The organism is Deinococcus aquiradiocola, assembly GCF_014646915.1.
GTDB classification, from domain to species: domain Bacteria; phylum Deinococcota; class Deinococci; order Deinococcales; family Deinococcaceae; genus Deinococcus; species Deinococcus aquiradiocola.
In genome coordinates, this window is sequence record NZ_BMOE01000007.1 from 1 (window position 1) to 56,038 (window position 56,038).

Below are 56,038 nucleotides of genomic sequence, written 5' to 3' on the forward strand. Positions count from 1 at the left end.
TAGACTGATCTCAGCTCGTGACTGGCAGAAAGAGAGCCCGATAAGAATGAGCGCGAGTGGCCCGATAAGCTGAGCGGCGGGGGCCAAGCTGGCGAGCGCACGCATCGGGATCAGCCGGGGCGGTCGGATCAGCAAGATCCATGTCCTGAGCGAGGGTCGAGGACGGCCATTGGCCGTCCTCGTGTCTGCTGGGGAAGCGTCGGATCCAACGTTTCTCATCCCGCTGCTGGACGCGGTGCGGGTGCTGAGGGTGATGAAAGGTTGTCTGAGAAAGCGTCCGACCAGTCTTAGGATGGACCGGGCATATGGGGCTGGAATGTACTCACGGGCCCGGAGGGCCCGTGGGATCCGCTGTATCTGTCCAGAGCGCGAAGACGCGAAGAAAGCGCGGCTGGAGCGGGGACAGCGAGGTGGACGGTCGCCCAGCCATGATCCGGAAGCCTATAAGCTTGTGATTTAACTGTTTGAGGGTCGAACGGGAGCGATTTTGTATGCTGCTTTATGGACGCTGACGCTCAGCTGGCTCCCTTACAGCAGTTTCGGGAAGACGTGTTTGGCGCGTTGGAACACCGTTCCAACGCGCAGTTTCACTTGCTGGACGCGATCACGACCGCCGGGATGGTGCCGAGCTTCGCGCACCTCAGCTTGCAGGGCAGTTTCTTGCATCGCTGGGGCAGCTTGTATGCCGCGTTAACCCAGGGAAAACACGATATTCAGCGGCTGAGAGCGGCGGTAGGAAGGACCCTGCTTCCAGACGCCCCCCCGGTCTTCGCCATCGACACCAGCACCTGGGTCAGGAATGATGCCGAGACCAGCCCAGGACGCGGCTTTTACTACCACGCCAGTCGGCACAGCGCCGGGAAGCCCGTGGTCGCTGGATGGTCGTTCTCCTGGATCGCTCAACTCGGGACCACGCAGAGCAGTTGGACCGCGCCGCTGGATGTTCAGCGCGTTTCTGTCGAAGGAACGGCCCACCAGACCGCGGATGACCAGATCCAGCAGGTGATGACGTTGCTTCACGGGACCACCACACCTCTGTTCGTGTTTGACGGTGGATACGACCCGACCCGTCTGGCAAAGCTGCATCACGCTGAAAAGATTGCCGTCCTGGTCCGTGTCCGTCGAAATCGACGCTTCTATTTCGACGTCGACGACCGTCCTGGTCCCCAGGGCGGTCGCCCCCGGGTCCATGGGGCACGCTTCAGTTGCCAGGACGAAACGTCGTGGCCTGCTCCACATCAGGAACACCTGGAGACCACTTCGGCATACGGAGCGGTTCGGGTCCGAGCCTGGTCCGGTCTTCATGTCAAATCCGGGCAGGATGTGCGTCCGGGTGACAACTCGGCGAAGACGACCTATAGCGGTACCGTCCTGCTGCTCGAAGTCTCCAAACTCCCTCGCGAGACCAGAACGCCGCAAGCGTTCTGGCTCTGGTGGCGAGGTCCGGGGACCCCGGACCTCGCCTTGCTCTGGCGGGCTTATACCAGGCGATTTGACCTGGAACACACCTTCCGCTTCCTGAAAGGCACCCTGAATTGGGACAAGCCTCGGGTCCGAACACCGGAGCAGGCAGAACAGTGGAGTTGGCTGGTGCTCCTGGCCTTCACCCAGTTGCGGTTGGCCAGGGCCGTCCTGGAAGATGCCCGGCTTCCCTGGCAAGCTCCTCAAGCCCAGGGACGTCTGACACCGAGTCGAGCTCGACAAGGTTTTGCTCAGCTGTTGCCACGCTTGGGGACCCCAGCTTCCCCGCCAAAACCCTGTGGTTACTCTCCAGGCCGACCTTCTGGACGCCGCTCCCCACCAGCGACACGTTACCCGGCGGTGAAACGCACCGCCTGACCGGCCTGAACAACCAACAACACGATCAGGACGACCGCCACAATCAGCGGTCGGCTTAAATCACAAGGTAAGGAGAGAAACCTCGTGGAGCGCTGCATCAATCGACTGAAGGATTTCCTTGCGATGGCCACTCGGTATGACAAGCGGGGCTGGCATTTCCTGTCGGTCGTGCACATCGCCTGTATTGTCCTCTGGCTCTGATTCGTCAGACACACCCTAGCACCCGAGGTTAATATGGACAAGATGAAATTCCTTACCCCTCTTCTGCTCCTCTCCGTTACTGCCGCTTCCGCTCAGGACATGCAGGGTCTGTACGATCCCGCTCCTCCTGCCGACAGCGCCTTCGTCCGCGTCCTGAACGCCCCCACCGCCACGCTCGGCACGAAAGCCGTCACCGCCGGGAAGGGAGCCGCCAGCCCTTACGTCATCGTCCCGCAGGGCAGCTTCACGGCGAAGCTCGGCGCCACCACCGGCACCCTCAAGGTCGAGGCCGGAAAGTTCTACAGCGTCACCCCCCTCAACGGCAAGCTCGTCCTCATCACCGATCAGGCGGCCGAGAACCGCGCCAAGGCCCTGCTAAGCATCTACAACCTCAGCAAGAACGCCAGCATCGACCTCAAGACGGCCGACGGCAAGACCACCGTCGTCAACGGCGTCAAGCCCGGCGAGGTAGGCAGCCGCGCTGTGAACGGCATCACTGTCGAGCTTGCGGCCTTCAGTGGCACCAAGAACCTCGGCGCGCTCAGGAGCGTCTCCCTCGAACGCGGCAACGCGTACGCCATCGTCGTGACGGACACGGGCGTCACCTTCACCACCAGCAGCACGAAAACCAAGTAAGGCCAGACGAGTGGTCTTCAGCAGCAATATCTTCCTGTTCGCGTTCCTGCCTGTCTTCCTGGCCCTCTATTACCTCCTCCCCTTCAAGGCCAGAAGCGCCTGGATCCTCCTCGGCAGTTACGCCCTTTACGCTTGGTGGCGCCTCGACTTCCTCTGGCTCCTCGCCGGCGTCACCCTCGCCGCTTACTTCTTCGCCCTCGCCATCAATCAAGCCGTCGGTCCCCGCCGGTTCCAGCTCCTCAGTGTCGGCGTGACCCTCAACCTGCTCGTACTCGCCTACTTCAAGTACGCCAACTTCGGCATCGACTCCTTCAACGCCGCCATCACCGCCGTCGGCCTCCAGCCCTTCACCTGGACCCCCGTCCTCCTCCCCATCGGCCTCTCCTTCTTCATCTTCCACGCCATCAGTTACCTCGTCGACGTCTACCGCAAGGAAGAACCCCCCACCCGCAACCTCCTCGACTTCGCCGCCTTCATCGCCCTCTTCCCCCACCTCATCGCTGGTCCCGTCCTCAAGTACAACCTCCTCGCCGACCAGTTCCGCACCCGCACCCACACCCTCGAAAAGTTCAGTTACGGCGCCACCCGCTTCATGACCGGCTTCGCCAAAAAGGTCCTGATCGCGGATACCATCGCGCCGCTGGTGACCGCCAGCTTCGGTCATGCGAACCCTACCCTGGCCGACAGCTGGCTCGGCGCCCTCGCCTACACCCTGCAGCTGTACTTCGACTTCAGCGGTTACAGCGACATGGCCATCGGCCTGGCCGCCATGATGGGCTTCAAGTTCCCCGAGAACTTCAACCACCCGTACATCTCCCGCAGCATCACCGAGTTCTGGCGCCGCTGGCACATGAGCCTGAGTTCCTGGCTGCGCGAGTACCTGTACATCGGGCTGGGCGGCAACCGCAAAGGACGCACTCGCACCTACATCAACCTGTTCCTGACGATGCTGCTGGGCGGCCTGTGGCACGGCGCGAACTGGACGTTCGTGCTGTGGGGCGCATGGCACGGCGGGATTCTGGCCGTCGAACGTCGCCTGAAGGAAGCGAGCCTGTGGAAGCCCAGTCCGGCCTGGCTGACGATTCCCGGCACGATGCTGCTGGTGATCGTGGGCTGGGTGATGTTCCGGGCGGACAACGTGCCGGACGCGCTGCGCATGTACCGCGGGATGCTGGGCCTGAATGGCGTGTCGCTCAGCGACACGCTGGCATGGCAGGTCCGGCCGAGCGAACTGGTGACGATGCTGCTGGCGGGTGTGCTGGTGTACGTGGCGCCCTGGTGGGGCCGCACGGTGGGAGACGTGGGTGGACGCCTGCTGCGTCCCCGCCTGGCGGTGACGGCCACGACGGTGCTGCTGCCGCTGTTCGTGCTGGCCATCCTGAAACTGTCCGCCCAGAGTTACACGCCCTTCCTGTACTTCCAGTTCTGAGGTGACCTGACATGACCGAATTCGCTCAGGACACTCTGAAAAACAACATTGATCAGCCGGGAACCCCGGCCGTCCTGCGCTGGATGCCCGGCGCCTTCCTGATCGCGGCCGTCGTCACCGGGGCGGCCCTGACCCTGACGTCCAAAGGGGCGCGCGACTTCCCGAAAGACCAGGAGGTCGTGACAGGGAAGTGGGCGCACACCTACGAGACGGGCCTGGACGCCGGGGTCCCGTTCCGGGACCCTGCCGTGAAGCTGTGGGGCACGACGAACTACCGCCTGTTCGGTGAAGCCCGTGAGGGAGCGCTGGTCGGCGCGGACGGCTGGCTGTATACCAGCGAGGAGTTCGAAACGACCGATACAGTCACGGATGCGCGCGAAGTGCAGAAGAAACTCGCGTTCGTGCGTGAAGTGCGTGACGCGCTGGCCGCCCAGGGAGCGCACCTCATCGTGGCGGTCATCCCTGCCAAGACACGTGTGTATCCGGAACATCTCGGAGCGTACAAGGTCCCAGCCGTGAAAGCCGCCCTGTACGAACAGTTCCGGGAGAGCGTGACGGCGCTCGGTGTTCCGGCGCCGGACCTGCTGCAGGTCCTGCAGCAGCACAAGGCCCAGGGGAACCTGTTCGTCCGGACGGACACGCACTGGACGCCACTCGGCGCGAAGATCGCGGCTGACACCCTTGCAAAGACTGTTCGGGAAACGTGGCCGACCCTGGATCTCCCAGAAGTCTCCTTCGAGACCACTTCGAGTGCTGCTCCTCAGAAGACCGGGGATCTGCTCCGATACCTACCACTCCCTGCAGGTGAAGGTCCGCAAGCCGCGGAAGTGCACGTGCCCACGACCACACAGGTCGGCGAGAGTGGCGGAGGCCTGCTCGGGGACGCCGAGGTGAGCGTGACGCTGGTCGGCACGAGTTACAGTGCGATCAAGGACTGGAACTTCGAAGGGGCGCTCAAGGAGGCCCTGCATACCGACGTCCTGAACGCAGCCGATCCCGGTAAGGGGCCGGTCGTGCCGATGAGGGCATACCTGAAGAGTCAGGCCCTCAAGGATGCACCGCCGAAACTGGTGATCTGGGAGATTCCCGAACGGTTCCTGCGCTTTCAATACCCCGAAGAAAGCCGCTGAACCTCAGTACCGGACATCTTTGTTCAGCCGCCCCTAGAGCATTTGTCATAAAAACATGTGAGGGTGAGCGTGCTTAAACCAGCCAAAGGTATCGAAGGGCGTCACCGCCTGAAGCGCCCGACCGATGGCGTCCATCAAGGTGTCCAGGGTGGACCACCCGCCGCCCGAACGAGCGCTTTCAGTTTGGAAAACATCATCTCAATCGGATTGAAATCCGGACTGTAGGGAGAGAGGTAGAGCAAGCTGCACCCCCGAGCTTCGATGAGCGTCCGTACGGACGCTCGGTGGTGGGAGGAAAGATTGTCCATCACGACCACCTGTCCTGGCTCGAGGGCTGGACAGAGTTGCTCGCGCACGTACCACTCGAAGGTGTCCCCATTGACCGCTCCGGGAGTGACCAGCGGGGCCACTGGCCCCGCGAGGCGCAGGCCACAGATCAGGGTCTGGTTCAGGCCATGGTTCCGGGCCACCTGGCCCACAGCGCGCACATGACTGGGCGCGCGGGCATACAACGGAGTCATGGAGGTGTTGAAGCCACTCTCGTCCAGGAAGACCAGCTGCGTGGGTGCCTGCAAGTCGGGCGCCAGCTCGTTCAGGAACGCCAGACGGCGTTCCTCACACCGTTCGCGAGCGATCAGCGTTTTTTTTATAGGTGATGTGCTGCCGAGCGAAGGCCCGGTCGACCGTCTTGGCGCTGACCTTGAGGCCCGTGGCTGCTTCGAGCATGCGGGCATGCTCGACCAACGTCGCGTCGCCATGTTCTTCCAGTTGTTTCAGGAGTTGTGCTTCGTGCAGGGCAGTCAGCTGAAACGGGCGACCTGTGGGCTTGGCCACCACGTGCAGCTGGCCCAGCCGATGACTCTTGAGGTACCGGTAGACCGTCATGACGTTCACCGAGAATTGACGAGCGGCATCTTTGACCGACGTTCCGTTCTCGACAGCGGCAACGATTCGTTCCCGTAATGCGAAGTCATATCCCGCCGCTCCAACAATCTTCATACGCTTATTATGGCAGAAGCCTAGAAGGCGACAGGCAGGGTTTTCAGGCCGCGCAGCTGGGTGCTGTCCCGCCAGACCACCTGGTCTCGCGGCACGTCCAGGCGCAGACCGGGCAGGCGGCGCAGCAGTGTCTCGAAGGCGATCTCTCCCTCCAGCCGGGCCAGCGGCGCGCCCAGGCAGAAGTGAACGCCCTGCCCGAAGGCCACGTGCCTGTTCAGTTCCCGGGCGAGGTTCAGCTCCTCGGGGTCAGTGAAGGCCCGCTCGTCGTGGTTGGCCGAGCCGAGCGCCGCCAGGATCACGTCGCCGCGCCGGATCTGCTGGCCGCCGAGTTCCACGTCCTCGCGGGCGTAGCGCGGGGCCGGGCTGAAGACCGGGCCGTTGTAGCGCAGGATCTCCTCGACGGCGGCCGGAATGCGGCCGGGATCGGCCTTCAGTCCGGCCAGCTGTTCCGGATGGTCGAGGAGCGTCAGGATGCCGATGCTCAGGAGATTCGAGGTGGTCTCGTGCCCGCCGAAGATCAGCAGGCCGACGGTCGCCATCAGTTCACCCTCGGTCAGGGTGTCTCCCTTCTCTTCCAGCCGGATCATGCCGCTGATCAGGTCGTCACCTGGACGTGCCCGCTTGTGGGCGATCAGCTGCATCACGTAGGCCGAGAAGTCACGCAGCACCTCCGGCTGCGGGTTGGCATGGTCGGACAGTCCTTCCGACCACACCTGCATCTGCTTCATGTCGGTGGGCGGCACGCCCAGCATCTCGCAGATCACCTGAATCGGCAGCGGGTAGCCGAAGTCGGCGACCACTTCCATCCGGCCGCTGTCCTGCACCCTGTCGATCAGGGCGTCGGTGAGGGCCTGAATCCTGGGGCGCAGCGTCTCGACGTACCTGGGGGTGAACACCTTTCCCACGAGCCCGCGCAGGCGGGTGTGTTCCGCGCCGTCGACGCTCACCATGGTCTTCGCGCCCAGAAAGCTCTGTTCCTGGGCGCCGCCCTCGGCGGAGTGCCCGAAGACCCCCGCGTCCGGGTGGATGGCGCTGGCGTCGACAGTGAAGCGCGGGTCCTTGAGGAATCTGACGGTCTCGGCGAAGCCGGTGATCAGCCAGGTGGCCGAACCGGTCGGATTGTAGGCTGTGGGTGCGTCGATCTGCACGACGGGTCCGCTGGCCCGCATCCGGGCGAACATCGGGTAGGGGTTGGCGGCGGTCGCCGGGTCGAAAACGTTCGGGGTGTGGTCGTGGCTGGTCATGTGCGTGCTCCTGGCGGGTTCAGATCGGGGTTCCGGGGGGTCGGGCCGAGGGGGACGGGACTGCGCGTTTCGGAGGTTCAGGAATTCAGCCGACGGTCCATCCGCCGTCCACGGTCAGGACCGCGCCGTTGACGCCTTTCGCGTCGTCCGAGGCCAGGAACAGGGCGGCGCGGGCGATCTCCTCGGCCTGAAGCACGCTCACGCCCATCCTGTCGAGCGACAGCGGGGCCAGGCGGGCCATGCCCAGCGGGTTCGGTACCGTGATGCTGCTGCCGATGCCGGTGGCGACCCCGCCCGGCGCGATGGCCACGCAGCGGACGCCCTGCGGCAGGTACGTCCAGGCGACGTTCCGGGTCAGGCCGATCAGGGCGTGCTTGGAGGCCGTGTAGGCGGTCCCGGCCCGCCCGCCGAACTGCCCGCCCACCGAGGCGGTGTTGATGATGACCCCGCCGCCCTGTGCGGTCATGATCGGCAGCGCGCGCCGGGTGGCGTACATCGGGCCGCTCACGTTGACGGCCATCACCCGCTCCCACAGGTCGTCGTCGATTTCGGCGGCGGGCACGAAGTTGTCGAGGATGCCGGCGTTGTTGCACAGCACGTCCAGGCGACCATGTGCACTGACGGCCGCGTCCACGAAGGCATTCACCTGCGCGACCTTCGATACGTTGACCTGCACGGCGAGCGCCTCGCCTCCGGCCGCCCGGATCTGCGTGACCAGTTCGTCCAGGGGGGCGGTGTTCAGGTCGCCGAGGACGACCTTCGCGCCTTCGCGGGCGAACAGTTCGGCCATCGCGCGGCCCATGCCGGACGCGGCTCCGGTGATGGCGACGACCTTGTGGGCGAGACGTGGGGATGAGGGTTGATGGGTCATGCCGTTCACTCTGAAGGCCGTGCCGACCCTTAAACAGTCCAGGGATTATCCTATGACCGACACTCCCCGGCCGAACGTGACGGGGGCGGACCGGGAGGGCCGAATGACTGAGGAACAGCGCCGTGAGCTGGGAGGTTTACTGCGGGAAAAACGTGCGGGATTGCGCCCGGCCGACGTGGGACTCCCTGAAGGGATCAGGCGACGCGCCCCCGGACTTCGACGGGAAGAGGTGGCGCTGCTGGCCGGCGTCAGCGTCGCCTGGTACACGTGGCTGGAACAGGGCCGCGCCATTCGGCCGTCGGCAGGCACCCTGGAGCGGATTCTCGACGCGCTGCGCTGCACCCAGGAGGAACGGCTCTACATCCAGCAGCTCCAGCGGGCGACCCCCGACCCTCCGGAAGGACCCTGGAATCCTCTGCTTCAGCAGGTGCTGGACGCGTTTCTGCCCGCCCCTGCCCTGCTGCTCAACCAGCACTGGGAGCGGACGGCGCAGAACGCCACAGCGGAATACCTCGAATTCTTCCCGCAACTCGGTGACGGGGCCTGCCTGCTCGACCTGATGTTCCTCGGCGCCGAAGCGCGCGCAATCGTGCGCGACTGGCCGGACCAGGCGCGGCAGCTCGTGGCCGCCTTCCGCCTCGACAGCAGCCGCTACACGAACGACGACTGGTTCCCGCAGAAGGTCAGGCAGCTGAGTGCAGCCAGCCCGGACTTCGCCACGTTCTGGGCCGAGCGTCAGGTGCGCGATCACGCCGCCGTCCACATGCACCTCCAGCACCCGGAATTCGGTCTGCTGGCACTCAATGCGACCTGGCTTCAGGTGAGCGGCACGCCGCACTTCAAGATTCTGGTCTGCACCGCCGATCCAGGGTCCCCCACCGCTGCCGCCCTGGCGCGGATGGCTGCACGAACACGGTGACCAATGGGTTGGCATTGCACGCAGCCTGCTTCGTCCTCTGGCTCTGATTCGCCAGACTTCTGGTCCACGCGTTCAGGGTTCGGTTGCCGTCAGATCCTGAACGGGATGGTGCGGTGGGCGGGCCGGGCCCGTCCAGGTGGTTCGGCCCATGGCCCACCAGAGTGCCGGAGCACCGACGAGCAGGGCAGTCCCGGCCAGCCACAGGGCGTCGCGCAGGCCGAACAGAAACGCTGATCCGCTTCCGCCTGGATGCCGGGCGATCACCGCGCCCAGGGTCGCGACGCCCAGGGCGACGCCGACCTGTCGTAAGGCGTTCAGGACGCTGGACGCCTGACTCAGCTGGTCCTGGGGGGCGCTGGCCATCGCGGCGGTGGTGAGCGCGCCCAGGGACAGCCCGACGCCCAGGCCCATCAGGGCGAATTTCCACCACAGGTCCCAGCCGTTCATGGTCAGCGTGATGCCGGTCAGGAGGAGGATGCCCAGCCCGGTCAGGCTCAGCCCGAGGGTGGCCGTGAGCCGTTCGCCTCTGCGTGCGGTGAGGCGGCCGCCCAGGGTCGATCCCAGGGCAGTCCCGAGCGGGAACAGCGCGGTGATCAGACCGGCGCGGGTCGCCGTGAAATGCAGGACGCCCTGCAGGAGGATCGTGAAGAAGACCAGCAGGCTGAACGGACCGAAGAACACCACCAGGCCGCCCAGGTTGGCGGCGGTGTAGGCCGGGTTCCTGAAGAGGTTCAGGGGAACCAGCGGTGCCTGGACATGTCGCTGCACCCAGACGAACAGTGTGAAGGCGATGCCGGCGCCCGTCAGGCAGGCCAGGACTGCCGGGGAGGTCCAGCCCAGACCGTTGCCCTGCGTCAGGCCGTAGATCAGGGCAGCCAGGGTGAACGTGATCAGGATCAGGCCGGTCAGGTCGATGGGTTTCGCGGGGAGGGCCGCGGTGGGGCGCGTGCCTCGCCGGGCGATCCAACCTACGGTCAAGCTTGCCAGTGCGAGCGTCCAGAAGACCGACGTCCATCCGAACGCGTCGACCAGCACGCCGCCCAGCACCGGGCCGATGGCGATTCCCAGGCCGGATACGCCGGCCCAGAGGCCGATGGCGCGGGCCCGGGCGGCAGGTTCGGTGAAGGCCAGGGTGAGGAGCACGAGACTGGCCGGCTGCACGAGCGCGGAACTCAGGCCGGAGATGCCCCGGCCCAGCAGGACCGCGTTGAAGGACGGTGCCAGTGCGGCCAGCAGCGCGCCTGCCGCGCCGACGGTCAGGCCGGCCAGCAGGGTGCGGCGGAACCCCAGTCGCGCGCCCAGCAGTCCCCCCACCAGGAGGAATGCGGCGTACACGATGTTGTAGACGTTGACCGCCCATGGCACGTCGGTCGGTGCGATCTGCAGTGTCCGCTGCAGGGCGGGCAGGGCCGGGTTGACGGCCGCGACGTTGAACATGACCACCACGACGGCCAGACTGGAGGCGATCAGGGTTGAGCGCTGCAGGGTCGTCCGGGATTCATTCATGTGGCGTCTCCGGTGTGAGGGTGCTGATGAGGTGGTCGCGTGTGGTCTTGAGCAGGGCGTCGCTGAGGTCGCGGTCGGTGACGGCGCGGGCCAGCATGACTGAACCGACCATGCCGCAGAGGACGGGCAGCACCTCGGCGCGCCGGGCTTCCGGCGTGTCGGCGTGGGACAGGGCGCACAGGTCGTCGATCATGCCGAGCAGGGTGGCGGTGAACGTCTGCCGGATGTCCGGTGCGTGCCGGGTGAGTTCCGGGGTGAGGGTGGGCAGGATGCAGCTGCCTGCCGCGTCGACCTGGTCGCGGTGCCCGCGGCTGACGTACTGGCGGACGACGCCGCCCAGCCCGTAGGGGGCGGTGTTGGTGGCGGCCTGGAGCAGGGTGCTGGCGGTGCTCCTGAGACTGCGGGTCAGGGTTTCCTGCACGAGTGCGTCCTTGCTGCTGAAGTGGGCGTAGAACCCGCCGTGGGTGAGTCCGGCCTTGCCCATCAGTGGTCCGATGCCCACCGTGTCCAGGCCGCCTTCCTTGAAGGCCTGGGTGGCGGCGTTGAGGATTTTCTCGCGTGTGGCCTGGGCGTGGTCGGTCTTGTAGCGGGCCATGGGGTTCCTCCGGAGGCGGGTGGGCTGGGCGGTGGGCGTGGGCGAGTGGCCGCTCGGGTTGATCTGGATCGCTCTCCATATGATACATATCATATAAATGGGTGGTCGCCCTGACGGCCACTGCCGATCCGCACCATTCGCACCCGTACCGCCCGCCCCAGACCTCGATCAGGAGACGCCATGACCGACCCCACCTCAACCAACCCCACGACCACCAGCTTCACTCCCGCCGAACGCACCCGCCAGCGCACCTACCACTGGGGCGACCCGCTCATCGGTGCGCAGGCCGCGCGACACCTCAGCGGCTTGGAGTACCTGCGTGCGATGGTACGGGGCGAGTTCACCGGCCCACCGGTCATGGACACGCTGAAATTCAGCCTGGCCATGGACGACATCGGAGACGGGCGCGTGACCTTCCGGATGACTCCGCAGGAATTTCACTACAACCCCATCGGAAGCGTGCATGGCGGCGTCTACGCGGCGGTGCTGGACTCTGCGCTGGGCTGCGCGATCCACACGCGGCTCCCGGCGGGCGTGGGCTACACGACGCTGGAACTCAAGGTCAGCTACCTGCGCCCCCTGCTGGTCGGCATGGGGGAAGTCCGCGCGATCGGCGAGGTGCTGAGCCTTTCAAAGCAGGTGGCGACTGCGCAGGCCAGACTGGTCGACGCACAGGACAAGCTGTTCGCGCACGCCACGACCACCTGCCTGCTCCTGCGCCCCACCTGAGCAGCGGAACGGGAAGATGACGGTCAGGGGACGCTGAGGACGGTCAGGTCTGCCCGGAGCGGGAGGGTGTTGCCCGGCACGAGGCCCAGGAGAACGCCGGTCAGGACGAAGGTGCCGAGGCCGCCTACCTTTGATCAGGTCAGGAAGGCTGCCGGCCAGCATGGTCTGCAGACCCCTGAAGCCTGTGTCGGCCAGGCAGTACAGGTTGGAGGCACCCAGGTCATGGGCGCTGCTCAGGCGGGCGTCGAGACCTGTGCGGGCCAGAACAGCCTGAACGATCGGCGGCAGGCCCGCCAGGAATGACAGGAGGACGACCGGGACGCTCCACACGGCGTGACCTGCTGAGCGCGTGCCCTGGTCCGCCAGGGTCGGGGGTGGCGTTCGCCAGAGTGGCTGGGGCACCGTGCAGCGGATCGGTACGGCCGTTCGACCGTATACGGATGGGCCGGGGCGGCGCTCACGGGGTGTGGGTCAGTGCGCCGCTGACCTGCTCGAGCACCTGATCGGAGAGGGGAGTGCCCTGGGTGGCACGGGCGATGAGCAGGGCGCCGAGCATGGTGCAGGCGGTCACGAGGCCGCTCCGGTCGTCGGTGTCGAGCCACCGGGCCAGTCCGGTCACGCCGTCGGCGAGGACCTGGCGCATGTCGGTCGTGCCGTTGCGGGCGACGTCCTGAACGAGGCCGGCGGTCGGGCAGCCCTGGCCGGGCTGGTCACGGTGGGTGGGGGAGAGGTAGGCCCGGATGTAGGCCTGCTGGGCCGCGTGGTGGTCGCCCTGCGCACCTTCGGCGTCGGCCATCTGGGCGGCCATGGTGGTGTACGCGTGGCGGGTGGCTTCGAGGACCAGGGCGTCCTTGGAGTCGAACTGGCGGTAGAACCCGCCGTGGGTGAGCCCGACTTCGGCCATGATGTCCTGCACGCTGACATGGTCGACGCCGCGTTCGCGCAGGAGTTGCGCGGCGGCCTGGATGGTGCGGTCGCGGTTCTGGGCCGCCTGGGCTTTGGACACTCTGGGCATGGGGCCTCCTGTGTTGGGGATGGGGCGGAGTCGTCCGCTTGACAGATTATAGATCACGAACATAATCTATTTTTAGATGAGATCCGTCATCTATTTTACCCGAACGCCCGGCACGCACCCGCTCCACGCCCCCCAGGAGGCCCGCCCATGCAGATCAAAGATTCCGTCGTCCTCGTCACCGGCGCCAACCGCGGCCTCGGCCTCACCCTCGTCCACGCCCTGATCACTGCAGGGGCCCGCAAGGTCTATGCCGCCGCCCGGAATCCCGACAGCATCCAGATTCCCGGCGTGACCGCCATCAAGCTCGACGTCACCTCACCCACCGACATCGCCGCCGCTGCCGAAGCCTGCGGGGACGTGTCCATCCTGATCAACAACGCCGGCATCCTCGACCACCAGGGCGTCCACCTCCTGACCGAAGGCAGCAGCGGCGCCCTGAACCGGGAGCTGGCCACCAACGTGTTCGGCCCCCTCCACCTCAGTCAGGCCTTCGCGCCGATCCTGGCCCGCAACGGCGGCGGCGCCGTCCTGAACATCCTGTCGGTCCTGAGCTGGATCAGTGTGCCTGGCGCCGCCACCTACTCCATTTCCAAGGCTGCCGCGTGGTCCATGACCAACGGCCTGCGCCACGAGCTGCAGGCCCAGAACACCCAGGTCACGGGCCTGCACGTCGCCTACATGGACACCGACATGGCCCACGGCGTCACCGGCGCCAAAACCTCCCCTCAGGACGTGGCCCGTCAGGCCCTCGCAGCCCTGGAAGCCGGGCAGCCGGAAGTGCTGGCCGACGACACCAGCCGTCAGGTCCGTGCCGGCCTCTCTGCCGAGCAGGCCGTGTATTTCTGAACCGGGGCATCCCTGAGCGCCGCAACCCGGGCGTCCCGCTTCAGTCCACCTGAGCTGGACGGGCGCTGAGTTCGAGCAGGTCCAGTTCCGCTTCGGTTACGCGGTAGGCGTCATCTCCGATGATGCCGCTGCGGCGCAGCGTCTCGATGGCCTCGCGGGACGCCGCCAGCACCTGCCGCCTGAGCACGTTGTCCGGAGAATCGTGCGGATCGCCACCCGCGCGGGCCCGGTTCAGGCCCTCCTCGTATTCAGTCCGGAGACGCTGCGCGGCCGGGGAGGTGTCGCCTTCCAGGGCCGCGCGGGCAGCCTTGAGCGCCGCCTTGCGGGCCACGCCGATCTCCTGCTTGACGACCGTATCCTCGGGGAGGCGCAGCAGCGTGAGCAGCGGCCGCAGCGTCAACCCCTGGATGACCAGTGTCCCCAGCACCACCACGAATGCCGTCAGCTGAATGAACGCTCTCGCGGGAAAGTCGTCCGGCAGCGCCAGGGCGGCCGCGAGCGTCACGATCCCGCGCATGCCGGACCAGCCGATGACCAGTCCACTCTTCGCTGGCAGCGGCAGCTGCCTGCGGGACCGTTTCATCCGCTCCGGCCGCTGCGTCAGGGTGTACATGAGCGCCCACAAGAGCCGGGCCACGATCACCACCCCCAGAATGATCAGGGCAGCCCCCAGCAGGCGCCGCCCCTCCCCGCCGCCGAGGGTCTCCAGCACGGGGCGCAACTGCAGGCCGATCAACGTGAAGGCCGTGACGTTGAGCACGAACGTCACCGAATCCCAGACCGCGAAGGACGGCACCCGCGTCCGCGCGGTCAGGGCCGTATTCCGTCCAGCCAGAAGCCCCATCACCACGACCGTGACGACAGCCGACAGGCCGAGACGTTCAGCCAGAAGCCACACGCCGAACGTCAGCACGAACTGGAACACCACGGACGTGGGAACGTCCTCGATCTGGGAGATGAGCAGGCCCACCAGCCGGGCCAGCACCCAGCCCACTGCGATACTCCCGACCAGCACCACCGCGAAGGTGGGCGCCGCGCCGCTCAGGCTGAAACTCCCGGCAGCCACGGCACCCACCGCCAGCTTGTAGATGATCAGGGCGGACGCGTCATTCAGCAGGCTTTCCCCTTCGAGCACCGTACGGATTCGGTGCGGGGGATGCACCGCGCGCATCACCGCCAGGGCCGCCACGGCGTCCGGCGGAGCCAGCAGCGCCCCCAGCGCCACCGCCGCCGCCCAGGGCACGTCCGGGAACAACAGGCGGGTCGTGACCGCGACCGCCGCGACCGTCACGCCCACAGCGACCAGCACCAGTGACAGCACCGGCTGCCAGTTCCGGCGCAGATCCCGCAGCGAGGTGTCGTACGCGGCGTCCAGCAGGACCGGCGCCACAAACAGCGCCAGGATCAGTTCAGGCTCCAGGCGCAGCGGCGGCGCGCCCGGCAGGAACGCCACCGTCGCGCCCCCCAGCGCGAGGAGTGTCGGGTACGGCACGCCGACGCGCCGCGCGACGATCGACAGGACGGTCGCGCCGAGCAGCAGGGCCAGGAGCGTTTCGAACATCAGCAGTTGATCATTCATGCGCGGGTGTGCACCTCCCGGAGGGACGCTGGGCTGTCACGTCAAATGCGTGGGGCTCAATGAATCGCGTGATGGACTCCGGCTGCCAGGAGGAACGTCACCCACCCCCTGTGTCGTCTGGCGGCCCGATGGTCCGCCACGGGGCCGGTCAGGTCCTTCCCCGTGGGCCATTCATGGAGGCGAAGACGTCCATGAAGGGCGAGTTCCTTCGCCTCTGGGCTACACGTAGCCGGTGATGGATGCAAGAGGGAAATGCCCGTTGGCCACCTCAGCCAACGCCCGGAGTTTGCCCATCCACGTCGCCTGTTCCTCCTGAGCGCTTCTGTTTGTGTACTTCAGACTCCCGGCAGGGGCAGGCGTCCGGTACGCATGGCGGGAATCACTCCGCCGTCGATCAGCAGGTCGGCCCCGGTCATGAAGGCCGCGTCCTGGCCCAGCATGAAGTTCGCGGCGGCGGCGATCTCGTCCACCGTGCCCATCCGCTTGCTCGCGCTGGTGCGGACCATGGCCCGGTAGCCGTCCCCGGCTGCCGAATTCAGTTCGTCGCGGGCCAGCGGCGTCAGCACAATGCCGGGGCTGATGGCGTTGACGCGTGCGCCCCGGTCGCCCCAGGTGGTGGCGGCTGCCCGCTGCACGTGCAGCTGATTGGCCTTCTTGGCGACGCAGTAGGCCTGCGTGGAGTTCTGGATGGCCGTGATGAAGGGCAGAGCGAGCAGGTCCCGCGTCTGGGTGCTCAGCAGAGCCTGCTGCTCCTCCAGGAGCATGGGGAACATGTGCCCGGCCATGCTGGACACCACCAGGCCAGCGCCGCCGGGGGCGATCACGCGGGCGAACTCGTCGAGGACGATCGCCGTGCCGTACAGATCGACCGCCAGCAACGCCTGGGGCGTGGCCTGAGCGGGCGAAAGCCCAGCGGTTTGGATCACCTGAACCACCGGGCCGAGGGTGGCGGCGTGATCGGCCAAAGCGTTGACCGAGTCGCCCTCGGACACGTCCACCGGGTGGGTGCTGACCTCGTGTCCGGCGTCTTCCAGGGCCGCCTTGGCCCGCTCCAGATTCTGTTCGTTGTAGTCGGCCAGCAGCACGTGCTTGCCGGTGCCCTGCCTGCGTCCGATGGCGATGCCGATGGCGCCGGCTCCTATGACCACGATCACGTCCTTGCCCATATGTTCACTCCTCCTCATAAGAGACCATCGGTCTCTTTGGATTGAGAAATTATCAGACCAGTGGTACCTTGTCAATCGGGAGGGGACGAGACCGGATGACCAGCACCGCGATCAACGACGAATTTCGACGTGCCAGAACCGAGGAGCAGCGCCAGCAGCGGCGGGGGCACATCCTGGGAACCACCAGGGAGATGCTCCAGGGCCGACGTCTGGCCGAGCTGAGCTTCAATGAGATCGCCAGAGGCGTAGGCCTCGCCAAGTCCAACATCATGCGGTACTTCGAGTCGCGCGAAGCCATCCTGCTCACCCTGCTGCAAGAGGACTATGCCGCCTGGGTTGACGAAGTCGAGACCGAACTGGCACAGTCGATGCAGCCAGATCCTATCGAGCGCGTGGCCGAGGTGCTTTCCCGGACCATCATGGCCCGTTCGCTGCTCTGCGAACTGCTGACCGCCACGCCGACGGTGCTGGAGCACAACGTCACCACCGAGGAGATCATTCCCTTCAAACTGGGGATTCAGGCCAGCATGGGCAGGCTGATGACCCTCCTTTCCCCGGCGCTGGGCACATGGACCCCTGAACAGAAGGGCGTCTTTCTGGGCGAACTCCACGCCACGGTCACGCATACCTGGGCGCTGGCACATCCGGCCTCAGCCCTTGAGGCCGCCTACGCCGCGCGTCCTGACATTGCCGTGATGCCCAATCCAGCTCAAGTCGTGGTGCGAGAAGCCATAGCGACTGTCTTGACTGGTCTGAAGTACAGGAGGCCACTGGGACGGCCCAGTTTTATGGACGAACCTGATGAGGGTCCCGTTTCAGGGTGAGTGTACCGCCGTGCGCGTCGCCCCGCGGATGTCACCACGTGCTGTACTGCGCGTTCATGGCCACCCAGCGGCCACCAGTCCGGACGAAGCGCATCACGAACGCCAGGCGCCAGGGGTGCCGCATGCCGTGAATCGTCGCCGTGACGATGCCGCGGCCGGTCACGACAGCCACGTCCGGTTCGAGGGCGACGGCCGTGGCCACCTCCCGGATGTGGTGATACTCGAACGCCCGGGAGCGGATCGCGGCGAACCACGCTTCCCTGGGCTGAACTTCACCGGTGAGGTGCGTCAGGGTATACCCGGGGTCGAGAAGGTCCTCGAGAACGTCTGTACGCGCGTCCACCATCGCCTGGTGAAGGTGCGTCACGGTGCGGCGCACATCCTGTTCAGCCGCGCTGTTCGTCGGGATCACCGTCGCCCCTCGCCGGACGAGGCATGCGCCCGGAGGCGTGAACTCATGCGCGGCTGATGCCCAGGCTCTCGCGCACGTGCAGGCCGGGTGTGGTGGCCAGGCGGACGATCAGGTCCGAGACACTGTTCAGGGACACGTCGTGTCCGCGGAACGGCTCGTCCCTGCGGGTGAGCGTGTACTCGACTTCCGCGTCCGGCGTGAACCAGCCGGGCCGGATCACGGTCCAGTCGAGGTCGGAAGCCTCCACCAGCGCGGCCGAATCGCGGTACGGATCGAGGACGCTGCTGTAGCGTTGTCCAGGTACCTCACCGTAGATGCCCATGCTGCTGATGAAGATCAGTCGGCGCAGATGCGTGGCGTGCATGGCGTCCACAATGGTCCGCGCCTGCGCCTCCATCTCGCCCGCGAGGTTGGCGTACACGACGTCCTGTCCGCGCATGGCGGCCTTCAGGGTGTCGGCGTTCAGCACGTCGCCCTCGAGGACCGTGACGCGGGCCGGGTCGGGGTTCTTCAGCCGGTGGGCGCGGCGCAGGTACAGGGTGAGGGTCGCGTCGGTCTGCGCCAGGGACACGCGGGTCGTGTTCCTGGCCAGGCCGCCGTTGGCTCCGAGAATCAGGATGCGGGGCACGGCTCAGTACCGGTCGCCCAGGACCGTGATGCCTGCCATGGCCGCGTCGATGGCCTGCAGGTCGGCGGGGGTCAGGGTGATGTCCACCGCGGCGTTGTTCTCCAGCAGGCGCGGCAGGCTGCGGCTGCCGGGAATCGGCACGATCCACGGCTTCTGGGCGAGCAGCCAGGCCAGCGCGATCTGGGCGGGCGCCGCGCCGTTCTTCTCCGTGCCGATGCGTCTGAGCAGGTCCACCACCGCCTGATTGGCTTCGATGGCTTCCCGGGTGAAGCGGGGGTTGCGGCTGCGGATGTCGGACGGGTCGAAGACCGTGTCGGCCGTGACGGTCCCGGTCAGGAACCCCCGGCCCAGCGGGCTGTACGGCACGAAGCCGATGCCCAGTTCCTCGCAGGCGCTCAGCACCCCGTTCTCCTCCGGGGCACGCCACCAGATGGAGTATTCGCTCTGCAGGGCGGTGACCGGCTGCACCGCGTGGGCGCGGCGGAGGGTGGCGGCGTCCGATTCCGAAAGTCCGAAGTGACGCACCTTGCCTTCCCGGATGAGGTCGCTCACGGTGCCTGCCACGTCCTCGATCGGCACCTGCGGGTCGGGGCGGTGCTGGTAGAACAGGTCGAGCGTGTCGACCCGCAGGCGCTTCAGGCTCTCCTCGGCCACCTGCCGGATGCGTTCAGGGCGGCTGTTGACGCCGTACCGGGTGGAAGGTTGACCGTCCGGGCCCGGATTCCAGCCGAACTTGGTGGCGATCACCACCCGGTCCCTGTACGGTTCCAGTGCCGCGCCGACCAGCTGTTCATTGGTGAAGGGGCCGTACACCTCGGCCGTGTCGAAGAAGGTCACGCCGTGCTCGACGGCCTGACGCAGCAGGGCGGTCATCTCGCCGGGATCGGCCGGCGCGTCGCCGTAACTCATGCGCATGCAGCCCAGTCCCATCGCTGAGACGGCCGGTCCGCCGGTCCCCAGGGTGCGTTGTTTCATGGTGTTCTCCTTCCGGAATGTCGAGCCGGTCTCGTGAGAAGTGCACCTGAAGGTCCTCCAGGGCCGTGCCGGTCTGTTCTGGACCGGCTGACCGGAACGCGCCTTCAGGTTCTGCGGGCGTGTCCTGAACTTCAGCCGCCGGTCATCCTCAGGACGGCTTCGGGAAGCCGCGCTCCCTGCACGTCGATCTTCGCGGCCGCGTCGCCGATCTCCTGCACGTCGGCCGGACTGAGGGCGACGGCGGCCGCGCCGATGTTCTCTGCGAGGCGCTCGACCTTGCGGGTGCCGGGGATGGGCACGATCCAGGGCTTCCGGGCCAGCAGCCACGCCAGCGCAATCTGGGCCGGGGTGGCGTCCTTCTCGCCAGCCACGCGTCTGAGCAGTTCGACCAGGGCCATGTTCGCCTGCATGGCGTCCTGCTGGAAGCGCGGTGAGCGGCTGCGGAAGTCTCCGGCGGCCAGCGGGGTGGCCGGGTCGATCCTGCCGGTCAGGAATCCGGCGCCGAGCGGGCTGAACGGCACGAAGCCGATCCCCAGTTCCTCACAGGCGTCGAGGACGCCGTTGTGTTCCACGTCCCGCGTCCACAGGGAGTACTCGCTCTGGACGGCCGTGACGGGCTGCACCGCGTGCGCGCGACGGACGGTCTTCGCGCTGGCCTCTGACAGGCCGAAGTGCCGGACCTTTCCGGCCTGGATGAGTTCCCCGACGGTGCCGGCCACGTCCTCGATCGGGACGTTCGGGTCGACCCGGTGCTGGTACAGCAGGTCAATGTGGTCGGTGTTCAGGCGGGCGAGCATGGCGTCCACCACCTCGCGGATGTGGTCCGGGCGGCTGTCCAGGCCGTACCGGGTGCCGTCCGGGTGGATGCCGAAGCCGAACTTGGTGGCGATCACCACCCGGTCCCGGTCCGCGGCCAGGGCCTCACCCAGCAGGCGTTCGTTGTCGAACGGCCCGTACGCTTCGGCCGTGTCGAAGAGCGTGACGCCCTGCTCGACCGCGGCTTGCAGGACGCGCAGGGCGTCCTTCCTGCCGGGACCGTCACCGTAGGTGCCGCTCAGCCCCATCGCGCCGTACCCGAGGGCCGATACCTGCAGATCCTGTCCCAGCTGACGTTCGTTCATTTCCGCTCCTTTGCCGTGAGGCGTTCACGGGCAGTGGAGCCAGTATTGATGGGCCGCGGCGCGGGCGGCTGTCCGTTCCTCCAGAATTCCTGCCCAATCCTCCAGACGTGTCGTGCGTCGCCCGGACCCGTGCGTTTCCACGGTCTGAAGGATCAGGTGACGGTTCTGGAGTTCTGGGCAACTCGGGCCCGCCCGGCGAACCTACAGTGCAGAACACCGTGCGGGACAACACCCCGCCTTCAGGAGTCAGCATGAGCACCCGAACGAAAACGCCTCCGTTCCAGGCCGAGTCAGCGGCCACGCCCGCAAACCCCACCGCCGTCCTCGCCATCATCCTGGTCAGTTACCTGGTGATCGTGCTCGACATCTCCATCGTCCTGACGGGCCTGCCGAAGATTCAGCGCGACCTGGGCTTTTCCGGCACCGATCTCGCCTGGGTTCAGAGCGCGTACACGCTGGCCTTCGGCGGGCTGCTGCTCCTCAGCGCCCGGGCCGGTGACCTGCTGGGCCGCCGCCGGGTGTTCCTGGCGGGCCTGACGCTCTTCACGGCCGCCTCGGTGGCCGTCGGGCTCTCTGCCTCGGCCGGGTGGATGATCGCGGCCCGCGCCGTTCAGGGGGTCGGCGCGGCCATCCTCGCCCCGTCGTCCCTGTCGCTGCTGACCGCGAACTTCCCGGAAGGGCCGGGGCGCACCCGGGCCGTCGGGTATTACGGCTCGATCGGCGGGCTCGGCTCGGGGGTCGGTCTGGTGCTCGGCGGGTTCCTGGCTGACCTGATCTCATGGCGGGCGGGGTTCTTCATCAACCTGCCGATCGGACTGCTGCTCGGCTGGGCAGCCCTCAGGTACATTCCCGAGACGGTGCGGAGCAGCGGCCGACTGGACGTGGCGGGCGCCATCACCTCGACGCTCGGCATGACCGCCGTGGTCTACGGCCTGATGCGGGCCGCCACAGCAGGGTGGACGTCGTCGGTCACGCTGCTGTCCCTGCTGGCTGGCGTGGCGCTGCTGGGTCTCTTCGTCTGGAATGAGGGACGGACCGGGACGCCGATCATGCCGCTGCACCTCTTCCGGAACCGGGAGCGTGCCGGGGCGCTGATCGCGCGCGTGCTGTTCCTGGGCGCGATGGCGAGCTTCTGGTTCTTCACCACCCAGTACCTGCAGGAGGTGCTGGGCCTGGGTGCCCTGCAGGCGGGACTGGCGTTTCTGCCCGCGTCCGTGACGATTTTCGCCACCGCGCTGCTGGTGTCCCGCCTGACGCGCCTGTTCGGGGAAGCGCGCCTGCTCGGTCTGGGCCTCTTCGTCGGGGCGGTGGGGCTCGGCTGGCTCAGTCGCGCCGGGGTCGGCACGCCGTACCTGACAGGCATCGCGCTGCCGATGCTGTTGATCGGCGCGGGGCAGGGCATGGCCCTGGCGCCGATGACGGCTTCCGGCATTCGAGGTGTCGGTCCGGACGATGCGGGGGCCGCGTCGGGCCTGGTGAACGTTGCGCATCAGCTCGGGAACTCCCTGGGCCTGGCGGTCCTCGTCACGGTGTTCGCCGCGGCGACCCCGAGCGGCGTGGACCCGGAGGCTCAGCTCGCCCACCGCCTCTCTGCCGCGCTCACCGGGGCCACGGTCCTGCAGGTGCTGTGTCTGCTGGTCGCCCTGCTGCTGATCGTGTGGCCTGCCCTGAAAGGGAGTCGGGCCTGAGCGGGGGCCTCCGCTGCTGGCGGAACCCGGCCTGTAGAATCAGGCCATCCTCGCCCGTGCGCCGACCGCACCCATTCGGAGGTTCCAGATGACCACACGCGTCCACGCGACTTCGGCCGGGGCGGACACCACGCCCCGCGGCGTCCCCACGGCGCAGGATCTGCTTTCCCTGGCTCGGCTGACCGAACGGTTCGCGCCGTACCATGGCAGTCACCCCCTGCGCCTGCCCGGCACGTTCGCCGTGCGTGGGAACACCACCAGTTCGCAGCTCGTCCACGGTGTGTACAGGCCCTCGGTGTGCATCGTCGCGCAGGGAGCCAAACGCGTCTTCCTCGGTCCGGAGGTGTTCGATTACGACGAACGGAAGATGCTGATGTTCTCGGTGGAGTTGCCGGTCGCCTCGGAGATCGTACGGGCCAGTCCCGGCATGCCGTTCCTGTGTGTCAAGATCGAATTCGAGCCGCAGCGCGTCGCCGAGCTGAGTCGGCGGGTCTTCACGCACGGTCTGCCGGACGTGCGTGAGAACCGCGGCGTCGGTGTCGGGGACGCCACCGGCGAGATCGTCAACGCCGCCACGCGGCTCCTGTCGCTGATGGGCGACGCGCGTGACGCGGAACTGCTCGCGCCGCTGGTGATGGACGAGATCCTGATCCGGCTGCTGCGCGGCCCGCTCGGTCCGCGCCTGGCGCAGATCGGCCGGGAGGACACCGGGGCGCAGCGTGTCACGAAGGCGGTTGACTGGGTCCGGGCGCACTTCGACCGGCCCATGGCCGTCGAAACGCTGGCCGAACTGGTCCACATGAGTCCCTCGGCCTTTCACGGGCACTTCAAGGCCGTCACGAACATGAGCCCCCTGCAGTTTCAGAAGGCGTTGCGGCTGCGGGAGGCGCGGCGGTTGATGCTGACTGCCAACATGGACGTTGCGGGTGCCGGGCGGCAGGTGGGGTATGTCAGCGCGTCGCAGTTTATCCGGGAGTACCGGCGACTGTTCGGCAACGCCCCGGCCCGCGACGTGGCGCTCCTGCGGCAGCAGGGGGAGACTCAGGCGGACCTGAACTAACCCCGCAGCTCTGCAGAGGGAAACAGGACGGCGCGTGGACGTGCGGAGCGGGCCACGTGGGCCGCTTTCAGTATTGGTTCTTACGGAAAACATAAAGACGAAGTGGTTTCACGTGATGCCATGTTCGGGTATCGTGCGCTGATGCCGTGGTCCGACGCTCTTCCCGATGAACTCCGTTCCCACGCTGTAGGTTTGACTGAGCGGTCCTGCCGGTTTCTGTGGCGTGACCGGGCGGTGGACCGCGTGAGCGCCGAGCCTTCCGGGTCGGGGGAGTGCTGGCTGGAGCTGCGTCGGGATGACGCGCTGCTGGGGTTCGCGGGGCCGGTGCCGTGCCCGCCGAGCGTGCAGGCGGTGCGCGCGGCGGGGGAGTACCTGATCCGGCAGGCGCAACTGCTGCTGGAGTGACGCGTCCCGCGCTCGTGTGGTGATTCCGGGTGTTGCCGTGGCGTGCGCGTCACGGTGTTTTTCTGGCAGAGTGGGGCGTCCATGTCGAAGCCTTCCTTTCTGTCCGTCCTCCTGACCGCACCTGTCCTGCTGGGCCTGCTGACGTTCGTTCCCGCGCGCGCGGTTCCCGCCCCGGCGGGATACGCGCGGACCTGCGGTGAGGTGCCGTCCGCGCAGGAGGTGACGACGCCGCTGCCGCGCGGGGTGACGGGCCGCGTGGATTTCTTCGCGGCGCGGTACGACCCGGCGACTGGGGCGGTCACGCGCGCCGTGCGGTACGGTCGGCCGGACGCGCTGCATCCGATGGCGAGTTCGTTCAAGCCGCTGCTCGTGCATGCCGTGTGGGCCGACATCGATGCGGGTCGGTTCACGCCGGGCACGCTGGTGACGTCCACGCCGGGCACGCGCAGTCTGGGGGCATTCCCGGCGGGCAGGAACACGCTCGCGCACCTGACGGACATCGCCATCAACGGCAGCAACAACACGGCCGCTGACCTGCTGCTGCTCACATACGGCCCGGAGCGCCTGGCGCGCGAGGTGCACGCCGTGAGTCCCTGCACGAGCGTGCTGGTCACGACGAAAGGCTGGTGGGCGGCGCAGGCGGGCCTCGCGCCGGACGTGCTGGGGCCGGACGCCGTGCGTGGGGCGGCGCGGTACGGGGCGATGCCGTTCGAGGCGCGTGTGGGCGTGGCAGGCGCCCTGATCCGGGCGGGGCAGCGGTCGTCCGCGCAGGCGGTGGAGGCGGGCATCGACCGGGTCTTCCGGAGCCGGACGTACTCGCCCGCCATGGAACTCGACCTGCAGAACACCACGACGCCCGCCGCGTACACGGCGCTGGTGCGGGACACGCTGTCGGGGGCAGGCCTGAGTGCCGCGTCGGCGTCGGCGGTCCGGAAGATCTTCGGGACCGGCTGCTGCCGCCCGGAGCACCCGCGCCTGCGGGCGACGTACTGGGGCGCGAAGGGCGGCATCACGTGGCGCGTCCTGAACCTGACGGGGTACGTGGAGCTGCCGGACGGGACGCAGCTGGCGTACGTGTTCATGAACGACCTGTCGGACACGGCGGATGCGGGGGCACTGCGGGCGAGCGTGCCGGGCGTCCTCCCGTGGATCGAGACGCAGCTGCTGCGCCTCTCCGCGCCCTGATCCTCTGCCTGTGCCGTTCCCGGAGTGTGCGCTGTCTCTGCGCGCTACCCTGACCGGATGACCGACTCCCGTACCGACAAGATCGACCGCGCCGTGGCCGCGCTGCTGGCCCGCCTGCCGGAAGGCACGCTGATCCGCTGGGAGGACCGTCAGGACCCGCCTGCACTCGTGCTGACCGCGTCGCAGCCGCACCCGCAGCCGGACCGGGCGTACCGTGGGGCGGTGCGCATCCTGGCGCAGGCCGAGGCGGACGAGGGCCTGGGCGTGCCGCTCGCGGACGCCCTGCGCGTCCTGAAGCGCCTCGCGTCCAGGCACAGCCTGCCGGTGGTGCGCGCGCACGAGGCGGTGCCTGTCGTGGCGGTCTGGACCCTGACGGGCCTGGAGCAGCAGGACCCGCCGCTGCGCGGCTGAGCCGGATGCAGGCAGGACAGCGGCGGCGCACGCCCGGGGTTCGGGGTGCGCCGCCGCTCGTGTCCTTGGCTGGGTTCAGTCGACCTTGACGATCCAGCCTTCGGGGGCGTCCACTTCGCCGAACTGCACGCCGGTCAGTTCGTCGTACAGGCGGCGCGTGACCGGGCCGACCTCCGTTTCGCTGTGGAAGACGTGGAAGTCGTCCTTGTACTGGATGCCGCCGATGGGCGTGATGACGGCCGCCGTGCCGCAGGCGCCCGCCTCCACGAACTGGTCGAGGTCGCGGATGAACACGTCGCCCTCGTGGACCTTGAGGCCCAGCCGGTCGTGCGCGAGGGTGAGGAGGCTCTGGCGGGTGATGCTGGCGAGGATGCTGGGGGATTTCGGCGTCACGAACGTCCCGTCGCGGGTGATGGCGAAGAAGTTCGCGGCGCCGACCTCCTCGATCTTGGTGTGGGTTTCCGGGTCGAGGTAGATGCAGTCCCCGAAGCCGCGGTCGTGCGCTTCCTTGTTGGGGAGGAGGCTCGCGGCGTAGTTCCCGCCGACCTTCGCGGCGCCCGTGCCGTTCGGCGCGGCGCGGTCGTAGTCGGATACGATGAAGTTCACGGGGCTCAGCCCGCCTTTGAAGTACGGGCCGACCGGGACGCAGAACACCGAGAAGATGAATTCCGGCGCGGTGCGCACGCCGATGTTGTCGCCCACCCCGATCACGAAGGGCCGCAGGTACAGCGAGCCGCCCGTGCCGTACGGCGGCAGGAAGCGCAGGTTGGCGGCCACGACCTGACGGCACGCCTCGATGAACATCTCGGTCGGCACTTCAGGCATCAGCAGGCGGTCGCAGCTGCGCTGCATGCGTGCGGCGTTCATGTCGGGCCGGAAGAGGTTCACGCTGCCGTCCTTGGCGCGGTAGGCTTTCAGGCCTTCGAAGCACTGCTGGCCGTAGTGCAGGGCGGTGGAGCCTTCGGCGATGTGGAGGGTGTTGTCCGTGGTGAGGGTGCCGGCGTCCCACGCGCCGTCCTTCCAGTGCGCGATGAAGCGCTGGTCGGTGCGGATGTACGTGAAGCCCAGGGTGCTCCAGTCGATGTCGGTGTGGGCGGCCGTGTCGGTGTTGGCGGTCATACGGTCAGGATACGGCCCGGCCGCGCTCCACGGTAGGGCCACGCGTGCGTGAAGTGCGCTGCACGGCCCCGGCGGGTGAGGAGGTCAGGGCGCGCTGAGGGCGACGGTCTGGCCGGTGCGGGCGCTTTCGTAAGCGCCGAGGACCAGCCGGACGCTTTCGCGGCCGTCCTCGCCGCTGCACACGACGGGGAGGCCCTGTTCGATGCTTTCCACGAAGTGCACGACGCTGCGGGCGTGCGCGTTGTCGGCGCGGGCGTAGTCGTACCAGGTCTCGTCGCCGGTCGCCCAGTCGCCGTGTCCGGTTTCGCGGTTCAGGAAGCGCAGGCGGGCCTTGCCGAGGCGGTTGCTGCATTCGAGTGCGCCCTGCGTGCCGTACACGTGGAAGCTTTCCTCCCAGCCGGTGGCGGTCCAGGCGTTTTCGACGCTGGCGAGCGCGCCGCTCTCGAAGTCGAGGGTGGCGACGGAGGTGTCTTCGACCTCGATGTCGAATTTGAGGGTGGCCATGCGGGCGTGGATGCTGCGGACGTCTCCGCCGAAGTAGCGGGCGAGGTCCATCATGTGGCAGCCGTTGTCGAGGAGGGTGCCGCCGCCGCTCGCGGCGAGGCTGCCGAAGGCGCCGCGTACCTGTTCGGCGCCGCCCCAGTCGTGTGCCTGGCGCAGCCGCATGAAGGTCACGCGGCCGATGCGGCCTTCGTCGATGAGGCGTCTGGCGGTCCGGGCGAGCGGGCTGGAGCGCAGGTGGTGGCCGGTCTGCAGGACGGCGCCGCTCTGGCGGGCCGCTTCGATCATGGCGTCGCAGGCGTCGAGGTCGAGCGAGAGGGGTTTCTCGCAGAGCACGTGGATGCCGCGCGTGAGGGCGGCGATGCTGGCGGGCGCGTGGTAGGCGTTGGGCGTGCAGATGCTGACGGCCTGCACGTCTTCCTGCGCGAGGAGTTCGTCGGCGCTGGCGTAGGCGCGGACGTTCCATTCCTGTTCGCGCAGTTGCCGGATGGCTTCGCTGGCGTCGGCGACGGCGACGACGTTCACGCCGGCCGCCCGGTACCCTTCGAGGTGGCGCTGGGAGATGCCGCCCGCGCCGATGATGGCGGCGTTCACGACCTTGTGTGTGGGTGCGGTCACCGGCGTTCCCCGGTGGGCAGGGCTTCGAGCGGCTGGCGGTTCCCGAAGGCGCGGGGGGCGCTGGCGGTGGGGGCGGCCCAGCGGGCGGCGTTCGCGATGACCTGCCGGACGCCTGCGTGGTAGTAGGTGGGGTACGTTTCGTGGCCGGGGCGGAAGTAGAAGATCTTGCCGCTGCCGCGCCGGTAGGTGCAGCCGGAGCGGAAGACCTCGCCGCCGGAGAACCAGCTGAGGAAGACGAGTTCGTCGGGGGCGGGGATGTCGAAGTGCTCGCCGTACATCTCTTCCTGTTCGATCTCGATGTACTCGCCGACGCCCTGCGCGATGGGGTGGCCGGGGTCGACGACCCAGAGGCGTTCGCGGTCGTTCGCTTCGCGCCATTTGAGGTCGCAGGAGGTGCCCATGAGGCGTTTGAAGGGTTTGCTGAAGTGCCCGGAGTGCAGCACGATGAGGCCCATGCCGTCCCAGACGCGCTGCACGACTTTTTCGGCCACGGCGTCGCTGACGTCTCCGTGGGCTTTGTGGCCCCACCAGAGCAGCACGTCGGTGCTGGCGAGGACGTCGTCGGTGAGGCCGTGTTCGGGTTCGTCGAGGGTGGCGGTGCGGACGTTGCTGAAGCCGTGTTCGCGCAGGCCGTCGGCGAGGGCGGCGTGCATGCCGTGGGGGTAGAGGTCGGAGACGGCTTTGTTCTCGTGCTCGTGGCGGTATTCGTGCCAGACGGTGATGCGGGGCTGGGTGGGCTGGGGCGCGTTCTGCTGGGTCATGGCGGCTCCTGTGTGGCCTGCCGCGCTGGACGCGGAGCCAACGTAACTGAATCGATTCAGGCAGGAGTATGGCACGCGCCGCGCCGCAGGGGAAGGGGGGCGGACAGACCGCACGCGAGGGCCGCTGCCCGGCGGGCCTGCCGCTCCGGATGTGCTAGACCTGAGAGCAGCACGTCATCCCTGCGCGGCCACGCGCATCACTGTCCCCTGCTCAGCACCGACCACCCGGGAGGCCATGACCGCAGCGACACCCCGCCACATCCACGTTCTCGGAGGACTCGCGTTCAGTGAGGACGGCTTCTCTCCCGTCCCCGTCCGGCACGCCGACCTCAACGCCTGGGTCTGCGCGCTGCTGGCCGCCGCCGACCGGCCCCTGAGCCGCGAGGAGACGGCCGAACTGCTGTGGCCCGCCCTGCCGCCCGCCTCGGCCCGCAACGCCCTGCGTCAGCGCATCCGTCGCCTGCGTGACTCCGGGTACGCCCCGATGCTACAGATGGACGAGTTCACGCTCGCCTGGACGGGCGGCAGCGACCTCCGCCGTTTCCGGACCTGCGCGGCCGCCCACGACTGGAGCGGCGCGCTGCACGCGTACGGCGGGCCACTTCTGCAGGGCCTGCCGTTCCCGCAGAACCAGGACTTCTCGGACTTCGTGGAGGAGGCCCGCGCCGCACAGCACGCCGAGTACCTCGCGGCCCTGTGGGCGGCCGTACGTGAGGCCGGCAGCGACGACGCGCGCGCCGCCCACCTGCGGGACGCGCACCGCCTGCATCCGGACGAACCGGAGGTGCTGGAGGAACTCGTGCGTCTCCTCGTCCGGCAGGGTCAGCGCACCGAGGCGCGGCACCTGCTGCGGCAGCACGAACGCCGCCTGCACAGCGACTACGGCCAGCCACTGCCTCCCACCCTCGACACGCTCCGCCGCGGCCTGGACGCATCCGCCGAGGACCGCCCCGCGCAGCTGATCGGCGTGCCGGTCCCGCTCACCAGTTTCGTCGGGCGGAACCGCGAGACGCAGGCCGCCCTGACGCACCTGCTGCACGGCGGTCCGGATCGGCGCTGGCTGACCCTCACCGGGCCGGGCGGCATCGGCAAGACGCGCCTCGCCGTGCGGCTCGCGCACGCGTACGCGGCCAGCAGCGGCCGGAAGGTCGTGTTCGTGCCGCTCGCCGCGCTCGGCAGTGCCCGGCAGCTGCAGGAGGCCGTCCTGATCGCGCTGGGCGACACGCCCGAACCGGACGACGACCTGACCGGCACGCTCGCGCAGCTGCTGCAGGGCCACCCGACCCTGCTGATCCTCGACAACTTCGAGCACCTGCTGCCCGCCGCCGACCTGCTGCCGGACCTGCTGCAGCGCGTCCCGACCCTGCGGCTGCTCGTCACGTCCCGCGAGCGCCTGCAGGTCCAGGCGGAAACGGTCCTGCGCCTGGGCGGCCTCGACGATCCCGGCAGCGGAGACGCGGACGGCGGTGGCCCCGGCGGGTCGCATGCGGCCTCGCTCTTCCACGAGCGGGCCGCCCGCTCCGACCTGGGGTTCGAGCCAGCCCGCTGGACGGATGCCGTGCAGGAGATCGTCGCGCTCTGCGAGGGCCTCCCGCTCGCCCTCGAACTCGCCGCCGCGCAGGTGGGTGACCGGACGCCGGACGAGATCGCCCGGCAGCTCCGACAGGGCCGCCGCCAGCTCGCCGCGCCGCTCCGGGACCTGCCGCCCCGGCAGCGGTCGCTGCAGGCGCTCTTCGACTACTCCTGGGACGCCCTGCCGCCGGGCCTGCAGGCGGGGTACGCGGCCCTGGCGGTCCTGCGTTCCCCGTTCGGCGTGGACGCCGCGCGCGAGATCGCGGGCCTGAACGCCATGCACCTGCAGACGCTGGAACGCCGCTCGCTGCTGATCCTGAACACCCGGTACAGCTGGCACGAGAACCTGCGTGAATTTGCGCTCGCTACTCTCGGCGCGCGCCTGCCGTCCGTGCAGGACGCGCACCTGCGGCACTTCGTGCGTGTGGCCGAGCACCTTGCGCCGCAGCTCGGCGGGCCGGGGCAGGTGGAGGCGCTCGCCCGCCTGGAGGAGCAGCACCCCGACCACCGGGCGGCCCTCGCGCACGCCCTCGCACGGCGGGACGCCCGGCACGGTTTGCGGCTCGCGGCGGCCCTCCACTGGTTCTGGTACGTGCGCGGTCATCACCGCGAAGGCCTGGGCTGGCTGCAGGACCTGCTCGCCCTGCCGCTCCCGGCGGGTGAGGACGACGTCTCGGACGCACGGACGCGCGCCACGGCCCTCAAGGCGGCCGGACTGCTCGCCAGCGAACGCGGGCAGGGGAGCCTCGCGGCCCGCTGTTACGCCGAAGCGCTGGACCTCAGCGTGCGGCACGGCGACCGGCACACCGAGGCGGACGTCCGGCACCTGACGGGCGTCCTGCACCGCGACGAGGGCCGACTCGCCGAGGCCGCCGAGGCCCTCGCGGCCGCGAGTGTGCTGTGGGCCGCCACCGGGGACCGCTCGGGGGCCGCCAAGACCCTCAACGATCAGGGCATCCTGCACGCCTACAGCGGCGACCTGCCCGCCGCGCGCACCGCCTTCGAGGGCAGCCTCGCCCTGAAACGTGAGGTGGGCGACCTGCAGGGCGTCGCGTATGCCCTCAACAACCTCTCGAACGTCACGTCCGACCTCGCGGTGGTCGTTGGCCTGCAGCGCCAGAGCCTTGACATCAAGGAGGCGCTCGGCGACGTGCACGGCAGCGCCCGCAGCTACGCGAACCTCGGCGTCACGCTGCGTGACCTCGGGCGTCACCACGAGGCCGCTGCGGCGTACGCCCGCGCCCTCACCCTGTACCTGCGGCTCGGCCGTCTGAACGGCCTCGGGCCGACCCTGCTCGACCTCGCGGACCTGCTGCTGCGCCTCGCGGCCCCGGATCCCGCGCTGCAGCTCACGCAGAGCGTCCTGCATCACGCGCCGTCCGGTCAGCCTGCCCTGCGGCCCGAACACGTCCGGCAGGCGGCCGACCTGACCCGGCAGGCGACCGCGGCGGGCGCCGTGCCGAATCCCGCGCCGCTGCCGCTGGAGGCCGCGCTGCAGCTCACACTCACCGCCCTCGGCGCGTACCCGGCCGTCTGAACGTCCCCGGCCCGTGAACGGCACGGGAACGCGCGGCCCACCGGGAAGGCAGGCCGCGCGCTGGAAGAAGGAAGACGGGGTCACCCCCGGGGGATCATTTGCCGCCGTTCAGGACGGGCGTGCCGTTGTTCAGGCTCGCACCACCGTTCGGGTCGGTGCTGGTGGGCTGCAGGTGGGCGCGCATCTGCCACTGGTACTTCTCGATGCTCGCCTCGACTTCCTGCAGCAGGTTGCTGCTGGTGGGGTCGGCGTCCTCGATGGCCTTGATGCGGGCGTGCACGCGCTGTCCGACGAGGCTGTACTGCGCGACGAAGAAGTTCAGGACGCGCGCGTCGTCGATGAACCCGCCGGGGATTTCCGGGAGGTTGCTGCTGCCGACGATCACGGGCGCACGGCCGTCGGAGCTCGATCCGATCGCGAGGAGGCGCTCGGCGACGTCGTCGGCGTACTTCGCGACGCCCTCGTAGTGCTCCTGCAGCAGTTCGTGCAGCGGGAAGTACAGCGCGCCGCTGACGTTCCAGTGCGCCTGCTTCGTCTGCAGCTGCAGGGCCTGCAGTTCCGTCAGGGTGGCCTGCAGGGCCTGCGTGCTCTTCATGCGGTCGGTGGTGCCGGTCTGCGGGAGGGTCGTCATCTGGTTGACGGGCTTCGTCTGGGCGGCGGCGATGGAGGTCGGGACGAACAGCAGGGCGGACGCGGTCAGGATCAGGGTACGTGCATTCATGGAAGCCCTCCGGGACGGACCCTGGCGCTGCAGGATCCGGAAATTGGCTGCCCAGAGTCTGCGGGGCGGGGCGGCCTTCCGTGTGAGCGGGGGCATCATGAAGCGCTGGTTTAAATTGCCGGACTTCCCGCACTTCCTCATGCGCGGCGTTCGCGTCTGGAACGGTATAGCGGGCGTGTGGCGCGCGTGAAGTTCCGGGGGGGGGCAGGCTGAAGGGAGGGCAACATTTTCTCAGGGATGCGTCAGCTGCCCGGCGCTACCGTTACGGCATGACCACGTTCCTCCGTGCCGCCGTGCTCACCCTGTCCGCCGCCGCCCTCCCCTTCGCCGGGGCCGCCACCATGACGCAGGCGCAGATGCACACCGCGAACAACATGACCCGTTATCAGAAGGCGACCACGCAGCACATGAGCCAGTACCAGCGCACCGCCTGTCACAAGAAGGGCGGCGTGGTCGTCAAGACGAAGACCGGCAGCCTCGTCTGCGTGACCGCGAAAAAGTAAGGTTCGGCCGACTTTTGTCCGTCGGTCACACCATCTGAGGGCTGTCCTCCCGACCTGGAGTCACTTCCGGTTGAGGAGGGCGGCCTTCAACGCTTCCAGGTTCGCGGTGCGGAAGCCGTGCGTGATCACGGCGGGGAGCGGCAGCTGTGAGGCCGCGTCGGCGGACCACAGGGCGAGGTGCAGGGCGGGCGCTGTGCGGTGCGAGAGCCGCTCCGCGAGGGCGTGTGTTCCTGCGGGCAGCGTCCAGCGGCCGGTGGTGGCCAGCAGCACCGGGGTGTCCGGGTGCGCCGTGAGGGCCTGTTCGGTTGCCTGCGGGTCACTCAGGTCGCTGTACGTGAGGGCCGGGAACGCTTCTCGCAGCGCGGCCGCGAGCGTCTCTCCGGGCAGGTGGTCGCCGTACGGGCCGCCGATGTCCGGGCAGCCCTGCGCGAGGAGCAGGACGGGCCGGTCCGGGTCGAGTGGCACGCGCTCCCCCTGCCACTGCAGGTGCCGGTTCGCCCAGCCGAGCAGTTCGGCCCGGTCCGCTGATTGCTGCGCGCCGGGGTAGGGTCTGGGCGTGCCGGGGAAGTGGTGCAGGGCGTGGTCGAGCCGCCAGGCGGCTTCCGTGAGGTGCTCTTCGCTCAGCGTGCCGTCCCGCCGCGCGGCGTGCAGGGCTGCCACGTGCCGGTCGAGGACGCCCGGCTCGCCGTGGCTGCAGACGAGCACCGCGTCCGCCCCGGCCCGGACGGCGAGCGCGGCGCCCCGGCCGTCCGGATGGCGGTCCGCGACGGCCCGCATGTCCATCGCGTCGGTGACGATCACGCCCCCGTACCCCCATTCGCCGCGCAGCAGGCCGCGCAGCAGGGCGGGGGAGAGGGTGGCCGGTTCGTGCGGGTCCACTGCCGGGTACAGGATGTGCGCGGTCATGACGCTGCCCACGCCCGCCTGGACGGCCGCGCGGAAGGGGAGCCACTCGGTCGCTTCGAGGGCAGCGCGGGACTTGGCCACCACCGGCAGGGCGAGGTGGCTGTCGACGCGGGTGTCTCCGTGCCCGGGGAAGTGCTTCACGGCCGCCATGACGCCCGCCGCCTCGCTGCCGCGCGCCCACGCCACCCCGAGGGCCGCGACGCGCGCGGGGTCCGTCCCGAAGGACCGTTCGCCGATCACGGGGTTGAGGGGGTCGACGTTCACGTCGAGGCTCGGCGCGTAGTTCCAGTTGATGCCGAGTTCGATCAGGCCGCGCGCGGCGATGGCGCCCGCGCGGTACGCGGCGTCCGGGTCGTCCAGCACGCCCAGTCCCTGCGGGGTGGGCGGCTGCGGCACGTCCAGTCGCCGCAGCACGGCGCCGCCCTCCTGGTCCGTCGCGATCAGCGCGTCGCGGCCCAGGGCGTCCCGGACGTCCGCCACGAGGCGCGCCGTCCGTTCCGGTGACGTGATGTTCCGCGCGAAGAGGCACACGCCGCCCACCGGGTGCCGCCGCAGCCAGCGGCCCTCTTCCGGCGTGAGGTCCGGCCCGGTGAGGTCGACGATCAGGGGGCGTTCCGGGGGCGGGGTCACGCGGCGCCCGTCACTTCACGGCTCCGTCCATGCCGCGCAGGAAGAGCCGCTGCGTGAACAGGAACACCAGCAGGACCGGCAGCATCATGAAGAGCGACCCGGCCGCGATGTTGAAGGGGTCGTAGTTGAACTGTCCCTTGAGTTTCAGGACGGCCACGCTGAGCGGGATGCGGTCCGGGGCGCCGGACAGGACGATCATCGGCCAGAAGTACGCGTTCCAGGTGCTGACGAGCGTGAAGATCCCGAGGGCCGCGAGGCTCGGCCGGGTGAGCGGCAGCATGATCCGCGTCAGGATCGTCAGTTCGCCTGCACCGTCGAGCCGGGCCGCTTCGAGCAGCGCGGCCGGGACGGCCAGGAACGCCTGCCGCATCAGGAAGATCCCGAAGGCGCCCGCCACGGTGGGGACGACGACGCCGAGGTGCGTGCCGAGCAGGTGCAGGGATTTCAGGGTGAGGGTGTTCACGATGAAGTTCGTCTCGCTCGGCAGCACCAGGGTCGCCACGATCGCCCCGAAGATCAGCTGACGGCCCGGGAAGCGGAAGCGGGCGAGCGGGTACGCCGCGAGGGCCGAGACGACCAGCGTGCCGAGGACCGTCATGGCGGTGATCGACACGCTGTTCCACAGGTACGCGCCGAGGTGGAAGGTGCGGTACACGTCCACGAAGTTGTGCAGCGTGACCTGGTGCGGCAGCAGGCTCTGCGGGAAGGCGTAGATGGACGTGCCGGCCGTCTTGTCGGTCAGCGCGATCGCCAGCGTCCACAGGAACGGGAACACCGCGAAGATCAGGATTGCGCTCAGCAGCAGGTAGCGGCCCGTGACGGCCAGAGGCCGCCGCCAGCGCAGGCGCGCGGCGGACCGGGCGGGTGCCTGGGGGGTGGTGGCGGCGCTCACGCGCCCTCCGTGTCACCGCGGATCAGGCGGAAGTTCGCGGCGGAGATCACGAGCGCCACGACCGCCACCACCAGGCCGGCCGCGCTCGCCAGTCCGTAGTTGAAGTCGAAGCCCTGGAAGGCCTTGGCGTACACGTACATCAGCGCGGTGTACGTGCTGTTGAGCGGTCCGCCGTTCGTGAGGACGAGGACCTCTTCCAGCACGCGGAGCGCGGCGATGGTGGACAGCAGCGTGCACAGCAGGATGGTGGGCCGCATGAGCGGCACCGTCACCCGCCAGAAGCGCTGCCAGGGGGACGCGCCGTCCAGCACGGCCGCCTCGTCGAGTTCTCTGGGGATGGTCTGCAGGCCCGCGAGGTACAGCACCATGTAGTACCCGAAGCCGCGCCAGAACGTCACGAGCATCACCGCGAAGAAGGCCCAGGTGCGGGAGTTCAGGTATCCGGTCGCCTGCTGCGGGGTGCTGAGGTGCAGGGTGATCAGCATCCAGTTGAGGACGCCCTCGCGGTTGAAGATCCATTCGAACATCACGGCCGCGAGCGAGACGGACGTGACGACCGGCACGTAGTACGCGGCACGGAACCACGTCATGCCCGGCAGTTCCCGGTTCACGAGCACCGCGACCGCCAGGGACGCGAGCTGCAGGACCGGCACGACGAGCAGGTAGCGCACCGAGTTCCACAGGGCCGTGTGGAAGAGGGGGTCGTCCGCCAGCGTGCGGAAGTTGTCGAGCCCCACCCATTTCGGGCCGAGGCCCTGCGCGAAGCGCGCGCCGGTGTACTCGGTGAAGCCCAGGTACGCGCCGTACAGCAGCGGGTAGAACGTGAACACGGCCAGCAGCAGCAGCGCCGGGGCGAGGAAGGTGTACGACATCAGCGTCTGACGCCAGTGGATTCGCATGGGCTCTCCTGTCGGGGCGACCGCCGGACGGTCAGGGGAAGGACGCGGGCCCGCCCCGGATCAGGACGGGCCCCTGCGCGGCGGGCGGTGTCGTGCGGTTTCGCTCCGGGTGCACGGGGTGCGCGAGGAGCACCGAATCCCGTTCCATTTCCGTCAGACCGCACCTGTCGCCACTCGTTTCGCTCGGCTGAACCCGGGGGGTTCAGCTCGGGCCGGTGTCACTTCTTCATGTTGGCGTTCCAGTAGTTGGCGGCGTCGGTGAGGGCCTGCTGGGCGCTCTTGGTGCCGAGCAGGGCGGCCTCGATGTTGTCGTTGAAGTTCTTGTAGAGGTCGTCGCTGTTGCCGGGCGCGCGGTACCCGGGGTTGATGTAGCGTCCCGACGCGCCGACGAGGGCGGTGGCCTTGGCGACCGGGTCGTTGCTGGTGGTGCGGAACTGCGTGCTGCGCTGCGCGCCGAGCGTGGTGGGGACGACCGGCACGACCTTCGCGAAGGCGAGCTGGGCAGCGTTGCTGGTGAAGAAGGCGGCGAGTTTGGCGGCGGCGGCCGGGTTCTTGCTGGCGGTGGGAATCACGAGGGCCATGCTGCCGCCCGTCTGGACGCCGGCCTTGCCGAGCGGGGCGCTGGTCACGACGGTGCTGGCGTACAGGCCGGGGTTGGTGTCCTTGATGCGCGTCAGGGCCTGCGGTCCGCCGACGATCATCGCGACGCGGTTCTGCGCGTACAGTTCCGTGGCGAGCTGGAAGGCTTCGCGGCGCACGGCGTCTTCGGGGACGTAGCCGGTCTTGTAGAGGTCCACGAAGCGGGCGAGCAGCGCGGCGTGCGCGGGCGAGTTGAAGGCGGCTTTGCCGCCCTCGCCGTAGATGGGGAGGCCCTCGGCGTAGAAGTACCCGAGGAAGGAGGCGGTGTTCGGGTCCTTCAGGGCGGGCACCCAGGCGTACGCGCCGGTCTTGTCCTTGATGATCTTGGCGTCGTTGAGCAGTTCGGTGGTGGTGCGCGGCGCGCGGGTCAGGCCGGCCTTCTTGAAGAGGTCCGGGTTGTACAGCAGCACGCCTTCGTTCAGCCAGCCGTACCAGGGGTACGCGTAGACCTTGCCGGAGGACGTGAAGTTCTTGAGGCTCTGCGGGTAGTAGGTGGCGTTCAGTGCTGCGGGGCCGCTGAGGTCGCTGGCGGCGCGCAGGAAGCCGTTCTGCGCGGCTTTCTGCGTTTCGTCGATGTTGAGGTTCACGACGTCCGGGGCGTTGCCGAGGTTCACGCTGGCGATGAAATCCTGCACCATCGAGTCCTGCTTGTCGGCCCAGTTGACCTTGATGCCGGGGTTGGCCTTTTCGAAGGCGGCGATGGTGTCTTTGATGTACCCGTCGAATTTGGGGCTGAGGTACCAGGTCCAGAAGGTGACGGTCGTCTGTGCCTGCGCGGCGGTGGTGGCGGACAGGCCGAGGGCGATCGTCAGGGCAGTCAGGGTGCGCTTCATGCGGGTCTCCTTGAATGGGGGCGGAGGGCCGGGGCGGACGGTTGACGTGCACCTGCGCGGGCAGGCGGGGTGTCGTTGGGATGCGGGCCTGCTAGTACTTCTTCTCGACGACGCTCTCGGCCGTGACGCGCAGCATGGCGGCCGCCTCGGGACGGCGGGCGAGCAGGGCGGCGTACAGCACTTCCAGCACCAGCGTCTGTGAGACGAGGGTGTCGAGCACCGAGTCGGTGAGCGGGTCTTCCTGCGTGGACGTGAACAGCACGGCTTTGGCGTGGCGGGTGATGGGGGAGCGGGCGCGGTGCGTGATGGCGACCGTGTAGTGACCGTGCGACTGCGCGAGGCGCAGGTGCTGCACGGTGTCGATGGTGCTGCCGGAGCTCGACAGGGCGATCACGACGCCGCCGCGCGGCAGGGTGGAGATGCTGACGGCCGACTGGTGCGGGTCGGTGTATGCCGTGGCGGTGAGGCCGATGCGCAGCAGGCGGTGCGCGAACAGTTGCGCGACGAGGCCGGAGTTGCCCTGGCCGGTCAGGTCGACGCGTGGCGCGCGGGCGAGCGCGGAGGCGACGTCGTCCAGCACCTGCGGGTCGAGGAGGCGTCCGGTGTCTTCGAGGGTGCGGCAGGCCTGTTTGACGACCTGCGCGGCCTGCCCGGCCAGGTCGCCGGGGTGGGCGGGCGCGCCGGGGTCCCGTCCGGCGACGTCGGAGGCGAGGGCGATCTTGAAGGCGTGGAAGCCCGCGAATTCCAGTTTGTGGCACAGCCGCGTGATGGTCGCTTCGCCTACCCCGGCGGAACCGGCGAGTTCGGTGATGGTCTGGTGCATGACCGTCTCGGCGTGCGTGACGACGTGCTCGGCGAGCCGCTGCAGGGACGGCGAGAGGGCGTGCGCGTGCAGGCGGATGCGGTGGATCACGCCCGGCGCTGCGGCGGGGCGGGCTGCGGTCTGACTCATGGACGCTCCTGGGTGTGCAGGGGAGGTCTGGATCACGAATCCGGGCGAACGAATGGACGGCCTGAGGTGCATTCATCTTAAGGGCTGAAAATTATTTTTGTCAATATGCCCTTAAACGATGAAAGTTATTTTCAAGCGGCTGGTCATCCGACCAGGGGAGCGCGCCAGGTGGTCAGTGCCCGCGCCCGCCCACCAGGCGCAGCCTGTGGACGTGAGCGCAGATCCCCTCCCACCCCTGAATCCACGTCCACTGCCCGCCCTGCAGCGGCCCGTCCGCCTGACCTGCTCCCTCTGCCCGGGCGGCCAGGCCTGGAGGTGGCGCGCGTGACCCTGATGCAGCGCCTGCTCGGCCGTCCGCTCGCCACCGCCGAGGAGCAGCGGCAGCGGATCTCCCCCTGGATGGGCGTGCCGGTCCTCGGCCTGGACGCCCTGTCGAGCGCCGCGTACGGCCCGGAGGCCGCCATGACGGTGCTGCTCGTGGCCGGAACGGCCGGGCAGGCCCTCATCACGCCGATCATGCTGGGCGTGATCGCGCTGCTGCTGGTGCTGTACGCGTCGTACCGGCAGACGATCCGGGCGTACCCGCAGGGCGGCGGATCGTACACCGTCGCGCGCACGAACCTCGGCGTGAACGCGGGCCTGCTCGCGGCGGCCGCCCTGGTGCTGGACTACGTCATGAACGTCGCGGTCGGCATCTCGGCCGGGGTGGGCGCGCTCGTGTCCGCCCTGCCGGTCCTGCTGCCGCTGCGGCCCGAACTGTGCCTGCTGCTGCTGCTCGTGATCGCGGTCGTCAACCTGCGCGGCGTCCGCGATTCCGGCGTGGCCTTCATGCTGCCCACCGTGCTGTTCGTGCTGCTGCTGCTCGGCGTGATCGTGGCGGGCGTGCTGCAGGTCGTCCTGACGGGCGGGCATCCCGTCCCGGTCGTCGCGCCGCAGGCGGGGGCGGCATCCGCCGCCGTGGGCCTGAGCGCGTGGCTGATCGTGCGGGCCTTCTCGGCCGGGTGCACCGCCATGACCGGTATCGAGGCCGTCAGCAACGGCGTCGGCAGCTTCCGCGCGCCGGCCGTGCGGAACGCGCGGCTGGCCCTGACCTTCATCGTGGGTCTGCTGGGCGTCCTGCTCGCCGGGATCGCCTTTCTCGCCCGCGCGTACGGCGTCACGGCGACCGACCCCGCGTCTCCCGAGTACCGCAGTGTCCTGACGACCCTGATCGCGGCCGTGACCGGGACGGGCCCGGTGTACGCGGTGTCCGTCGCGGCGATCCTCGCGGTGCTGTGCCTGAGCGCCAACACCAGTTTCGCGGGCCTGCCGCGCGTCGCGAAGCTCCTCGCGGACGACGATTACCTCCCGCACGGTTTCGCGTCCCGCGGTCCGCGCCTCGTGTACACCTGGGGCGTCGTGAGTCTCACGCTGCTCGCGGCCCTGCTGCTCGTTGTCTTCGGGGGCGTCACGGACCGGCTCGTGCCGCTCTTCGCGATCGGGGCGTTCCTGGCCTTCACCCTCTCGCAGCTCGGCATGGTCGGGCACTGGCGGCGCCTGCGTCAGCGCGGCCTCCCGCTGGTCCTGAACGCCTTCGGCGCGGCGGCGAGCGGCGTGACCCTGCTGGTCGTGCTCGCCTCCAAGTTCACCGAGGGCGCCTGGGTCACGCTGCTGATCGTTCCGGGGCTGGTGCTGGCGTTCCGTGCCACGCACCGTCACTACCGCCACGTGCAGGCCGAGATCACCACCGAGCACCCCCTCGACTTCACGCCGCGGCCCGCGCCGATCGTCATCGTGCCGGTGCAGGCCTGGACGACCGTCACCCGCAAGGCCCTGCGGTTCGCGCGGCAGCTCGGGGATGTCCGCGCGGTCCACGTGCTCACCGAGCAGGACGGCCACGACCTGCAGGACCGCTGGGCCGCCTGCGTGACCGGACCGGCCGCGGCGAGTGGCGCGCCCGCCCCCACCCTGGTGCTTCTGGAGTCTCCGTACCGGCAGCTGCTGGAACCGCTGCTCGACTACGTGCACGCCGTGGAGCAGGACTGCCCGGACCGGCAGGTGGTGGTGCTCGTGCCGGAACTGGTCGGCCCGCGCCTCACGCATTCGCTGCTGCACAACGCCCGCAGCGCCGTCCTCAAGGCGCGCCTCTCGTTCGGCGGGGACCGCCGCGTGGTCGTGATGCAGGTCCCCTGGTCGCTCGACGACACCCAGGGACGGGGCCGGGCGCCGCGTTGACTTGTCATACGGTGTTGATCCGATTCCAGGGATGCCGGAAACAGCTCGGTCCCGGACATCTTTGTTCAGCTGTGCTCTCTGCCTACTTGCCTGTACTTTTTGGACTCACTTTAGTCGTGTAGATTAACCGTAAATCTATGATTGTTTTTATGCTTCTTCGACGGACAGTTTGGCTCTGTTTGACTTAAATTCAGATGAAGATTACAGTATCCACATCCCCGACCTGGATGTGGAGAATCTCACACTTCGGCTGAGTTGCCTTTCACCCTCCCCAGGTCCTGATCTTCCCGCCGTCTCCTCGGGGCGACCGCATCGTCGAATACCGCGCAGAGTTCACTCGCAGGAACAGGGGGGAGACATGACCGAAGAACGTCAGGTCGAGGAACTGGAGGAAGTCGTGCCAGTGCGTGCGACGTACCAGCCGCCGGAGCTCGTCAATCTGGGGGCGTGGAGGGAACTGACCAGAACGCTCCCGGGGACTGGCTTCGGTGGCGGTCAGGGCGGATGAACACGCTTTTCCCGTTCACAGTGTAGAAGGCCGCACCGCTCAGGCCATGCTCCTGTGCTGTCGCTGATCCACCGTTTCGATCTGCACTCGTCAACACTGTGGGCGACAGCGGTGGCGGGATGACCGTGAGCACCATCCTGACGATGGTCGGCGGGACCATTACCGGTAACACAGCTGTCAACGCCGGCGGTAGGTTCAGCCTCAGCACTGCGGCCAGCACCGTTCAGGGCGGCGTGATCGGCAACAACACCGTCAGGGGGCATGGACGGGGCGGCAGCGTGCGGCTTCACAGCGCGGGCAGGATGACGGCCAGCGGAGGCACGATCAGTGAACATCAGGCTCCGTACGGTGCGGTGCTGCAGTGCTGATCACCGGCCCTTACCAGACGCTCTCCGCTGCCGAGTGTGTGCTCTCCGGCGCGAGCGTCACGGGGAATACGGTGACGGATCCCAGCAATGTCGGTGGGGGTTTTTCCAATGAGGGCAAGCTGACCGTCACCAGCGTCAGCGTCTCAGGGAACTCCCCGGACAATGTCTTCACCGAGCAGGAACTGACGACCAGAGGCTGCAGAACGCCCGCCATCAACGGGCGGTAACTTCGGCAGGAGCAACGCGCAGGACAGGCAGGCGGAGGCAGCGGGACTGGCACCCTGCCCGGCAACGTCGTCCAGAGCCAGTGAGACAGGGGGACAACATGGGGTATAAACGGGGAATACTGTGCACCGGTCTGGCGTTGACGCTGGCCGCGTGCGGACCATCAGGTACCCAGAGTCCGGCGGCCTTGCCGGGGACCACCGCCGAGACCACCGGGCCCGAGATCCTTGGCGTGGTCAAGGTCGAATTCCAGCACATCGGTCAGGCCGACTTCTCGGTGCAGGCCACCATGGTCGGGGACGGCCTCGCGTCGCAGACGCTGACCCGCACCGGGGCGCTGTCGTTCACGCAGGGCGCGCGCGGGTCCTTCACCGGGCCCGACCACGTGCGCTACCTCTACGGGCAGCTGAACGTCAACAACACCGGTCCGGCCCGCAGCAACCTCACCCTGCTGGGCATCAATGCCAAGGTGACCGGCGGCTTCCGGAGCCTGGGCGACACCTCGCTGGCCGCCGCGTCCCGGGCCAACGGCGAGCCGCTCACGGCCCTGGAGGCGCGCAAGGTGCTGCCGCTGCACCGCCGCGACCTGATCGGCGGTGCGGTGCAGGTGGTCGATGCCCAGGCCGACTTCCAGGCGTACCCCGAGACGGCCATCACACCGGCGATCGCCAACTTCATGGCGGGCTCGCCGTACAACGGCTACGCCTTCCCCTTCGGTTTCGTGGCGCGCAGCAAGACCAACGCCAGCACCCGGCTGGTGCCGAGCGGCACGGCGGCCGGCACGGTGACGCTGGCCTTCCGGTACCCGGACGAGGACCCGAACAGCACCAGCGACGACCTGAATTCGTTCACGTGGTACGGGCTGGTCACGTCCGACACCGAGAACCGCGAGACGGCCGACCCCTTCGAGACGGACACCGTGCGGGCGTGCGCGGCGGCGCAGACGCTGTACGGCGGGGCGGCGACGGTGGTGGCGGCGACCCTGCGCAACCTGCCACCGACGAACTGCGGCCGGACCAACACCACCGCGCAGGACGTGTACACGGTGCGGACCTCCGGCCGTCCCGGGTCGCCCACCACCAAGGTCCCCGACCTGACCATTGCGCCCTCGGCCGGGACCGACGTGGTGGTGTTCAACGACGTCAATCCGTTCATCGATGGGGCTGCCTACAGCAATCCCAACAACACCACGCTGGTGCAGAACCTGGTGAACTACACGCCGGTCTCGGGCATCAGGGCCAGCAGTAAGACCGTCTGGATGGAATTCGGTCACGGTACCTTCTGTCAGGGTTACTGCTCGGCCCCGTATCTGTCGACCATGAAATCGATCATCACGTCCCAGGGCTATACCGTTCAAGATATCGCTTCGGCTACACTTCCAGTCATTCCTCAGAGTGTCAAAGTGATCTTCCTCTGGAACCCACTGACGAACTTCACGGTGGCCGAAATCAACGCCCTCAAGGCATTCTCGAGTGAGGGCGGCCGTATCGTCTTCATCGGCGAATGGGACGGCTTCTACGGCACAGGAATCAGCGTCGAGAATGCCTTCCTGATCAACATGGGCGCGGTCATGCGCAACACCGGCGGCGCGGTCGACTGCAACTACAACACCGAGCCCGGCACCTCGCTGCGGCCTTCGCAGATCACGGCCGGACTGACCAACCTGACCGTCGCCTGCGCCTCAGTCATCGCCCCAGGCCCCGACGACTTCATCTTCCTGTACGATCAGAGCAACACCCTGCCGCTCGCCGGCGTGGCCCGCATCAACACCACACCCATTGCCACGGTCGTCTCAGCCTCGCTGAAGCCGCAGGCGCTCGCATCCCTGGCTGCACCTGCGCTCAACCCGGCGTCGCCGTCCGGTTACTGAACGCTCCAGGGATTCCTACAAGGCTCGCCGAGATTCGGTGAGCCTTGTGGAAGGTGTCCTGGTACGGTTTTGATCCGATTCCAGCTCAGGACCGGACACCTTGACCTCAGACTGCTCCTGGTGCAGGAAGACGATGCCCAGGACCAGGAGGTTCAGCGGAGCGTCCCCCGTTCCCAGGTCGTCCGGTCAAGGCTCGACAGCAGTGTTCCCGCCGGAAGGAGAGACGGGATCAGCGACAGGAAGACGTCATCGGTCAGCTGTTCATCCCGGAAGGCCCGTTCTAAACGGCGTTTTTTGGCGTCATGCGAACTCTCGCCTGACAGGTGAGCGCACAGTGCACTGGGGTTGACGGGTTGACCGGTGATCATGGCCTGCACCACATCGACCATGCGCTTCAGGGTGTCGATGCGCAGGTGGGGGTTCAGGGCTTTGAACCGCCGAGGAGTTTCACCCGGGTGAAATCGGGCAGGATCTGGAGTCGTCACACACCCAGAACACTGCCCGTTTCGTTGCCTGACCGTAACCACGCCGACCCTTCAACATTTCCGCTCTGGGGGGCCGAACAAAGATGACCGCTACTGAGCGGCAACAGCACCGACATCCCTTCCTGGACAGGGCAGCGCCCTGCAGGACGCTTATCAGCGCTCATGAGGACGCTCGCCCGCTTCGATCTCCTGCAAGCCGTACTTGTGGGCACTCGCCCCGCTCGGCTGAACTCCAGAAGTTCAGCTCAACACCGGATCAGGCGTGCAGGGTGCGCGGCAGGAAGTGCCGGAGTTCCTCCAGCAGGCGCTCCGGGGCTTCCTGCGGGAAGCCGTGCCCGACGCCCGGCAGGATGCGGGCGGGGACGCCGAGGGCGTCGCCGTGCGCGCGGACCATCTGCGGCGTGATGAGCGCGTCGAGTTCCCCGCCGAGCACGAGGACCGGCAGGCCGCGCAGCAGGGCCGGGTCGACGCTCCACGCGGCGAGGGCGCGCGCGTTGCCGGTGTAGAGCGGGGCGGCCATGCGGGCCGCGTCGTGCAGCAGTTGACCGAAGTTGGCGGGCCGTCCGGACGGGAAGAGGGCCGCGAGGCTCAGTTCCAGCAGGGCGGCGTGGCCGGGCAGCAGGTCCAGGACGGGGTAGTTCTCTTCCGGGGTGATCAGGCCGCCGGGCGGGGCGCTGGCGGCGAGGACGAGGCCCGCGCAGGTGCCGGGCGACTGGCGGGCGGCCTCCATCACGACCGCGCCGCCGAGCGAGTGGCCGAGCAGCACCGGGCGCGTGAGGCCGCGCTCCTCGATGTAGTGGTTGAGCCACGCCGCGTAGCGGGGGACGCTGACCTCTCCGTCCTGCGGGGTGCCGGCGAATCCGGGGAGATTGGGGGCGTGCACGGTCCAGCCGTCCGGCGGGGCGGCCTGAAGGTCGTCCCACCACGCGGCGGAGGCGAAGTTGCCGTGCACGGCGATCAGGTGCCGGGCTGGAGCAGGTTCGGGTGTCGGGATGGTCATGGCGTGCCCTCCGGGGCACCGTGGGGTGCGGGGGTGGCGAGCAGGTCGCGCAGGGCGTCCGCGAAGGCGAGGGTGTCGCCCAGCCCGCCGAGGTGTCCGTCGACGGACGCGTACTCGATGTGCTGGTGGTCGACGCCGGCGGCGCGGGTCTGCAGGGTGAATCCGGCCATCTCGCGGGCGGGGAAGAAGGTGTCGTTGACGACGTTGGCGGTCAGCAGCCGCAGGCCGCTGTGCCGCCAGCGGGCGAACAGCTCATCCGCCGGGGCGACGCCGTGCAGGTCGTGCGTCACGACGACGCGGGCGATTTCGTGGATGTGCGCGAGGCTCGCGGTGCGCGCGCGTTCGTGCAGGTACGCGCCGAGCGTGCCGGTGGGGAAGGTGTGCTCGATCCCGTCGGCGCCCAGCCCGAACAGCGTGATGAGCCGCAGGGCGCCTTCCAGGCCGCCGGTGGCGGCGACGTCGCGCAGCAGCGGGCCGAACACGTCCTGCAGGACCGGTCCGGCGTATGGGCTGGTGACGATGGCCGCGACGCGCGGCGCGAGGTCCGGCGTGCGGGCCGCCCATTGCAGGGCCTGCATGCCGCCGAAGCTCGGTCCGGCCACGGCGTGCCAGCGCGGCGCGCCGAGCGCCTGCAGCAGCGCCAGTTGCGCCGCGTGCAGTTCCGCGAACCCCCAGGCGGGGAAGGCCGCGCCCCACGGCTGTCCGTCCGGGCCGGGCGTGTCGGGGCCGCTCGTGACGACGGCCGGGTCGTGGACCTGCACGTTGGCGGGGGTGTTCAGGCACACGACGTGGTAGCGGTCGGTGTCGATGGCGCGGCCCGGTCCGATCAGGCTCTCCCACCAGCCGGGGGCGTCCCCGGGGGCCGTGCGTGCGGCGCGCATGGTGCCGGTGAAGTGATGGCAGACGAGCACGGCGTTGTCGCGCTGCGGGGACAGCGTGCCCCAGCAGTGCCCGCCCAGCTGCAGCGGCACGCCGGACGGCTGCAGGGTGGTGTGCAGCACGAAGGCGCCCGGCGTTTGGCCGGGATGCAGGGCGGACCGTTCGTCCAGCCAGAACGGGCCGGACGCGGCAGGCGCGCCCTGGAGGGGAGCTGACCGGCCCGGCGCTGACCCGGCGGGCCGTGGCCCGGCCGGCGTGGAGCTGGATGGACGTGACGTGGAGGGGACGTCTGACACCCGGCCACTGTAGCCAGGGCGCGTTACGCGGCCGTCACAGTGCCGGGGTGTAACACGGGTGTAACCGCCGTGCCGTACAGTGGCCCCGATTATGAAAACACTGTTGATGACGGTTGGACTGCTCGCGCTGTCCGGCGCGGGTGCGGTCAAGGTCGGCGTGCTGCTTCCCCTGTCGGGGGCGAGCAGCGTCACGGGTCAGGCCGCGAGGAGCGGGTACCAGCTGGCGCTGGACGAGATCAACCGTTCGGGCGGCGTGCTCGGCAAGCCGCTGGAGGTGGTGTTCGCGGACGACGGGAGCGCCCCGGCGAAGGCCGTGCCGGAGTTCGTGAAGCTCGTGACGGTGGACCGGGTGGACTTCATGGCGGGCGGCGTGAGCAGCGCCACCAGCATCGCCATCTCCGGCCCGGCGAAGCAGTACAACACCTTCATGGCGTGGATCGGCGCGGCGGCCGTGCCGGTCGAGGACGCCTTCGCGGACGACAAGTACTTCTTCCATTACCACCCGTGGGCGTACTACAACTTCGAGGCGATCCTCAGTTACTTCCGGTACCTGAAGACGTACAAGGGCGCGAAGAACATCGCGATCGCCTACGAGGACGGCCCCTTCGGCTCGGCGGGCATCGACGCGACCGTGGCGGCCTTCCGGAAGGCAGGCTTCAACGTGGTGCTGCAGGAGAAGTTCAAGACGGGCAGCGGGAACTTCGGGCCGCTCGTCAGCAAGGCCAAGGCCGTGAATCCGGACATCCTGTACTGGATCGGGTACGACACGGACGCCCTGCCGCTCGCGACGGAGATCCGGCAGCAGAACCTGAAGCTCGGGCTGCTGTACGGCACGCCGCCCAGCTGGCCGGTCGGCTTCGAGAAGAACGCCCTGGCGGACAATGTCGCCGGGCTGAGCCTGTGGCTGCCGGGCAGTCCGCAGGCGGAGAGCCGCAAGTTCGTGGCGGCGTACAAGGCGAAGTTCGGGACGGTGACGGAGGAGTACTTCGCGCCGCTCGCGTACGTGAACCTCAAGACGCTGGCCGCGGCGATCAACCGGGCGGGCAGCACCGACAAGGACGCGGTGGCGGCGGAACTCGCGAAGACGAACGTGCCGACGCCGTTCGGTCCGCTGACCTTCAGCCGCAGCAACAAGACGCAGTACCAGGGCTTCAAGGCCGGGAACTGGCTGCACTTCCAGTTCCAGGGGGACGCGCGCGTGCCGGTCTTCCCGATCAAGTCCGCACAGAAGCCGATGGTGTACGGCCGCTGATCCGGGCTGGCCCCGGGCTGATGCCGGGGCCGCTCGCCGACCCGTGATCCGGCGGGAAGGTGCCGCCCTTCCCGCCGGACGCCGCGCCTGAGTGCCGCGCCCCTCACCTTCTGGAGACTGTATGGACCTCTTCCTTCAAACCCTGCTCAACGGCCTGCTGCAGAGCGGCCTGTACGCCCTGGTGGCGTCCGGGCTGGCACTGGCGGTGGGCGTGCTGGGCATCGTCAACTTCGCGCACGGGGAGTTCCTGATGATCGGGGCGTTCCTGGCGTGGGCGGCCAGCACGTACCTGGGCGTCGATCCGCTGCTGGCCATGCCGCTGGTGGCGGCCGCGGTGTTCGCGGTCGGGGCGTTCACGTACCGGGTCAGCATCCGGCACGTGCTGCTCGCGCCGGAACTCAACCAGATGCTGCTCACCTTCGGGCTCGGCATCCTGCTGCAGAACCTGGCGCTGATGCTGCTCGGCGGGAACACCCGGACCGTCAGCACGCCGTATCAGGCGAGCAGTCTGCAGCTGGGGGCGCTCAGCATCGGCGGGCCGAAGGCCGTGGCGTTCGCGCTGGCGGCCGTGGTGCTGGGCGCGCTGTACGCGGTGCTGTACCGGACGGATCTCGGGCGGCAGATGCGGGCGGTGGCGCAGAACCGCCGGGGCGCGCAGCTGATCGGCATCAACGTCGACCGGGTGTACCTGATCGCGTTCAGCGTGAGTTGCGCGCTGGCGGCGGTGGCGGGGGTGCTGGTGTGCGTGCTGCTGTTCGCGTCGCCGGCGGTGGGGCTGGTGTTCGCGCTGAAGGCGTTCGCGATCATCGTGATGGCGGGCCTCGGGAATCTGACGGGCGTGCTGTGGGCGTCGGCGCTGCTGGGCGTGTCGGAGGCGCTGGTGCAGACGTACGTGCCGGGCGGCGGCGGCTGGAGCGACGCGGTGTTCTTCCTGATGATCTTCGGGACGCTGGTGCTGCGGTCCTTCCGGGGGGCGCGGTGAGCGCCGTGCCGAGGCCGGGCGGGGCGGCGCGGGCGTCGTCCCGGGGGCGGTCGTTGACGCTGCTGGCCGCGTTCCTGCTGCTGGCGCTGGCCTTTCCGTTCCTGCCGCTGGGCGATCAGGCGGACTACCTGCTGCAGATCGGGTTCTTCATGCTGGTGTCGGGCATCCTGGCGCTGTCGTGGGACCTGCTGGCCCGCAGCGGTCAGGTGAGCCTGGCGCACGCGGCCTTCTACGGGCTGGGGGCGTACGGGTACGCGCTGCTGCTGCGCGCCGGGGTGCCGTGGGGCCTAGCCATGCCGGGCGCGGCGCTGCTCGCCGGGGCGGTGAGCGTGCTGCTGGGCGTGGTGACGCTGCGCCTGAGCGGCATGTACTTCGCGATCGCGACGCTGGCCTTCACGGAGGTCGTCCGGACCGTGATTCAGAACCTGCCGGAGTCGGTGGCGGGCGGCGCGACGGGACTGCTCGTCCCGGCCCTGCTGGGTGGGCAGGCGCGCGGGCAGTACCTGCTGGCGCTGGCGCTGCTGACCCTGACGGTTCTCGTGAGCCTCGCAGTGAGCCTGAGCCGCTGGCATCACGCGTTCGCGGCGATCCGGCAGGGGGAGGAGACGGCGCGGGTGCTGGGCGTGCCGGTCGCGCGCTACAAGCTGCTCGCGTTCTTCCTGAGTTCGGTGCTGGCGTCGCTGGGCGGGGTGCTGTTCGCCGGGAAGACCTTCTTCATCAATCCGCTGGAGACCTTCAGTCTCGCGAACTCCATCGCGCCGCTCACCACCTCGATCTTCGGCGGGCTGTACACCACGCTCGGGCCGGTGCTGGGCGCGGCGGTGCTGCGCGTGGCGGAGGAACTGCTGCACCGCGCGGTGCAGAACGGGTCGCTGGTCGTGTACGGTCTGGTGCTGATGCTGAGCATTCTGTGGCTGCCGCGCGGTCTGATGGGGCTGCTGCGCCGGGGCCGCAGCGGGAGCGAACTGTGACGCGGCCCGCGCCGGCCTCCGGGCGGGAGGGGAGCGCGGCGGAGACGGTGCTGCGCGCGGACGGCCTGAGCCGGCACTTCGGGGGGCTCAGGGCGGTGCAGGACGTGAGCTTCAGCGTGTACGCCGGGGAGATCCTGGCGGTGATCGGGCCGAACGGGGCGGGCAAGACGACGCTGCTGAACCTGCTGTCCGGCGTGTACCGCCCGTCGGCGGGGCGGCTCACGCTGCTGGGGCGGGACGTGACCCGTGCCAGCATGGAGGCGCGCTGTCACGCGGGGCTGGGGCGGGCCTTCCAGATCGTGCGGCCGTTCGGGGAGATGACGGTGCACGAGAACGTGACGGTGGGGGCGCTGTTCGGGACGCCCGGGATGCGTCTCCCGCAGGCGCGTGAACTGGCGTGGAGTCTGCTCGTCCGGACGGGGCTCGCCGCGCAGGCGGACCGTCCGGCGCACGAGTTGACGCTGCTGCAGGACAAGCGGCTGGAGGTGACGCGCGCCCTGGCGACGCAGCCGAAGGTGCTGCTGCTCGATGAGGTGATGGCGGGCCTGCGGCCCGCCGAGGCGCAGGAGGCCGTGGCGCTCGTCCGGTCCGTGCGGGAGTCGGGGGTGAGCGTGCTGTTCATCGAGCACATCATGCCGGTCGTGCGTGACCTGGCGGACCGGGTGGTGGTGATGGATCAGGGGCAGGTGCTGGCGCAGGGCACGTACCGGGAGGTGACGGCGCACCCGCAGGTGGTGGCCGCCTACCTGGGCAGCGACGCGGAACTCGGTGCGGCGCTGGGGGAGACGGGGGCGGGGGACGCGCCTGCCGGGACGGTGCGCGCGTGACCGGGCCGCGCGGGCAGGCGCTGTCGGTGGAGGGCGTCGCTGCCGGGTACGGCAAGGTGCAGGTGCTGTGGGACGTGAACCTGCACGCCGCGCCGGGCGAGTTCGTGGCGATCGTCGGCGCGAACGGGGCCGGCAAGACGACCACGCTGCGGGCCGTGAGCGGTGTGGTGCGGCCTCAGGCGGGACGGATCGTGCTGGGCGGGCGGGACGTGACGCGCGCCGCGCCGAGCGAGATCGTGGCGGCCGGGCTCGGGCACGTCCCGGAGGGCCGGGAACTGTTCGCGCAGATGACGGTGCGCGAGAACCTGATGCTCGGCGCGGCGATGCGCCCGGACGCGCGCGCGGCGGCGGAACGCACGCTCGCGCGGGTGTACGATCTCTTCCCGCGCCTGCAGGAGCGCGCGCTGCAGCTGGCCGGCACCCTGTCGGGCGGTGAGCAGCAGATGGTGGCGGTGGGACGCGCCCTGATGAGCCTGCCGAGCGTGCTGGTGGTGGACGAGCCGAGCCTGGGCCTGTCGCCGCGCATGACGCAGACGGTCTTCTCGGCGCTGCAGGCCGTGAACGCGGACGGGGTGACGGTGGTGCTCGTCGAGCAGAACGTCTCGCTGAGCCTGCGGCTCGCGCACCGCGGTTACGTGCTGGAGAACGGTCAGGTGGTCCGCGAGGGCAGCGGCGCGGACCTGCTGGCGGACCCGGCCGTCCGGGCCGCCTACCTCGCCCTGTGACGACGGCCGTGCCTCCGGACGTGCGGGGTCTGCACTAGCATGGGCGCGTGACCCTGCAGCCTTCCTGGCGCGACCTGACCTCGCAGCGCCGGACGCGCCCGCCGAACGTGCGGGGCGTCCTGCCGCGCCTGCGCGTGACGGACCTGCTGGGCGCGGCGCGGGTGGGCGTGGTGGTCGCCCCGGCCGGGTACGGCAAGACCACGGCCCTGGCGGCCCTGCCGGGACCGCTGTGCTGGCTGACCCTCGACGCGGACGACGCGGACCCGCAGGTGCTCGCGGCGGGTCTCGCACTGGCCGCCGAGGCGCTGGAGGACGGCTTCCGGGTGGCGGCGCTGCTGGACGCGGGCGCGACGCCCCGGCTGGTCGCGGCGCGGCTGGGGGACCTGCTGGAACGTGTCGGCGCGACTTTGGTGATCGACGAGGCGCAGCATCTCGCGCACCCGCTGGTGTCGGAGGTGCTGGGTCGCCTGCTCGGCCCGCCGGGCGGCGGGGCGCGGGTGGTGCTGCTGTCGCGCCTGCCGCTCGCGTCGGCGGACCTGACGCGTCTGGAGGCGGCGGGGGAACTGCGGCGCCTGTCGGTGGCGGACCTGGCCTTCACTCCGGCGGAGGTCGCGGCGCTGGCCGCCACGCAGGGCGTGACGCTCACGCCCGCGGAGGTCCGGGTGGCGCACGCCGTCACGGAGGGCTGGCCGATCGCGGTGCGGTTCCTGATGCAGGCGGCCGGGCAGGGTCGGCTGCACCTGTCGGCGCTGGATGAACTGAGCGGCGGTCCGGCCTTCGCGGAGGCGCCGCTCACGTCGCTCTTCACGTACCTCGCGCAGGAGGTGCTCGGGCCGCTCGATCCGGCGTTGCGGACGCTGCTCACGCAGGGCAGCGTCTTCGAGGAACTCACGGCCGGACTGCTCGTCAGCGTGCTGCAGCAGGAGCAGGCGGGGCTGCTGCTCGACGCGCTGGCCGGCAGCGGCACCTTCCTGACGCGGGTGGGGGACGGGTACCGCGCGCATCCGCTGCTGCGCGCGCACCTGCGCTCGCAGCTGCCGCCCGGGGAGGTCACGCGGCTCGCGGCGCGCGGCGCCGCGTACTTCGAGGAGACGGGCCGGCCCCGCCGCGCCATGGCCGCGCACCTGCAGGCCGGGCAGCACGGGCGTGCCGCGGCGCTGCTCGCCCGGCACGGGCAGGCGTGGCTGGCGCAGGGCCGCACGCAGCTCGTGCAGCGCAGCCTGAACGCCGTGCCGCTCGGCGAGTGGACTCCGGACCTGTACGCGCTGTCCGGCGACGCGTTGCGCGCCTCCTCACGGTACGCCGAGGCGCTCGCCCGGTACGCGCACGCCGGGCCGCTGCAGCGGGCGCTGGGAGAAGCGCGGGTCGCGCTCGACACCGTGCAGCCGGCCCTGGCGTGGGCGCCGCTCGAGACGGCCGCCGAGCTGACCGCCGGGGCCGGAACGCCGGAACGGCCCGGGACGGCCGTCACGTTGCGGCGCATGCAGGCCGAGAACCTCCTGAACGCTGGACAGCTGGCCGAGGCGCTGGCGCTCGATCCGGCCCTGGCGACCGGCGCCCGCGCCCTGCTGCGGTCCGGGCAGCTCACGGCGGCCCTCCCGCTCGCCCTGCAGGCCGCCCGCGGCGAGTCCGGCGGGGCGCGCGCCGCGCAGAACCACCGCGAGGGCCTGCTGCTGCTGAGCTTCCTGCAGGCGCTGCTCGGAGACGGGCGAGGCGCGGAAACGCACGCCCGCGAGGGCCTCGCGGAGGGCGAGCGGCTGGAGAGTCCCTTCGTGCAGGGCCTCGCGCTCGCCCGGCTCGGGCACGCCCTGCTCGTGCAGGGCGACAGCAGCGGCGCGGCGGGCGCCTACCGGGACGCCTACGCCCTGGCGACCGGCGTGACGGGACGCCTGCAGGTGGAGCCGCTGCTGGGCCTGACGGTCCTCGCGGCCCGCACGGGCGACGCGGCCGGCGCGGACCTGCAGCTGCAGGACGCGCTGCTGCGCAGCGGCGGGGACCGCTACATGGCGGGCCTGCTGACCCTGGCGGCCGGGCTGGGGCAGCTGCAGGGCGGGCGGCCGGACGCGGCCCGCCCGCACCTGCAGCGGGCGGCGGACCTGTTCGGGACGGTCGGGGACCGCTTCGGGCTGGCGGCCACCCACCTCGCGCAGTACGCCGCCCTGCACGCCCCCGGCGGGCCGCAGGACGAGCACACCAGTGCCGCCTGCCGGGAAGAGCACGCCGGGCAGGCGCGCGCGGCGGTGCTGGCGTACCCGTTCCTGCTGTCGCGTCCCTCGCTGCTCTCCCCGTTCCCGGAACGGGCGCGCCGGGCCGCCCTGCTCGCGTCCCTCGCGGCCGGGGTGCCCGGCGGTCCGGACCACTTCACGGGGATCGCCCGCGACCTCGGGTACCCGCGCGTGCCGTGCAGGCAGGACGTGCCGGGCTTCGAGGTGAAGGTCCAGGTGCTGGGCGGCCGCGTCAGCGTGCAGCGGGACGGCCGGGAGAGCCGCGAATGGGGCCGCGCGAAGGCCCGCGACCTGCTCGCCCTGCTGGCCCTCCACCCGGCCGGACTGGCACGCGACGAGGCGCAGGACGCCCTCTTCCCGGACGCGGAAGTGCCGGTCGCGGAACGCAACTTCCGCGTCACGCTGCACGCCCTCGGACAGGTGCTCGAGGACGGCGCAGTGAGCGGCACCTTCCTCGAACGCGGCGAGTGGCTGCGCCTGCGCGTCTCGCCGGACCTGACGGTCGACCTGCACGCCGCGTGGGCCCTCCTCGCCGCGCCCGCCGGGACACCGGGACGCCTGGACGGCCTGCTGGCCCTGCCGGACGCGCTCGCCGACGTGCCGCTGCCGCAGGTGCAGGACGCCGCGGCCCGCTACTCGGCGCAACTGCCGGACGCCCTGGCTGCCGAGGCCGCCCTGGCCTTCCAGGTGGGCGAGTCGGCCGCAGCGCAGCGGGCCGCGGCACGTGCCCTGACCCTCGATCCGGCCCACGAACCGGCGGCCCGCCTGCAGATGCGCGCCGCACACGCGGCCGGTCACATGGCCGCCGTCACCCGCACGTACCGCGCCCTCGAAGCGGCCCTGGCACTGCTGGACCTCACGCCGCTCCCGGAGACGGCGGCCCTGCACCGCGCCCTGACGGGACCCTGAACCGGCCGGTTCCCGCAGGTCTCCAGGTTGTGATGCCTGGCCCGCTCCGAGATGCCGTGGATGGTGCCGGCGGTCGCCCGGTGCCGGAAAGGCAGGCGCGGCACCGGCCTGGAACGCGTGAGGGGACGCCTGCAGTTCATTCCGGCGGTCACGCCTTGCCGCGAGGGGTGGAGCGTCTCGCGGTGCGGCAGCGCGACCGGGGAAGACGCGGGGGCCCGGGGCACCGAACTTGCGTCCCCCGACCGTTCACGCCGCCTCTATCCTGGTGCCATGAAGCTCTCGATGTGGTCTCTCGTCGCCGGTCTGGCCCTCCTCTCCGCGTGCGCTCCGGCGGCCACAACGGCGCAGGGTGATCTCACGACTCCGATTCTGGCCCCTGGTCAGGTGTGGACGCTCTCTACCGACACGGCGGAGGGCCTCAGCACCCCGCCGACCGAGGTCACGGTCGGCCAGCCGAAACGGTACGGAAAGAGCGTGGGTTTCGAACGTGACGTGCAGACACTCCCGGGGGGCATTTCCACCCTCGACTCCTTCTTTTACGCTCCGGCCGACAGCGATCCTGCATACATCGCCGCCTTTCAGGCCCGGCTTGGTGCAGACGCGTCGCTCACGACCATAAAGCTCTGTATCGTCCGGAATCCGGTCAATCAGCTGGACGTCCAGCAGAGCGGGCTCTTCAGCAACGACTCGGCGGTAGAGGGCGCACTGGCCAGTCCGGTCACTCAGGCATACATCGAGAAAGGAACGCTGACCGGTCAGCAGACCTGCAAACTCACCAGAGTCAGGTGAGACGGTGTTGAGCTGATGGCCTGGAGTCCAGTCGAGCGCGGCGCACAGTCGCCGCACGGCCGTGAGCACGGGCAGGGACGGCGTAGAGGAGGTGGACGGAATGCCTTCGCGGTTCCCGGCAGCACTGGAATCGGATCGAAACCACATCAGTCCGCCGAACAAGCCGAAGCACGCCTTCCATGCTGGGAACGTGCTCCACGGGTGGCTGGACGCCTTTCATCCCCGAGGCCATCAATACTGCCCCCATTCCCGCGAACGGCAGCCGCGCTACCCCATCCCAGCGGGCCGGTACCTCCGCAATGGCGTCACCAGTCCAAGCGGGTACGTCAACGCCCCCAGCACGCGCGATTCAGGAACAACGCCCGCAGCGTCACGCGTTGTCGCCCGCCCGGCCGAGCGACGCCTCGAACGGTGCCGGCCGCCCGAACAGGTACCCCTGCCCGAACCGCACCCCCAGGTCCCGCAGCAGCAGGAGCGTGTCGAGGTTCTCGATGCCCTCCGCCACCACCGGCAACCCCAGCTGCATCGCCATTGCCACCGACTGCGTCAGTACCGTCCGCGCGGCCCGCTCGGTCAACGCCTCCGACAGGAACGCCCGGTCGAACTTGATCACGTCGATCGGCAGGCGCGACAGCAGCGACAGACTCGAGTATCCTGTCCCGAAGTCGTCCAGCGCCACCTGCACTCCCGCCGCCCGGAGCGCCGTGAGATGCGCCGTCGCCAGCCCCACGTCCTCCAGCACCGCACTCTCCGTCACCTCCAGCACCAGACACTCGGTCGGCAGGCCCGCAGACCTCACCAGCGCCAACGTGTCTTCCGCGAACGCCGGATTGAGCAGCTGGAGCGGACTCACATTGACGTTCACCTTCAATCCCGGCCGGTCGGCACGCAGCAGGTCGCGGATCGCCCGCCGCAGCACCCACTGCCCCAGCGCGTAGATGTACCCCCCGCGTTCCGCCAGCGGAATGAATTCCACCGGCGACACCGCACCCAGCAGCGGGTGCGTCCAGCGCAGCA

Annotated in this window: 51 protein-coding genes and 3 pseudogenes (1 of these 54 cut by a window edge); 29 read left to right on the forward strand and 25 right to left on the reverse strand. The window is 69.2% G+C overall.

Features of this window, described 5'->3' with window-relative positions; genetic code table 11:
* Positions 1-103: 103 nt before the first annotated feature.
* The 6 genes and pseudogenes from IEY33_RS11060 to IEY33_RS11085 form a co-directional block, all read left to right on the forward strand.
* Positions 104-448 (forward strand): annotated as a pseudogene (locus tag IEY33_RS11060) (transposase); the annotation flags it as partial.
* 53 nt (positions 449-501) lie between these two features.
* A complete protein-coding gene (locus tag IEY33_RS11065) occupies positions 502-1,839 on the forward strand; it encodes an NF041680 family putative transposase (RefSeq protein ID WP_188963343.1) in 1,338 nt (445 codons plus the stop codon).
* Positions 1,840-1,908: 69 nt separating this feature from the next.
* A pseudogene (locus IEY33_RS19305) lies at positions 1,909-2,040 on the forward strand (IS5-like element ISDge16 family transposase); the annotation flags it as partial.
* A gap of 42 nt (positions 2,041-2,082) precedes the next feature.
* A complete protein-coding gene (locus IEY33_RS11075; RefSeq protein ID WP_188963345.1) occupies positions 2,083-2,676 on the forward strand; it encodes an alginate O-acetyltransferase AlgF in 594 nt (197 codons plus the stop codon).
* A gap of 10 nt (positions 2,677-2,686) precedes the next feature.
* A complete protein-coding gene (locus IEY33_RS11080; protein WP_188963346.1) occupies positions 2,687-4,105 on the forward strand; it encodes an MBOAT family O-acyltransferase in 1,419 nt (472 codons plus the stop codon).
* Between the two features lie 11 nt (positions 4,106-4,116).
* Positions 4,117-5,235 carry an alginate O-acetyltransferase gene (locus IEY33_RS11085; protein ID WP_188963347.1) on the forward strand — a complete coding sequence of 373 codons (1,119 nt, stop codon included), beginning with the start codon at positions 4,117-4,119 and terminating at the stop codon, positions 5,233-5,235.
* Between the two features lie 45 nt (positions 5,236-5,280).
* On the opposite strand, the pseudogene IEY33_RS11090 reads toward IEY33_RS11085, so the two are convergent.
* The 3 genes and pseudogenes from IEY33_RS11090 to IEY33_RS11100 form a co-directional block, all read right to left on the reverse strand.
* A pseudogene (locus IEY33_RS11090) lies at positions 5,281-6,234 on the reverse strand (IS630 family transposase).
* Between the two features lie 20 nt (positions 6,235-6,254).
* Positions 6,255-7,478 carry a cytochrome P450 family protein gene (locus IEY33_RS11095; protein ID WP_188963348.1) on the reverse strand — a complete coding sequence of 408 codons (1,224 nt, stop codon included), beginning with the start codon at positions 7,476-7,478 and terminating at the stop codon, positions 6,255-6,257.
* 85 nt (positions 7,479-7,563) lie between these two features.
* The gene (locus tag IEY33_RS11100; protein WP_188963349.1) at positions 7,564-8,349 is read right to left on the reverse strand and encodes an SDR family oxidoreductase; all 786 of its coding nucleotides are present in this window, start codon (positions 8,347-8,349) and stop codon (positions 7,564-7,566) included.
* Positions 8,350-8,401: 52 nt separating this feature from the next.
* Here IEY33_RS11100 and IEY33_RS11105 point away from each other — a divergent pair, with 52 nt between their 5' ends.
* Positions 8,402-9,268 (forward strand): helix-turn-helix transcriptional regulator, encoded by an 867-nt coding sequence (locus IEY33_RS11105; protein WP_188963350.1) that lies wholly within the window; start codon positions 8,402-8,404, stop codon positions 9,266-9,268.
* A 72-nt stretch (positions 9,269-9,340) separates the two neighbouring features.
* On the opposite strand, the gene IEY33_RS11110 is transcribed toward IEY33_RS11105, so the two are convergent.
* Both IEY33_RS11110 and IEY33_RS11115 read right to left on the reverse strand, forming a co-directional pair.
* Positions 9,341-10,774 carry an MFS transporter gene (locus IEY33_RS11110; RefSeq protein ID WP_188963351.1) on the reverse strand — a complete coding sequence of 478 codons (1,434 nt, stop codon included), beginning with the start codon at positions 10,772-10,774 and terminating at the stop codon, positions 9,341-9,343.
* Positions 10,767-11,369, reverse strand: a complete 603-nt coding sequence (locus IEY33_RS11115) for a TetR/AcrR family transcriptional regulator (RefSeq protein WP_188963352.1) — start codon at positions 11,367-11,369, stop codon at positions 10,767-10,769. Before IEY33_RS11115 ends, IEY33_RS11110 begins: the two co-directional genes overlap by 8 nt.
* A 180-nt stretch (positions 11,370-11,549) precedes the next feature.
* Between IEY33_RS11115 and IEY33_RS11120 the strand changes: the two genes are divergently transcribed.
* The gene (locus IEY33_RS11120) at positions 11,550-12,098 is read left to right on the forward strand and encodes a PaaI family thioesterase (protein WP_188963353.1); all 549 of its coding nucleotides are present in this window, start codon (positions 11,550-11,552) and stop codon (positions 12,096-12,098) included.
* 457 nt (positions 12,099-12,555) lie between these two features.
* Here the strand turns inward: IEY33_RS11120 and IEY33_RS11125 are convergent, their stop codons facing one another.
* The gene (locus IEY33_RS11125; RefSeq protein WP_188963354.1) at positions 12,556-13,113 is read right to left on the reverse strand and encodes a TetR/AcrR family transcriptional regulator; all 558 of its coding nucleotides are present in this window, start codon (positions 13,111-13,113) and stop codon (positions 12,556-12,558) included.
* A 147-nt stretch (positions 13,114-13,260) separates the two neighbouring features.
* On the opposite strand from IEY33_RS11125, the gene IEY33_RS11130 reads away from it, so the two are divergent.
* Positions 13,261-13,959 carry an SDR family oxidoreductase gene (locus IEY33_RS11130; RefSeq protein WP_188963355.1) on the forward strand — a complete coding sequence of 233 codons (699 nt, stop codon included), beginning with the start codon at positions 13,261-13,263 and terminating at the stop codon, positions 13,957-13,959.
* Between the two features lie 40 nt (positions 13,960-13,999).
* Here the strand turns inward: IEY33_RS11130 and IEY33_RS11135 are convergent, their stop codons facing one another.
* Both IEY33_RS11135 and IEY33_RS11140 read right to left on the reverse strand, forming a co-directional pair.
* Complete coding sequence (locus tag IEY33_RS11135; RefSeq protein ID WP_229670951.1) at positions 14,000-15,538, reverse strand: cation:proton antiporter; 1,539 nt, start codon at positions 15,536-15,538, stop codon at positions 14,000-14,002.
* A 335-nt stretch (positions 15,539-15,873) separates the two neighbouring features.
* Positions 15,874-16,704: an SDR family oxidoreductase gene (locus IEY33_RS11140; RefSeq protein WP_188963356.1), complete on the reverse strand. Its 831-nt coding sequence runs from the start codon at positions 16,702-16,704 to the stop codon at positions 15,874-15,876.
* 95 nt (positions 16,705-16,799) lie between these two features.
* Between IEY33_RS11140 and IEY33_RS11145 the strand changes: the two genes are divergently transcribed.
* Positions 16,800-17,528 carry a TetR/AcrR family transcriptional regulator gene (locus tag IEY33_RS11145; RefSeq protein WP_188963357.1) on the forward strand — a complete coding sequence of 243 codons (729 nt, stop codon included), beginning with the start codon at positions 16,800-16,802 and terminating at the stop codon, positions 17,526-17,528.
* 31 nt (positions 17,529-17,559) lie between these two features.
* Here the strand turns inward: IEY33_RS11145 and IEY33_RS11150 are convergent, their stop codons facing one another.
* The 4 genes from IEY33_RS11150 to IEY33_RS11165 form a co-directional block, all read right to left on the reverse strand.
* On the reverse strand, positions 17,560-17,895 hold the full coding sequence (locus IEY33_RS11150) for a nuclear transport factor 2 family protein (RefSeq protein WP_188963358.1): 336 nt from the start codon (positions 17,893-17,895) through the stop codon (positions 17,560-17,562).
* Positions 17,896-17,983: 88 nt separating this feature from the next.
* Positions 17,984-18,568 (reverse strand): NAD(P)H-binding protein, encoded by a 585-nt coding sequence (locus tag IEY33_RS11155; protein ID WP_188963359.1) that lies wholly within the window; start codon positions 18,566-18,568, stop codon positions 17,984-17,986.
* A gap of 3 nt (positions 18,569-18,571) precedes the next feature.
* A complete protein-coding gene (locus tag IEY33_RS11160; protein ID WP_188963360.1) occupies positions 18,572-19,543 on the reverse strand; it encodes an aldo/keto reductase in 972 nt (323 codons plus the stop codon).
* 131 nt (positions 19,544-19,674) lie between these two features.
* Positions 19,675-20,664, reverse strand: a complete 990-nt coding sequence (locus IEY33_RS11165; RefSeq protein ID WP_188963361.1) for an aldo/keto reductase — start codon at positions 20,662-20,664, stop codon at positions 19,675-19,677.
* 251 nt (positions 20,665-20,915) lie between these two features.
* On the opposite strand from IEY33_RS11165, the gene IEY33_RS11170 reads away from it, so the two are divergent.
* From IEY33_RS11170 to IEY33_RS11190, 5 genes are all read left to right on the forward strand, one after another.
* Positions 20,916-22,352 carry an MFS transporter gene (locus tag IEY33_RS11170; protein ID WP_188963362.1) on the forward strand — a complete coding sequence of 479 codons (1,437 nt, stop codon included), beginning with the start codon at positions 20,916-20,918 and terminating at the stop codon, positions 22,350-22,352.
* 88 nt (positions 22,353-22,440) lie between these two features.
* Positions 22,441-23,412: an AraC family transcriptional regulator gene (locus tag IEY33_RS11175; RefSeq protein WP_188963363.1), complete on the forward strand. Its 972-nt coding sequence runs from the start codon at positions 22,441-22,443 to the stop codon at positions 23,410-23,412.
* Positions 23,413-23,655: 243 nt separating this feature from the next.
* Positions 23,656-23,817 (forward strand): hypothetical protein, encoded by a 162-nt coding sequence (locus IEY33_RS11180; RefSeq protein WP_188963364.1) that lies wholly within the window; start codon positions 23,656-23,658, stop codon positions 23,815-23,817.
* An 81-nt stretch (positions 23,818-23,898) separates the two neighbouring features.
* Positions 23,899-25,002, forward strand: a complete 1,104-nt coding sequence (locus tag IEY33_RS11185) for a serine hydrolase (RefSeq protein ID WP_188963365.1) — start codon at positions 23,899-23,901, stop codon at positions 25,000-25,002.
* Positions 25,003-25,059: 57 nt separating this feature from the next.
* Positions 25,060-25,413 (forward strand): hypothetical protein, encoded by a 354-nt coding sequence (locus IEY33_RS11190; protein ID WP_188963366.1) that lies wholly within the window; start codon positions 25,060-25,062, stop codon positions 25,411-25,413.
* 75 nt (positions 25,414-25,488) lie between these two features.
* Here the strand turns inward: IEY33_RS11190 and IEY33_RS11195 are convergent, their stop codons facing one another.
* The 3 genes from IEY33_RS11195 to IEY33_RS11205 all read right to left on the reverse strand — a co-directional run bounded on the left by IEY33_RS11195 (position 25,489) and on the right by IEY33_RS11205 (position 28,412).
* Positions 25,489-26,532: a branched-chain amino acid aminotransferase gene (locus tag IEY33_RS11195; RefSeq protein WP_188963367.1), complete on the reverse strand. Its 1,044-nt coding sequence runs from the start codon at positions 26,530-26,532 to the stop codon at positions 25,489-25,491.
* Between the two features lie 84 nt (positions 26,533-26,616).
* Positions 26,617-27,651, reverse strand: coding sequence for a Gfo/Idh/MocA family protein (locus tag IEY33_RS11200; RefSeq protein ID WP_188963368.1), 1,035 nt, complete (start codon positions 27,649-27,651; stop codon positions 26,617-26,619).
* On the reverse strand, positions 27,648-28,412 hold the full coding sequence (locus tag IEY33_RS11205) for a ThuA domain-containing protein (RefSeq protein WP_188963369.1): 765 nt from the start codon (positions 28,410-28,412) through the stop codon (positions 27,648-27,650). Before IEY33_RS11205 ends, IEY33_RS11200 begins: the two co-directional genes overlap by 4 nt.
* A 235-nt stretch (positions 28,413-28,647) precedes the next feature.
* Here IEY33_RS11205 and IEY33_RS11210 point away from each other — a divergent pair, with 235 nt between their 5' ends.
* Entirely contained in the window at positions 28,648-31,521 is a 2,874-nt protein-coding gene (locus IEY33_RS11210) for an AfsR/SARP family transcriptional regulator (protein WP_188963370.1), read from the forward strand.
* A 94-nt stretch (positions 31,522-31,615) separates the two neighbouring features.
* Here IEY33_RS11210 and IEY33_RS11215 read toward each other — a convergent pair whose 3' ends face one another.
* Positions 31,616-32,242 (reverse strand): Dps family protein, encoded by a 627-nt coding sequence (locus tag IEY33_RS11215; protein ID WP_229670952.1) that lies wholly within the window; start codon positions 32,240-32,242, stop codon positions 31,616-31,618.
* 269 nt (positions 32,243-32,511) lie between these two features.
* Here IEY33_RS11215 and IEY33_RS11220 point away from each other — a divergent pair, with 269 nt between their 5' ends.
* A complete protein-coding gene (locus tag IEY33_RS11220; RefSeq protein ID WP_188963372.1) occupies positions 32,512-32,745 on the forward strand; it encodes a hypothetical protein in 234 nt (77 codons plus the stop codon).
* A gap of 60 nt (positions 32,746-32,805) precedes the next feature.
* Here the strand turns inward: IEY33_RS11220 and nagZ are convergent, their stop codons facing one another.
* The 5 genes from nagZ to IEY33_RS11245 all read right to left on the reverse strand — a co-directional run bounded on the left by nagZ (position 32,806) and on the right by IEY33_RS11245 (position 38,496).
* Complete coding sequence (nagZ, locus tag IEY33_RS11225; protein ID WP_188963373.1) at positions 32,806-34,281, reverse strand: beta-N-acetylhexosaminidase; 1,476 nt, start codon at positions 34,279-34,281, stop codon at positions 32,806-32,808.
* Between the two features lie 10 nt (positions 34,282-34,291).
* The gene (locus IEY33_RS11230; RefSeq protein ID WP_188963374.1) at positions 34,292-35,173 is read right to left on the reverse strand and encodes a carbohydrate ABC transporter permease; all 882 of its coding nucleotides are present in this window, start codon (positions 35,171-35,173) and stop codon (positions 34,292-34,294) included.
* Entirely contained in the window at positions 35,170-36,072 is a 903-nt protein-coding gene (locus tag IEY33_RS11235) for a carbohydrate ABC transporter permease (RefSeq protein WP_188963375.1), read from the reverse strand. The genes IEY33_RS11230 and IEY33_RS11235 overlap by 4 nt, the downstream gene beginning before the upstream one ends.
* A 218-nt stretch (positions 36,073-36,290) precedes the next feature.
* Positions 36,291-37,544, reverse strand: a complete 1,254-nt coding sequence (locus IEY33_RS11240) for an ABC transporter substrate-binding protein (protein ID WP_188963376.1) — start codon at positions 37,542-37,544, stop codon at positions 36,291-36,293.
* A gap of 91 nt (positions 37,545-37,635) precedes the next feature.
* A complete protein-coding gene (locus tag IEY33_RS11245) occupies positions 37,636-38,496 on the reverse strand; it encodes a MurR/RpiR family transcriptional regulator (protein ID WP_188963377.1) in 861 nt (286 codons plus the stop codon).
* A gap of 333 nt (positions 38,497-38,829) precedes the next feature.
* Between IEY33_RS11245 and IEY33_RS11250 the strand changes: the two genes are divergently transcribed.
* The 5 genes from IEY33_RS11250 (at position 38,830) to IEY33_RS19310 (ending at position 43,681) form a co-directional block, all read left to right on the forward strand.
* Positions 38,830-40,710, forward strand: a complete 1,881-nt coding sequence (locus tag IEY33_RS11250) for an APC family permease (protein WP_229670966.1) — start codon at positions 38,830-38,832, stop codon at positions 40,708-40,710.
* 358 nt (positions 40,711-41,068) lie between these two features.
* Positions 41,069-41,218, forward strand: coding sequence for a hypothetical protein (locus tag IEY33_RS11255; protein WP_188963379.1), 150 nt, complete (start codon positions 41,069-41,071; stop codon positions 41,216-41,218).
* 119 nt (positions 41,219-41,337) lie between these two features.
* Positions 41,338-41,586 carry a hypothetical protein gene (locus tag IEY33_RS11260; protein WP_188963380.1) on the forward strand — a complete coding sequence of 83 codons (249 nt, stop codon included), beginning with the start codon at positions 41,338-41,340 and terminating at the stop codon, positions 41,584-41,586.
* A complete protein-coding gene (locus IEY33_RS11265) occupies positions 41,580-41,813 on the forward strand; it encodes a hypothetical protein (RefSeq protein WP_188963381.1) in 234 nt (77 codons plus the stop codon). The genes IEY33_RS11260 and IEY33_RS11265 overlap by 7 nt, the downstream gene beginning before the upstream one ends.
* A gap of 185 nt (positions 41,814-41,998) precedes the next feature.
* Positions 41,999-43,681, forward strand: a complete 1,683-nt coding sequence (locus tag IEY33_RS19310) for a hypothetical protein (protein WP_229670953.1) — start codon at positions 41,999-42,001, stop codon at positions 43,679-43,681.
* 152 nt (positions 43,682-43,833) lie between these two features.
* On the opposite strand, the gene IEY33_RS11275 is transcribed toward IEY33_RS19310, so the two are convergent.
* The 3 genes from IEY33_RS11275 to IEY33_RS11285 all read right to left on the reverse strand — a co-directional run bounded on the left by IEY33_RS11275 (position 43,834) and on the right by IEY33_RS11285 (position 46,167).
* Positions 43,834-44,166 carry a hypothetical protein gene (locus tag IEY33_RS11275; RefSeq protein ID WP_188963382.1) on the reverse strand — a complete coding sequence of 111 codons (333 nt, stop codon included), beginning with the start codon at positions 44,164-44,166 and terminating at the stop codon, positions 43,834-43,836.
* 256 nt (positions 44,167-44,422) lie between these two features.
* On the reverse strand, positions 44,423-45,166 hold the full coding sequence (locus tag IEY33_RS11280; RefSeq protein WP_188963383.1) for an alpha/beta fold hydrolase: 744 nt from the start codon (positions 45,164-45,166) through the stop codon (positions 44,423-44,425).
* Positions 45,163-46,167, reverse strand: coding sequence for an alpha/beta fold hydrolase (locus IEY33_RS11285; RefSeq protein WP_229670954.1), 1,005 nt, complete (start codon positions 46,165-46,167; stop codon positions 45,163-45,165). Before IEY33_RS11285 ends, IEY33_RS11280 begins: the two co-directional genes overlap by 4 nt.
* A gap of 265 nt (positions 46,168-46,432) precedes the next feature.
* Here IEY33_RS11285 and IEY33_RS11290 point away from each other — a divergent pair, with 265 nt between their 5' ends.
* From IEY33_RS11290 to IEY33_RS11320, 7 genes are all read left to right on the forward strand, one after another.
* Complete coding sequence (locus tag IEY33_RS11290; RefSeq protein ID WP_188963384.1) at positions 46,433-47,593, forward strand: ABC transporter substrate-binding protein; 1,161 nt, start codon at positions 46,433-46,435, stop codon at positions 47,591-47,593.
* Positions 47,594-47,714: 121 nt separating this feature from the next.
* Entirely contained in the window at positions 47,715-48,575 is an 861-nt protein-coding gene (locus tag IEY33_RS11295) for a branched-chain amino acid ABC transporter permease (protein ID WP_188963385.1), read from the forward strand.
* On the forward strand, positions 48,572-49,546 hold the full coding sequence (locus IEY33_RS11300) for a branched-chain amino acid ABC transporter permease (RefSeq protein ID WP_229670955.1): 975 nt from the start codon (positions 48,572-48,574) through the stop codon (positions 49,544-49,546). The genes IEY33_RS11295 and IEY33_RS11300 overlap by 4 nt, the downstream gene beginning before the upstream one ends.
* Entirely contained in the window at positions 49,543-50,373 is an 831-nt protein-coding gene (locus IEY33_RS11305; protein ID WP_229670956.1) for an ABC transporter ATP-binding protein, read from the forward strand. Before IEY33_RS11300 ends, IEY33_RS11305 begins: the two co-directional genes overlap by 4 nt.
* On the forward strand, positions 50,370-51,098 hold the full coding sequence (locus IEY33_RS11310; protein WP_188963386.1) for an ABC transporter ATP-binding protein: 729 nt from the start codon (positions 50,370-50,372) through the stop codon (positions 51,096-51,098). Before IEY33_RS11305 ends, IEY33_RS11310 begins: the two co-directional genes overlap by 4 nt.
* A gap of 47 nt (positions 51,099-51,145) precedes the next feature.
* Positions 51,146-54,232, forward strand: coding sequence for a winged helix-turn-helix domain-containing protein (locus IEY33_RS11315; RefSeq protein WP_229670957.1), 3,087 nt, complete (start codon positions 51,146-51,148; stop codon positions 54,230-54,232).
* A gap of 270 nt (positions 54,233-54,502) precedes the next feature.
* Positions 54,503-55,021 (forward strand): hypothetical protein, encoded by a 519-nt coding sequence (locus tag IEY33_RS11320; RefSeq protein ID WP_188963387.1) that lies wholly within the window; start codon positions 54,503-54,505, stop codon positions 55,019-55,021.
* A 370-nt stretch (positions 55,022-55,391) separates the two neighbouring features.
* Here the strand turns inward: IEY33_RS11320 and IEY33_RS11325 are convergent, their stop codons facing one another.
* A protein-coding gene (locus IEY33_RS11325; protein WP_188963388.1) for an EAL domain-containing protein crosses the window boundary here: on the reverse strand, positions 55,392-56,038 show its final stretch. The gene runs 1,606 nt beyond the window's last position; 647 of the gene's 2,253 nt are visible here — the last part of the coding sequence; the start codon falls outside the window, past its right edge — the gene reads right to left on this strand; the stop codon is at positions 55,392-55,394.

What these genes read in the sequence shown, in the direction of transcription:
- IEY33_RS11255 (WP_188963379.1), top strand. Translation starts at nt 41,069, where the DNA reads ATGACCGAAGAACGTCAGGTCGAGGAACTGGAGGAAGTCGTGCCAGTG.
- IEY33_RS11175 (WP_188963363.1), top strand. Translation starts at nt 22,441, where the DNA reads ATGACCACACGCGTCCACGCGACTTCGGCCGGGGCGGACACCACGCCC.
- IEY33_RS11075 (WP_188963345.1), top strand. Translation starts at nt 2,083, where the DNA reads ATGAAATTCCTTACCCCTCTTCTGCTCCTCTCCGTTACTGCCGCTTCC.
- IEY33_RS11295 (WP_188963385.1), top strand. Translation starts at nt 47,715, where the DNA reads ATGGACCTCTTCCTTCAAACCCTGCTCAACGGCCTGCTGCAGAGCGGC.
- IEY33_RS11280 (WP_188963383.1), bottom strand. Translation starts at nt 45,166, where the DNA reads ATGACCATCCCGACACCCGAACCTGCTCCAGCCCGGCACCTGATCGCC.
- IEY33_RS11170 (WP_188963362.1), top strand. Translation starts at nt 20,916, where the DNA reads ATGAGCACCCGAACGAAAACGCCTCCGTTCCAGGCCGAGTCAGCGGCC.
- IEY33_RS11135 (WP_229670951.1), bottom strand. Translation starts at nt 15,538, where the DNA reads ATGAATGATCAACTGCTGATGTTCGAAACGCTCCTGGCCCTGCTGCTC.
- IEY33_RS11185 (WP_188963365.1), top strand. Translation starts at nt 23,899, where the DNA reads ATGTCGAAGCCTTCCTTTCTGTCCGTCCTCCTGACCGCACCTGTCCTG.
- IEY33_RS11240 (WP_188963376.1), bottom strand. Translation starts at nt 37,544, where the DNA reads ATGAAGCGCACCCTGACTGCCCTGACGATCGCCCTCGGCCTGTCCGCC.
- IEY33_RS11205 (WP_188963369.1), bottom strand. Translation starts at nt 28,412, where the DNA reads ATGACCCAGCAGAACGCGCCCCAGCCCACCCAGCCCCGCATCACCGTC.
- IEY33_RS11115 (WP_188963352.1), bottom strand. Translation starts at nt 11,369, where the DNA reads ATGGCCCGCTACAAGACCGACCACGCCCAGGCCACACGCGAGAAAATC.
- IEY33_RS11245 (WP_188963377.1), bottom strand. Translation starts at nt 38,496, where the DNA reads ATGAGTCAGACCGCAGCCCGCCCCGCCGCAGCGCCGGGCGTGATCCAC.
- IEY33_RS11250 (WP_229670966.1), top strand. Translation starts at nt 38,830, where the DNA reads ATGCAGCGCCTGCTCGGCCGTCCGCTCGCCACCGCCGAGGAGCAGCGG.
- IEY33_RS11130 (WP_188963355.1), top strand. Translation starts at nt 13,261, where the DNA reads ATGCAGATCAAAGATTCCGTCGTCCTCGTCACCGGCGCCAACCGCGGC.
- IEY33_RS11220 (WP_188963372.1), top strand. Translation starts at nt 32,512, where the DNA reads ATGACCACGTTCCTCCGTGCCGCCGTGCTCACCCTGTCCGCCGCCGCC.
- IEY33_RS11190 (WP_188963366.1), top strand. Translation starts at nt 25,060, where the DNA reads ATGACCGACTCCCGTACCGACAAGATCGACCGCGCCGTGGCCGCGCTG.
- IEY33_RS11195 (WP_188963367.1), bottom strand. Translation starts at nt 26,532, where the DNA reads ATGACCGCCAACACCGACACGGCCGCCCACACCGACATCGACTGGAGC.
- IEY33_RS11235 (WP_188963375.1), bottom strand. Translation starts at nt 36,072, where the DNA reads ATGCGAATCCACTGGCGTCAGACGCTGATGTCGTACACCTTCCTCGCC.
- IEY33_RS11140 (WP_188963356.1), bottom strand. Translation starts at nt 16,704, where the DNA reads ATGGGCAAGGACGTGATCGTGGTCATAGGAGCCGGCGCCATCGGCATC.
- IEY33_RS11100 (WP_188963349.1), bottom strand. Translation starts at nt 8,349, where the DNA reads ATGACCCATCAACCCTCATCCCCACGTCTCGCCCACAAGGTCGTCGCC.
- IEY33_RS11210 (WP_188963370.1), top strand. Translation starts at nt 28,648, where the DNA reads ATGACCGCAGCGACACCCCGCCACATCCACGTTCTCGGAGGACTCGCG.
- IEY33_RS11110 (WP_188963351.1), bottom strand. Translation starts at nt 10,774, where the DNA reads ATGAATGAATCCCGGACGACCCTGCAGCGCTCAACCCTGATCGCCTCC.
- IEY33_RS11215 (WP_229670952.1), bottom strand. Translation starts at nt 32,242, where the DNA reads ATGAATGCACGTACCCTGATCCTGACCGCGTCCGCCCTGCTGTTCGTC.
- IEY33_RS11085 (WP_188963347.1), top strand. Translation starts at nt 4,117, where the DNA reads ATGACCGAATTCGCTCAGGACACTCTGAAAAACAACATTGATCAGCCG.
- IEY33_RS11290 (WP_188963384.1), top strand. Translation starts at nt 46,433, where the DNA reads ATGAAAACACTGTTGATGACGGTTGGACTGCTCGCGCTGTCCGGCGCG.
- IEY33_RS11145 (WP_188963357.1), top strand. Translation starts at nt 16,800, where the DNA reads ATGACCAGCACCGCGATCAACGACGAATTTCGACGTGCCAGAACCGAG.
- IEY33_RS11065 (WP_188963343.1), top strand. Translation starts at nt 502, where the DNA reads ATGGACGCTGACGCTCAGCTGGCTCCCTTACAGCAGTTTCGGGAAGAC.
- IEY33_RS11120 (WP_188963353.1), top strand. Translation starts at nt 11,550, where the DNA reads ATGACCGACCCCACCTCAACCAACCCCACGACCACCAGCTTCACTCCC.
- IEY33_RS11260 (WP_188963380.1), top strand. Translation starts at nt 41,338, where the DNA reads ATGACCGTGAGCACCATCCTGACGATGGTCGGCGGGACCATTACCGGT.
- IEY33_RS11160 (WP_188963360.1), bottom strand. Translation starts at nt 19,543, where the DNA reads ATGAAACAACGCACCCTGGGGACCGGCGGACCGGCCGTCTCAGCGATG.
- IEY33_RS11125 (WP_188963354.1), bottom strand. Translation starts at nt 13,113, where the DNA reads ATGCCCAGAGTGTCCAAAGCCCAGGCGGCCCAGAACCGCGACCGCACC.
- IEY33_RS11105 (WP_188963350.1), top strand. Translation starts at nt 8,402, where the DNA reads ATGACCGACACTCCCCGGCCGAACGTGACGGGGGCGGACCGGGAGGGC.
- IEY33_RS11320 (WP_188963387.1), top strand. Translation starts at nt 54,503, where the DNA reads ATGAAGCTCTCGATGTGGTCTCTCGTCGCCGGTCTGGCCCTCCTCTCC.
- IEY33_RS11095 (WP_188963348.1), bottom strand. Translation starts at nt 7,478, where the DNA reads ATGACCAGCCACGACCACACCCCGAACGTTTTCGACCCGGCGACCGCC.
- IEY33_RS11165 (WP_188963361.1), bottom strand. Translation starts at nt 20,664, where the DNA reads ATGAACGAACGTCAGCTGGGACAGGATCTGCAGGTATCGGCCCTCGGG.